The 56,204-nt window shown below is 65.3% G+C and carries 53 protein-coding genes and 3 tRNA genes (1 of these 56 running past the window's edge); 25 read left to right on the top strand and 31 right to left on the bottom strand.

Annotation, left to right across the window (positions count from 1 at the left end; translation table 11 throughout):
• Positions 1-985 carry the 3' portion of a cell division protein ZapE gene (gene zapE, locus AC3A35_RS25130; RefSeq protein ID WP_487439278.1) on the top strand. It extends 128 nt beyond the left edge of the window, so 985 of the gene's 1,113 nt are visible here — the last part of the coding sequence; its start codon lies beyond the left edge, outside the window; its stop codon occupies positions 983-985.
• Positions 986-997: 12 nt separating this feature from the next.
• Here zapE and gspK read toward each other — a convergent pair whose 3' ends face one another.
• From gspK to AC3A35_RS25070, 12 genes are all read right to left on the bottom strand, one after another.
• Entirely contained in the window at positions 998-1,885 is an 888-nt protein-coding gene (gspK, locus tag AC3A35_RS25125) for a type II secretion system minor pseudopilin GspK (protein ID WP_487439277.1), read from the bottom strand.
• Entirely contained in the window at positions 1,885-3,888 is a 2,004-nt protein-coding gene (locus AC3A35_RS25120; protein ID WP_487439276.1) for a PhoX family protein, read from the bottom strand. Before AC3A35_RS25120 ends, gspK begins: the two co-directional genes overlap by 1 nt.
• Positions 3,889-4,040: 152 nt before the next feature.
• The gene (locus AC3A35_RS25115; protein ID WP_487439275.1) at positions 4,041-4,568 is read right to left on the bottom strand and encodes a type II secretion system protein M; all 528 of its coding nucleotides are present in this window, start codon (positions 4,566-4,568) and stop codon (positions 4,041-4,043) included.
• Complete coding sequence (gspL, locus tag AC3A35_RS25110; protein ID WP_487439274.1) at positions 4,565-5,806, bottom strand: type II secretion system protein GspL; 1,242 nt, start codon at positions 5,804-5,806, stop codon at positions 4,565-4,567. Before gspL ends, AC3A35_RS25115 begins: the two co-directional genes overlap by 4 nt.
• A 49-nt stretch (positions 5,807-5,855) precedes the next feature.
• The gene (locus AC3A35_RS25105; protein WP_487439273.1) at positions 5,856-6,440 is read right to left on the bottom strand and encodes a type II secretion system protein GspJ; all 585 of its coding nucleotides are present in this window, start codon (positions 6,438-6,440) and stop codon (positions 5,856-5,858) included.
• Positions 6,437-6,811: a type II secretion system minor pseudopilin GspI gene (gspI, locus tag AC3A35_RS25100; RefSeq protein WP_487439272.1), complete on the bottom strand. Its 375-nt coding sequence runs from the start codon at positions 6,809-6,811 to the stop codon at positions 6,437-6,439. Before gspI ends, AC3A35_RS25105 begins: the two co-directional genes overlap by 4 nt.
• Positions 6,808-7,311, bottom strand: coding sequence for a GspH/FimT family pseudopilin (locus tag AC3A35_RS25095; RefSeq protein ID WP_487439271.1), 504 nt, complete (start codon positions 7,309-7,311; stop codon positions 6,808-6,810). Before AC3A35_RS25095 ends, gspI begins: the two co-directional genes overlap by 4 nt.
• A 38-nt stretch (positions 7,312-7,349) precedes the next feature.
• The gene (gspG, locus tag AC3A35_RS25090; protein WP_487439270.1) at positions 7,350-7,784 is read right to left on the bottom strand and encodes a type II secretion system major pseudopilin GspG; all 435 of its coding nucleotides are present in this window, start codon (positions 7,782-7,784) and stop codon (positions 7,350-7,352) included.
• 9 nt (positions 7,785-7,793) lie between these two features.
• Positions 7,794-8,999: a type II secretion system inner membrane protein GspF gene (gene gspF, locus AC3A35_RS25085; protein WP_487439269.1), complete on the bottom strand. Its 1,206-nt coding sequence runs from the start codon at positions 8,997-8,999 to the stop codon at positions 7,794-7,796.
• 70 nt (positions 9,000-9,069) lie between these two features.
• Positions 9,070-10,536 (bottom strand): type II secretion system ATPase GspE, encoded by a 1,467-nt coding sequence (gspE, locus tag AC3A35_RS25080; protein ID WP_487439268.1) that lies wholly within the window; start codon positions 10,534-10,536, stop codon positions 9,070-9,072.
• Entirely contained in the window at positions 10,533-12,752 is a 2,220-nt protein-coding gene (gene gspD, locus AC3A35_RS25075) for a type II secretion system secretin GspD (RefSeq protein WP_487439267.1), read from the bottom strand. Before gspD ends, gspE begins: the two co-directional genes overlap by 4 nt.
• Before the next feature lie 5 nt (positions 12,753-12,757).
• Positions 12,758-13,312, bottom strand: coding sequence for a type II secretion system protein N (locus AC3A35_RS25070; RefSeq protein ID WP_487439266.1), 555 nt, complete (start codon positions 13,310-13,312; stop codon positions 12,758-12,760).
• Between the two features lie 281 nt (positions 13,313-13,593).
• Here AC3A35_RS25070 and yoaA point away from each other — a divergent pair, with 281 nt between their 5' ends.
• The 5 genes from yoaA to moaE all read left to right on the top strand — a co-directional run bounded on the left by yoaA (position 13,594) and on the right by moaE (position 18,091).
• Positions 13,594-15,552: a DNA repair helicase YoaA gene (yoaA, locus tag AC3A35_RS25065; protein ID WP_487439265.1), complete on the top strand. Its 1,959-nt coding sequence runs from the start codon at positions 13,594-13,596 to the stop codon at positions 15,550-15,552.
• A 99-nt stretch (positions 15,553-15,651) separates the two neighbouring features.
• Positions 15,652-16,146 (top strand): molybdopterin-guanine dinucleotide biosynthesis protein B, encoded by a 495-nt coding sequence (gene mobB / locus AC3A35_RS25060; RefSeq protein ID WP_487439264.1) that lies wholly within the window; start codon positions 15,652-15,654, stop codon positions 16,144-16,146.
• Positions 16,143-17,348 carry a molybdopterin molybdotransferase MoeA gene (locus AC3A35_RS25055; protein ID WP_487439263.1) on the top strand — a complete coding sequence of 402 codons (1,206 nt, stop codon included), beginning with the start codon at positions 16,143-16,145 and terminating at the stop codon, positions 17,346-17,348. Before mobB ends, AC3A35_RS25055 begins: the two co-directional genes overlap by 4 nt.
• Before the next feature lie 5 nt (positions 17,349-17,353).
• The gene (gene moaD / locus AC3A35_RS25050) at positions 17,354-17,608 is read left to right on the top strand and encodes a molybdopterin converting factor subunit 1 (protein ID WP_487439262.1); all 255 of its coding nucleotides are present in this window, start codon (positions 17,354-17,356) and stop codon (positions 17,606-17,608) included.
• Positions 17,609-17,611: 3 nt separating this feature from the next.
• Positions 17,612-18,091, top strand: coding sequence for a molybdopterin synthase catalytic subunit MoaE (gene moaE, locus AC3A35_RS25045; protein WP_487439261.1), 480 nt, complete (start codon positions 17,612-17,614; stop codon positions 18,089-18,091).
• 80 nt (positions 18,092-18,171) lie between these two features.
• Here the strand turns inward: moaE and AC3A35_RS25040 are convergent, their stop codons facing one another.
• The 4 genes from AC3A35_RS25040 to AC3A35_RS25025 all read right to left on the bottom strand — a co-directional run bounded on the left by AC3A35_RS25040 (position 18,172) and on the right by AC3A35_RS25025 (position 23,126).
• Complete coding sequence (locus tag AC3A35_RS25040) at positions 18,172-18,678, bottom strand: phasin family protein (protein ID WP_487439260.1); 507 nt, start codon at positions 18,676-18,678, stop codon at positions 18,172-18,174.
• Between the two features lie 199 nt (positions 18,679-18,877).
• Positions 18,878-20,923 carry an acyl CoA:acetate/3-ketoacid CoA transferase gene (locus AC3A35_RS25035; RefSeq protein WP_487439259.1) on the bottom strand — a complete coding sequence of 682 codons (2,046 nt, stop codon included), beginning with the start codon at positions 20,921-20,923 and terminating at the stop codon, positions 18,878-18,880.
• A 31-nt stretch (positions 20,924-20,954) separates the two neighbouring features.
• Positions 20,955-21,449, bottom strand: coding sequence for a hypothetical protein (locus AC3A35_RS25030; RefSeq protein WP_487439258.1), 495 nt, complete (start codon positions 21,447-21,449; stop codon positions 20,955-20,957).
• 264 nt (positions 21,450-21,713) lie between these two features.
• On the bottom strand, positions 21,714-23,126 hold the full coding sequence (locus tag AC3A35_RS25025; RefSeq protein ID WP_487439257.1) for a sigma-54 interaction domain-containing protein: 1,413 nt from the start codon (positions 23,124-23,126) through the stop codon (positions 21,714-21,716).
• Positions 23,127-23,290: 164 nt separating this feature from the next.
• Between AC3A35_RS25025 and clpB the strand changes: the two genes are divergently transcribed.
• Positions 23,291-25,873: an ATP-dependent chaperone ClpB gene (clpB, locus tag AC3A35_RS25020; protein WP_487439256.1), complete on the top strand. Its 2,583-nt coding sequence runs from the start codon at positions 23,291-23,293 to the stop codon at positions 25,871-25,873.
• Positions 25,874-25,916: 43 nt separating this feature from the next.
• On the opposite strand, the gene AC3A35_RS25015 is transcribed toward clpB, so the two are convergent.
• A complete protein-coding gene (locus AC3A35_RS25015; protein ID WP_487439255.1) occupies positions 25,917-29,204 on the bottom strand; it encodes an EAL domain-containing protein in 3,288 nt (1,095 codons plus the stop codon).
• A 73-nt stretch (positions 29,205-29,277) separates the two neighbouring features.
• On the opposite strand from AC3A35_RS25015, the gene AC3A35_RS25010 reads away from it, so the two are divergent.
• From AC3A35_RS25010 to pnp, 15 genes are all read left to right on the top strand, one after another.
• On the top strand, positions 29,278-30,153 hold the full coding sequence (locus AC3A35_RS25010) for an alpha/beta fold hydrolase (RefSeq protein ID WP_487439254.1): 876 nt from the start codon (positions 29,278-29,280) through the stop codon (positions 30,151-30,153).
• 13 nt (positions 30,154-30,166) lie between these two features.
• Complete coding sequence (locus AC3A35_RS25005; RefSeq protein WP_487439253.1) at positions 30,167-30,997, top strand: 3',5'-nucleoside bisphosphate phosphatase; 831 nt, start codon at positions 30,167-30,169, stop codon at positions 30,995-30,997.
• Positions 30,998-31,022: 25 nt separating this feature from the next.
• Positions 31,023-31,655 carry an L-threonylcarbamoyladenylate synthase gene (locus AC3A35_RS25000; RefSeq protein WP_487439252.1) on the top strand — a complete coding sequence of 211 codons (633 nt, stop codon included), beginning with the start codon at positions 31,023-31,025 and terminating at the stop codon, positions 31,653-31,655.
• A 45-nt stretch (positions 31,656-31,700) separates the two neighbouring features.
• Positions 31,701-32,360 (top strand): site-2 protease family protein, encoded by a 660-nt coding sequence (locus AC3A35_RS24995; RefSeq protein ID WP_487439251.1) that lies wholly within the window; start codon positions 31,701-31,703, stop codon positions 32,358-32,360.
• 9 nt (positions 32,361-32,369) lie between these two features.
• Positions 32,370-33,572, top strand: coding sequence for a tryptophan--tRNA ligase (locus AC3A35_RS24990; protein ID WP_487439250.1), 1,203 nt, complete (start codon positions 32,370-32,372; stop codon positions 33,570-33,572).
• Between the two features lie 53 nt (positions 33,573-33,625).
• Positions 33,626-34,456 carry a segregation and condensation protein A gene (locus AC3A35_RS24985; RefSeq protein WP_487439249.1) on the top strand — a complete coding sequence of 277 codons (831 nt, stop codon included), beginning with the start codon at positions 33,626-33,628 and terminating at the stop codon, positions 34,454-34,456.
• Positions 34,434-35,036, top strand: a complete 603-nt coding sequence (gene scpB / locus AC3A35_RS24980; RefSeq protein WP_487439248.1) for an SMC-Scp complex subunit ScpB — start codon at positions 34,434-34,436, stop codon at positions 35,034-35,036. Before AC3A35_RS24985 ends, scpB begins: the two co-directional genes overlap by 23 nt.
• The gene (gene rluB, locus AC3A35_RS24975) at positions 34,978-36,024 is read left to right on the top strand and encodes a 23S rRNA pseudouridine(2605) synthase RluB (RefSeq protein ID WP_487439247.1); all 1,047 of its coding nucleotides are present in this window, start codon (positions 34,978-34,980) and stop codon (positions 36,022-36,024) included. Before scpB ends, rluB begins: the two co-directional genes overlap by 59 nt.
• Before the next feature lie 234 nt (positions 36,025-36,258).
• A complete protein-coding gene (gene rimP, locus AC3A35_RS24970) occupies positions 36,259-36,693 on the top strand; it encodes a ribosome maturation factor RimP (protein WP_487439246.1) in 435 nt (144 codons plus the stop codon).
• Between the two features lie 27 nt (positions 36,694-36,720).
• Positions 36,721-38,196, top strand: coding sequence for a transcription termination factor NusA (gene nusA, locus AC3A35_RS24965; RefSeq protein ID WP_487439245.1), 1,476 nt, complete (start codon positions 36,721-36,723; stop codon positions 38,194-38,196).
• A 13-nt stretch (positions 38,197-38,209) separates the two neighbouring features.
• On the top strand, positions 38,210-41,089 hold the full coding sequence (gene infB / locus AC3A35_RS24960; protein WP_487439244.1) for a translation initiation factor IF-2: 2,880 nt from the start codon (positions 38,210-38,212) through the stop codon (positions 41,087-41,089).
• A 3-nt stretch (positions 41,090-41,092) separates the two neighbouring features.
• Positions 41,093-41,476 (top strand): 30S ribosome-binding factor RbfA, encoded by a 384-nt coding sequence (gene rbfA, locus AC3A35_RS24955; RefSeq protein WP_487439243.1) that lies wholly within the window; start codon positions 41,093-41,095, stop codon positions 41,474-41,476.
• 21 nt (positions 41,477-41,497) lie between these two features.
• Entirely contained in the window at positions 41,498-42,412 is a 915-nt protein-coding gene (truB, locus tag AC3A35_RS24950) for a tRNA pseudouridine(55) synthase TruB (protein ID WP_487439242.1), read from the top strand.
• 68 nt (positions 42,413-42,480) lie between these two features.
• Entirely contained in the window at positions 42,481-42,750 is a 270-nt protein-coding gene (rpsO, locus tag AC3A35_RS24945) for a 30S ribosomal protein S15 (protein ID WP_487439241.1), read from the top strand.
• A gap of 160 nt (positions 42,751-42,910) precedes the next feature.
• A complete protein-coding gene (pnp, locus tag AC3A35_RS24940; RefSeq protein ID WP_487439240.1) occupies positions 42,911-45,013 on the top strand; it encodes a polyribonucleotide nucleotidyltransferase in 2,103 nt (700 codons plus the stop codon).
• Positions 45,014-45,111: 98 nt separating this feature from the next.
• Here pnp and dksA read toward each other — a convergent pair whose 3' ends face one another.
• Positions 45,112-45,537 carry an RNA polymerase-binding protein DksA gene (gene dksA / locus AC3A35_RS24935; RefSeq protein WP_487439239.1) on the bottom strand — a complete coding sequence of 142 codons (426 nt, stop codon included), beginning with the start codon at positions 45,535-45,537 and terminating at the stop codon, positions 45,112-45,114.
• A gap of 174 nt (positions 45,538-45,711) precedes the next feature.
• Between dksA and AC3A35_RS24930 the strand changes: the two genes are divergently transcribed.
• From AC3A35_RS24930 to AC3A35_RS24920, 3 genes are all read left to right on the top strand, one after another.
• A tRNA-Pro gene (locus AC3A35_RS24930) sits at positions 45,712-45,788 on the top strand.
• Positions 45,789-45,814: 26 nt separating this feature from the next.
• Positions 45,815-45,891: transfer RNA gene (locus AC3A35_RS24925), tRNA-Arg, on the top strand.
• Between the two features lie 44 nt (positions 45,892-45,935).
• Positions 45,936-46,011 (top strand) — tRNA-His (locus tag AC3A35_RS24920).
• A gap of 1,086 nt (positions 46,012-47,097) precedes the next feature.
• Here AC3A35_RS24920 and AC3A35_RS24915 read toward each other — a convergent pair.
• From AC3A35_RS24915 to AC3A35_RS24855, 13 genes are all read right to left on the bottom strand, one after another.
• The gene (locus AC3A35_RS24915) at positions 47,098-47,310 is read right to left on the bottom strand and encodes a hypothetical protein (protein WP_487439238.1); all 213 of its coding nucleotides are present in this window, start codon (positions 47,308-47,310) and stop codon (positions 47,098-47,100) included.
• Between the two features lie 483 nt (positions 47,311-47,793).
• On the bottom strand, positions 47,794-48,108 hold the full coding sequence (locus tag AC3A35_RS24910; protein WP_487439237.1) for a P27 family phage terminase small subunit: 315 nt from the start codon (positions 48,106-48,108) through the stop codon (positions 47,794-47,796).
• Between the two features lie 89 nt (positions 48,109-48,197).
• Positions 48,198-48,428, bottom strand: a complete 231-nt coding sequence (locus AC3A35_RS24905; RefSeq protein ID WP_487439236.1) for a hypothetical protein — start codon at positions 48,426-48,428, stop codon at positions 48,198-48,200.
• Entirely contained in the window at positions 48,412-48,849 is a 438-nt protein-coding gene (locus tag AC3A35_RS24900; RefSeq protein ID WP_487439235.1) for a hypothetical protein, read from the bottom strand. Before AC3A35_RS24900 ends, AC3A35_RS24905 begins: the two co-directional genes overlap by 17 nt.
• Before the next feature lie 4 nt (positions 48,850-48,853).
• Entirely contained in the window at positions 48,854-49,909 is a 1,056-nt protein-coding gene (locus AC3A35_RS24895) for a phage major capsid protein (RefSeq protein ID WP_487439234.1), read from the bottom strand.
• Positions 49,910-50,027: 118 nt separating this feature from the next.
• Complete coding sequence (locus AC3A35_RS24890) at positions 50,028-50,285, bottom strand: helix-turn-helix domain-containing protein (RefSeq protein WP_487439233.1); 258 nt, start codon at positions 50,283-50,285, stop codon at positions 50,028-50,030.
• The gene (locus tag AC3A35_RS24885; protein WP_487439232.1) at positions 50,282-50,434 is read right to left on the bottom strand and encodes a hypothetical protein; all 153 of its coding nucleotides are present in this window, start codon (positions 50,432-50,434) and stop codon (positions 50,282-50,284) included. The genes AC3A35_RS24890 and AC3A35_RS24885 overlap by 4 nt, the downstream gene beginning before the upstream one ends.
• A 199-nt stretch (positions 50,435-50,633) precedes the next feature.
• Entirely contained in the window at positions 50,634-52,880 is a 2,247-nt protein-coding gene (locus tag AC3A35_RS24880; RefSeq protein ID WP_487439231.1) for a phage/plasmid primase, P4 family, read from the bottom strand.
• A complete protein-coding gene (locus AC3A35_RS24875) occupies positions 52,871-53,086 on the bottom strand; it encodes a hypothetical protein (RefSeq protein WP_487439230.1) in 216 nt (71 codons plus the stop codon). Before AC3A35_RS24875 ends, AC3A35_RS24880 begins: the two co-directional genes overlap by 10 nt.
• Positions 53,083-53,256, bottom strand: coding sequence for a hypothetical protein (locus AC3A35_RS24870; RefSeq protein ID WP_487439229.1), 174 nt, complete (start codon positions 53,254-53,256; stop codon positions 53,083-53,085). The genes AC3A35_RS24875 and AC3A35_RS24870 overlap by 4 nt, the downstream gene beginning before the upstream one ends.
• The gene (locus AC3A35_RS24865) at positions 53,253-53,468 is read right to left on the bottom strand and encodes a helix-turn-helix transcriptional regulator (protein ID WP_487439228.1); all 216 of its coding nucleotides are present in this window, start codon (positions 53,466-53,468) and stop codon (positions 53,253-53,255) included. The genes AC3A35_RS24870 and AC3A35_RS24865 overlap by 4 nt, the downstream gene beginning before the upstream one ends.
• A gap of 78 nt (positions 53,469-53,546) precedes the next feature.
• Entirely contained in the window at positions 53,547-54,146 is a 600-nt protein-coding gene (locus AC3A35_RS24860; protein ID WP_487439227.1) for a hypothetical protein, read from the bottom strand.
• Positions 54,143-55,435, bottom strand: coding sequence for a site-specific integrase (locus tag AC3A35_RS24855; protein WP_487439226.1), 1,293 nt, complete (start codon positions 55,433-55,435; stop codon positions 54,143-54,145). The genes AC3A35_RS24860 and AC3A35_RS24855 overlap by 4 nt, the downstream gene beginning before the upstream one ends.
• Between the last annotated feature and the right edge of the window lie 769 nt (positions 55,436-56,204).

The raw sequence follows: 56,204 nt of genomic DNA, 5'->3' as shown, positions 1-56,204 counted from the left end.
CACCGAACTCGTCACCTTCAAGGCTGCACGCCGTACCGCGCTGCGCAAGGTGTTTGCCCGTCCGAACCTGCCACGAAGCGTTTATTTCTGGGGCGGGGTGGGGCGCGGGAAGAGCTTCCTGATGGATTGCTTCTACGATTCGGTGCCGTACCAGCGCAAGCGCCGGGTGCATTTCCATGCCTTCATGCAGGAAGTGCAGAACGATCTCCGAAACTTCAATCACGAACCCGATCCGCTGCAGAAGGTGGCCGACCGGATCGCGCGCCAGACCCGGCTTCTCTGTTTCGACGAATTTCACGTGTCGGACATCGCCGATGCGATGATTCTCGGTCGTCTGCTCGATGCCCTGATCGCACGCGGCGTCATTTTCGTGATGACCTCGAACTATCCCCCCGACGGCCTGTATCCCAACGGGCTGATGCGGGTGAATTTCCTGCCGACGATCGACATGATGAAGCGCCGCTTCGATGTGTTCGAGGTCGATCATGGCACCGACTATCGTCTGCGCACGCTGGAGAGGATCGAGATCTATCTGGTTCCGGCCAACGAGGCGGCCACGCTCAAGATGCGGGAGGATTTCCGCAGGCTCGCAGCAGCGGATCCCGAGCCGGGTCAGATCGAAATCATCGGGCGCCAGCTGCCGGTGCTCGGCTGTGGTGGTGGCGTGATCTGGTTCGATTTCGAAACGCTGTGCCGCGGCGCGCGGTCGCAGAACGACTATCTGGAGATCGCGCGCGAGCATCACACGGTCCTGCTGTCGGCGGTGCCACGGATGCGGGCGGGCGAAGCCTCCGAGGCGCGGCGTCTGACCTGGCTGATCGATGTGCTCTACGACCATCGGGTCAAACTGATCATGAGTGCCGAAACCGAAGCGCACGACCTCTATACCGAGGGGCACAACGCGCACGAGTTCGTGCGTACCGTGAGTCGGCTGATGGAGATGCGCACGCGTGACTATCTGGCGGAGGCGCACCGGGTGGATTGAGCCCGGCGACGCTCAGGGCAGGCGCAACCAGACCACGTCCACACGGTCATCGTTCCGTGCCAGCAGCGCCTGCAGCCGCACGGTGGCGACGCCGTGGTTGGCGCTGATGTCGGCCAGAAAATAGTCGCTGCGCACGTCGAAGCGCCTGGGGTCCGGCATCAGGACGCCGTCAGGCAGCAACAGGGCGAGTTCCGCCACCGTGTCGGCCGCATCGGCGCGCAAGGCGTTCGCCAGTTTCGCAGCGCCCTCGCGGCCGAGACCCGGAAGGGTCGCCGCGAGTACCGCGGGCGGTGCGGTATTGATGTTGATGCGGGCGGCGGCCGGCAAGGCCGCGGCGACCCGGGTCAGGTGTGCGACCGTGGTCGCATCCAGTCCGCCGATCGTTCGCACGGCATCGACATGGGCCAGCGGGCCGTATTGCCGCAGATGCGCCTGCACGCTGGCGGCGGCCCGCGCAGCGCTTGCCGCATCGGCGCCGAGGAGCTGCAGCAGTGCGCTGAACTGAGCACTGGCGTCGGCATCGGGCTGACTGCCGCCGACGAGCGCATTGACATCGAAACGCCCCGCCATGTCCTCGATCTGCAGGCTCACGCGCGCGTCCCGGTGCAACTCAGGGTGGAGCAGCTGAGCCCAGGCCTCGCCGCGGCCGTCGATCCGCGTGTTGCGGACGTCATCGGCAAGCATCAGACGTGCGAGTTCGACCGCGCTGCGGGCCAGTTGTCCGGCCTGCTGGTGCTGCTGCCGCCCTTGGGCCATGTCGAGCGCGGCGCCGACCCGGGTGATCGCGATGCTGGCCATGCCCGCAACGAGCGCGACCGCAAGTAGCGCGACGATGATCGCCGAGCCCTGCGGTCGCTCGAGACGCCACCCCGTACGGGGTGGCCGGGGAAGGTGATGCATCAGGTCCCGATCACGCCGCCGTCCTGCTTGGTGATGATCACGGTTGCCGAGCGCGGCCGGCCGCCCGCGGCTTCCGGCCACTGGCTGAAGGCCAGCGGATTGGCGGCGATGAACTCGTCCATCGACAGGCCGGCGGTCGGAGTCGGCGCGTTCGGATGGCTGCCGACTTCGCCCGGGTGCTGGACGTTGATGAACATCGACTTGCCGTCGGGGGTGAAGGTGAGGCCGGTGATCTCGCAGCCTGCCGGGCCGACGAGGAAGCGCTTGATCTCGCCCGACACCGGATCGGCACAGAGCATCTGGTTGTTGCCCTGGCCGGCGTAGTGGCTGGCGTTGCTGAAGTTGCCGTCGGTCTGGATCCACAGCCGGCCGTCGGCGTCGAAACCGATGCCGTCCGGGCTGTTGAAGGTGTTGTCGGCGGTCACGTTGGCCGAGCCCGAGCGCAGATCGCTGCGGTCCGGGTAGGCGATCGGGTTGCCGGCGACAACGAACAGATCCCATTCGAAGGTGGCGGCCGAGGCGTCATTGCCCGCTTCGCGCCAGCGCACGATCTGGCCGTAGCGATTGGCGGTGCGCGGGTTCGCGTCGTCGGTGACGCTGCGGCCGCTGTTGTTGGTCAGCGCGCAATACACCTCGTTGGTCTCCGGATGCACCGTGATCCACTCCGGGCGGTCCATCTTGGTGGCACCGACCGCGTCGGCGGCGATCCGGGTCTTGATCAGCACCTCGCCCTGGTCGGCGAAGCGCGCATCGGCAGCCAGCACCGGGTTCGCGCTCTTGTCGAGCAGGATCCACTCGCCGTTGCCCATGAAGTCGCCACTGGCGGCGCCGTCGGCGAAGCGGGCGACGTAGAGCTTGCCATGGTCGAGCAGGCGACGGTTGGCGGCATCCTTGCCGGGAATGAAGCGGCCCTCGGAAACGAACTTGTAGATGTAGTCGTTGGCCTGGTCATCGCCCATGTAGACCACCACCCGGCGATCGGGGGTGAAGGCATAGGCCGCGTTCTCGTGCTTGATCCGGCCCAGGGCGGTGCGCTTGACCGGGGTCGAGTCGGGATCGTAGGGGTCGATTTCCACCATCCAGCCGAAGCGGTTGCTCTCGTTCGGCTCCTTGACGTAGTCGAAGCGGTCGTCGAACTCTTCCCAGCGATAGCCGGTGCCGCGGGCGTTGATGCCATAGCGGCGCATCGCATCGTTACGGCTGTCGGCGCCGCTGGTGGTGCCGAAGTAACCGTTGAAGTTTTCCTCACAGGTCAGGTAGGTGCCCCACGGGGTGAAACCGTTGGCGCAGTTGTTCAGGGTGCCGAGCACACGGGTGCCGCTCGGGTCGGCGTGGGTGCGCATCAGCGGATGGCCGGCGGCCGGGCCGCTGATCGTCATCGGCGTGTTGCCGGTGATGCGGCGGTTGTACTTCGAACTGAGCACGATGTCCCACTTGCCCTTGTGCTGGCGGATGTGCAGCACCGAGGCGCCATGCGCGTTCTGCGCCTTGAGCGCCTTTTCGGCAGTCCACGGCGTCATGAATTCGGCACCGAACAGGTACTCGTAGTTGGTGTATTCGTGGTTCATCACCAGCAGGCCTTCCTTGCCCGACTTGCCGTGCAGCGGGAAGAAGTGCATGCCGTCGTGGTTGTCGCCGATCTGGCGGCCCTGCTCTTCGCCGGTGTTGCTGCCGTCCGGCTGCCACGCGGGGGAGTTCGCGAACAGGGCATCACCCCAGCGGGCGAAGATCTGTGCGTTGTAGCCTTCGGGCACGACCACGGCGTCGCCCGAGGATGCGGCGACCGGCTTGAAGCCGATACGCGGCGCCTTGCGGGGGCCGTCGTGGCGGTGCTGACCACCGACCGCCTGGGCGACGAGCGGCGACCCGAGAAAGGCCGCGGCGCCCAGGCCCAGCCCGCTCTTCAGAAACCCGCGGCGCGATACCGCGCGGCCGACGATCTCCTGGAAGTGCTCGTTGTCGGACAGATTGCTGGGCAGATCGTCGTGGTCGAAATCACTCATCTGGTTGCTCCGTTATCGTTGGGTTGCAGGGGAGACAGCATTCTCGACAGCGAAGGTTGCAGCGTGGTGACCGGCATATGTCAGCGAGTTGGGGTGATGTCCCCAGGGCTGATGACAGGAGCGTCAAATTGATCCGGATCGGAGCGCGGTCGTCAGGGCTCCGCGCGCGGGATCAGCGTGCCGCTGACTTCGTCCCGGTCCGCTCGGGTCGTGATCGACAGGGTGTGAACCGCCAGCCCGCGTTCGCCATGCAGCGCCGCCAGCCAGTCGAGGACGACGCCTGCTTCGGCCCGGCCGCTGAACGCGATGCGGTCGTCGCGTCCCGGATTCACTGCCAGCGTCAGGCCGAGCTGTTGTGCGCCGAGTCCGTCGATGCCGAGAGCATCCGCGGGCGGGGTGCCGGCTGAGGCGTCGGCCGCGATCGGTGGGCGCTGGCGCAGTTCGGCAATCTCGTTGGCAGCGGCGTGCAGCCGGGCGAGTTCGGCCTGTTTGGCCGGCAGGCGGACGGCCAGCCGTTGGCGCTCGGCAAGCAGACTTTCGAGGAACCCGCCCGCCAGTCCGATAGTGGCGACGGCGAGGGCCAGCTGCACGGATCGGCGCTCGCGCCGGCCGAGCGCATGCCAGCGCTGGGCGAGGGTGTCGCGCAGCGCGCCCGGACGAAGGTTTGGGAGGAGACTCATCGGTCCGCTCCGGCCACGATCTCGATGCCGGGACTGGTGCCGTGCATGCCCTGAGTCGCCGTCTGCCGCTGCCGTGCGAACATGCCGTTCAGCGCAAGCCGCTCCGTGTTGGTGACTCCATCCAGGTCCAGCATCAGCCGTCCACGGTCATAGTCCAGCGTGGTAATCGACGCCGCGGGAAAGCGGCTGCGGGCCTGACTGAAGATCGCCAGCTGCGCGAACAGGTCGTCCTCCCGCAGCCGCCCGTGGCGTGCACGCAGGGTGTCGCGGTGACGCTCGAGCTGGGCCAGCGGCATCACCGCGGGGACGCCGGGCAGGGCAGCGGCGAAGATCCGGTCGATCTCGGCTTCGGTCCGGGCCAGCAGGTGGCGTTGCCACAGCAGGTCACCGACTTCGATCCCCCCGACCACGGCGAGGCCGATCGCGGCGAGGGTCAGGGGCAGTCGCAGCCGCCGGCCGAAGGCGCTCGCGACCGCGGGCGGCGTGAACATGCCGTGCAGCAGGGAGCCTGCGGCGGTCCCGGTCCACCACGCCCGCGTGTCGGCGTGCTCGACATGCAGCGCGGGCAGCGCGTGGCGGAGGGTGCGGGTCGCATCGTCGCTGTCGGAATGCACGATCAGTTCGCGGGCGGACGCGTCCTCGGCGGCAAGGGCCGCGAGCAGGGGGCCGTCGAGTGGTAGGGGGCCGGCTGCCGTCGGCGCGTCGAGTGCGACCGCCGAAAACACGCCCCGGCGCAGGACCATGGTGCCGGGGCGCAGGCTCAGGGACCAGGCGCCGTCCTGGTGCGGGGCGAGCTCGAGTTCGCTGAACAGCGTGCGCGGCATCCGCCCGTACCCCTTGAGCGCATCGAGGACCGCCTGCAGGCGGGCACGGTCGACCGCCACCACGGCGGCGCGCACCGCATCGCCATCGGGCTGGCGATGGAGCACGGTGAGATGCTGGGTGTCGGGGGGCTGGAGGAGGGCATCCTCCATCGCGTAGGCCAGCACCCGGGGCTCGCTTCCGCGCCGGCCCCGTGGCAGGCGCACGTCGTGCAGGCTGGTCTGCCAGCCGCCGAGCACGATCTGGAGCGTGTCCGCCTGCGGCCAGTCGCCGGGTGCGCCGCAACCGTCGGCGATGGAGCGGCCGTCGCCGTCGAGCAGGGCCCAGCGCGCCGCGGGCAGCTCCGGCCAGGCTTCGTCGATCAGCACGACGAGGCGGCTGTCACCGGGCGACGGAGGCGTGCTGTGCAGGGTCATGTCGGGTATTCAACGAGGGCAGGCGGGAGCGTCATCGTGGCTTGTACTGTCAGTGCAGCGCCACGATGCGGGTAAGGGTGCCGAGGTCCGGCAGTTCGAGCTGGAGCTCGACGCCTGCCGGCAGTACGGCCGGATCGACCCCGGGCGGCGGCCAGCTGTCGATCCGCCTGCCGCCATGAATGAAGCGCCAGCGCAACTGGCCGATGCGATCGAGCAGCAGATCCTGCGCAGCCGTCGGCGCGTCGCCCGTGGGCGCCCGGCGCGCGCGATACAGCTGCTGCTGCGAGAAGCGCAGACTGACCTGCGCGATGCGCCCGCCGTCGAGGACGTGCAGTTGCAGTTCGCTGCCGCCGCGGGCCAGCGGCAGCAAGCGGATCGCAGGCTGGCCGGCGGAAACAATGGCGAGTTGCAGCAGATCGGTCTCGATCCGGTGCGCACTGCGCTCCAGATCCCGCCAGCGCTGCTGACGTTCGCCGACGTGGGTGTCGAGCAAGCTCATCTGGCTGACCGCGCGATAGCTCAGTACGCCGAGCACCGCGAACACCGTCAGCGCGACCAGCAATTCGACCAGCGTCAGCCCCTGGGCATGCGGCGGAACGGGGCTGCGCCGTCCGGGTGATCGATGCTGCGTCATCGGGGGCTCCCGCGCAGGGTGGCGACATGACCGGTCAGATGGGCACGCGGCTGATCGTCCTCGGCGAACACGGTGACCTCGATGGCCCGCAGGCCGGGCATCGAGGTGTCGGTGACCTGTTGTACCCAGCGGAAGCGATGATGGCCCTGGATCGCCTCGCCCTGCTGGCGTCCCGGCGGCGGTGCGCCGATAGCGTGCACCTCGGCGAGCCGGTTGTGTGCGACCCAGGCAGCGAGGGTGCGCTCGCCCAGCGCCTCGACCGTCTCCGCCGCGCTGCCGCCGGCACGCAGCGCAGCGCCGATGGCGACCGCCAGGATGGTCAATGCGATCAGGTTCTCCAGCAGGGTGAAGCCGCCGTTGGCGGGTCTCATCGCGCGACCTCGGCTTCGACCAGCGTGACCTTTCCGGCCGTGCTTCCCAGCAGATGGCGGTCGCCCTGCGGGGCGGACAGGGTCAGGCGGAAGCTCGGCGCGGCGGCTCCGAAAACCAGGGGCTGGGCTGCCGCAAGCTGGCGGCCCTCGACTTCCAGCGCCTGCCACTGCAGGTCCGCCGGCAGGCGATGCGCGCCGAGCACGCGGGAGTCGCGAACCGGTGCCCATTGCCCGCCGGCGTCCAGGGCGAGAAAGCGATAGCCGCCGTCGAGCCGCTCAAGTGCCACCGGCTGGCCGCGGATCCAGGCCCGCTCGGCCGCGACCTCCAGTCCGAGGCGCAGGGTTTCGAGCGCGCGCCGGCTGTCGCGCTCATGCACCCGGTCGAGGCTGAGCGTGATGCCGGTCGCGAGTGCGGCGAGGATGCTCAGCACCACCATGACCTCGATCAGGGTGAAGCCGGCAGCGGAGGCCGTGGTGGAGCGCGGGTAGCGGTCAGACATCGGCGGCGGCGAAGGAACGCGAGTGGCGGGTAAGGCGATCACAGCATCCACGAGCCGATGTCGGCATCCACGCCTTCGCCGCCGGCCTTGCCGTCGGCACCCAGGCTCAGAATGTCGATGTCGCCGTGGACGCCCGGGTTCAGGTACTGGTAGGGCGTGCCCCAGGGATCATCGGGCAGGCGTTCGAGATAGGGTTTCCAGTTGTCGGCGGCGGGACCATTGCCCGGGCGCTGGACCAGCGCCTGCAGGCCCTGCTCGGCGGTCGGGTAGCGGCGATTGTCGAGGCGGTAGAGCTTGAGCGCCTGCATCAGGGTGCCGATGTCCTGGCGCGCGGCCACCGCGCGGGCTTCGTCCGGGCGGCTGAGTACGCGCGGCACGACCAGCGCGGCGAGCACACCGAGGATGACGATGACCACCATCAGTTCGATCAGGGTGAAGCCGCGGGCCGGGCGAATGTGGGGGCGGATTTGCATGGTCGGTTCTCAGTTCATCATGGTGTTGATCTCGATGATCGGCTGCATCACCGCAAGCACGATCAGCAGCACGAGGCCGCCCATCACCAGCAGCAGTGCGGGTTCGAGCAGGCTGGTCAGGGCGGCGCTGCGGTTCTCCACGTCCTGCTGCTGCAGGCGGGCGGCGCGGTCGAGCATCTCGCCCAGGCGCCCGGTGGCTTCGCCGTTGGCGATCAGGTGCAGCAGCAGGGCGGGATACTGGCGGCTGGTGCCGAGCGCGCGTGCCAGCGACTGGCCTTCGCGCACCTGCTCGGCGGCGCGTGCGAGCGCATCGCGCAGCGGCAGCAGCACCAGCACTTGACGGCCGGCCTCGAGCGCCGCGAGCAGGGCGACGCCGCTGCCGCACAGGATGGCGAGCGTGCTCGCCAGCCGCGCCGACTCCAGGCTGCGCAGGTGGCGACCGAGCAGCGGCAGTGCGAGCAGGCGCGCATGCCAGCGTCGGCGCACCGCCTCCTGCTTCAGTGCGAGGCGGGCGGCGAGGATGGCGCCGAGCAGCGCCGGCGGTAGCAGCCAGCCCCAGTTGCGCAGCAGCTCGCTGAGCACGATGAGGCCGCGGGTCAGTGGCGGCAGGGTCTGGCTGCCCTGCTGGAACACGGTCACCACCTGGGGCACGACATAGGTCATCAACGCGACCACCACCAGCAGCGCGACGGTGGCGACGATCGCCGGGTAGAGCAGGGCCTGCATCGTCTTCTGGCGCAGGCTGCCGCGGCGCTCCAGGTAGCCGGCGAGCTGTTCGAGCACGTCGGCCAGGCGACCGGACTCGTCGCCGGCGGCGACCGAGGCGCGGTAGATCGGCGGAAAGGTGTGCGCCCAGGACTCGAGTGCCGCGCTCAGACTGTGACCGGAGAGCACCTCGGCGCGCACGCCGGCCAGCAGTTGGCGGGCCGGTTCCGTTTCCGCCTGATCGATCAGCGCGGTCAGCGACTGCTCGACGGTGAGGCCGGACGCGAGCAGGGTCGCCCACTGGCGGGTGAGCAGGGCGAGGTCGGCTTCGCGGATGCGCGGCCGGCGCGCGGGTCGCCGACCGGAGTGCGCGTTCACGCTGTCGAGCTCGAGTACGAACAGGCCGCGCTCGCGCAGCACGGCGCGCGCCGCCCGTGCGCTGTCCGCTTCGAGCACGCCCCGGCGGTCACGCCCGCCGGCATCGGTGGCCTGGTAGTGGAAGGCGCTCACGGTTGCGCGCTTCCTGCAGGCACAACCGCCGCGTGCGGCAAGGTGCGCATCGCGGTACGGGGGGTCGCATTCATTCGCGGGTCACCCGCAGCAATTCCTCGGGCGAGGTGATGCCGTCGGCCAGCAGGCGCAGGCCGTCGTCGCGCAGGCCGCGGTTGCCGTTCGCGCGCGCGGCGGCGCGCAGCACGGCCTCGTCGGCGCGGTCGTGGATCAGCGCGGCGAGCGCGGCATCGAAGCCGATCAGCTCGTGGATGCCGGTACGCCCGCTGTAGCCGGTGTGGGCGCAGGCCGGACATTCGTCTGCCGCCCACGCCTGGGGCGCGATCTGCGGGCCGAACAGGGCGCGCTCGGCCTCGCCCACCGCATGCGGCCGGCGGCAGTCCGGACACAGCCGGCGCAGCAGGCGCTGGGCCAGCACCCCGCGCAACGTGGAGGCGAGCAGGAAGGGCTCGACCCCCATGTCCACCAAGCGGGTGACCGCGGAGGCGGCGTCGTTGGTGTGCAGCGTCGCCAGCACCAGGTGGCCGGTCAGGCTCGCCTGCACCGCGATCTGCGCAGTCTCGAGGTCGCGGATCTCGCCGATCATGATCACGTCCGGGTCCTGGCGCAGGATGGCGCGCAGCGCGCGGGCGAAGTCGAGCTCGATCCGCGGGTTGACCTGGGTCTGGCCGATGCCGGGCAGGTCGAACTCGACCGGGTCCTCGACGGTGACGATGTTCAGCCGGCTCGCGTCCATGCCCTGTAGCGCTGCGTACAGCGTGGTGCTCTTGCCCGAACCGGTGGGGCCGGTGACCAGCACGATGCCGTGGGGCTGGCCGAGCAGGGCGGAAAAGCGTGTCCGGGTGTCGTCGGCCATGCCGATCGATTCGAGGCCGAGGCGCGCCGCGCCCTTGTCGAGCAGGCGCAGCACCAGGCGTTCGCCGTGGGCGGTGGGCAGGCTCGACACCCGTACGTCGACCTGGCGCCCGGCCAGGCGCAGGCTGATGCGGCCGTCCTGGGGCAGGCGCTTTTCCGAGATGTCCAGGCTGGCCATGATCTTGATCCGCGAGGCCATCGCCGCATGCAGCCCGCGGTGCGGCCGGGCGGCGTCGTGGAGCACGCCGTCGCGGCGAAACCGCACCACCGAATGGCGCTCATAGGGCTCGATGTGGACGTCCGAGGCGCCATCGCGCACCGCCTGGGTCAGCAGCGCGTTGATCATGCGGATGATCGGCGCCTCGTCCTGCGATTCGAGCAGGTCCTCCACCGCCGGCAGTTCGCTCATCAGCTGGCCGAGATCCATCTCCTGGCCGATGTCGGCGACCAGCTCGGCGGTACTGCCGTCGTGCTGTCCGTAAGCTTCCGCCAGGCGGGTATCGAAGTGCTCGCTATCCACGGCCTCGATGCGCAGCGCCCGGCCGATGCCGCGCCTCACCTCGGCCAGCGCGGCGAGGCTGGCGCCGGCACGCAGGACCACGTCGGCCGAGTCGGCGCCGACGGCAGCGACGATCACCCCGTGCTTGCGGGCGAAGCTGTAGGGGAGGGACGGTTGATTCATCGCCAATGCCGTTCTTCGGTCGGAGCCGGAGGCTGATCGTGCTCCGGCGAGTACGCCGGTGGTCCGGTTTCGGGGGCGCGGGCGGCCGGCAATGCCGGCGGCGGGCTGTCCAGCGGCGGCAATTGCGGCGGGTGGGCTTCGCCGCGCAGCAGAGTGCCGGCGACGCGCTGCTGCTCACCAATCACGTAGTCGTAACGCGACGCGGTGAGCCCGGCATAGCTGTCGGCTCCGCGCAATACCACCGGGCGCAGGAAGATCACCAGGTTGGTCTTGCTGCGCTTGCGGCTGTCGTAGCGGAACAGGGCGCCGGCCAGCGGGAGGTCGCCGAGCAGCGGCACCTTCTCCTCGCCCGCGCTGTAGCTATCCTCGATCAGGCCGCCGAGGGCGATGATGGCGCCGTCATCGACCAGCACGGTGGATTCGATCGAACGCTTGTTGGTGATCGGGCCGTTCACGCTGTCCACGCCGCTGACCACACTGGAGGCCTCGTGGTAGATCACCAGCTTCACCACCCCGCCTTCGGAGACCTGGGGGCGCACGCGCAGGGTGAGGCCGACGTCGCGCCGTTCGATGGTCTGGAACGGATTGACCGCGCCGCTGCTGCCGCCCGTGTTGGTGTACTGGCCGGTGACGAAGGGCAGATTGCGGCCGATGACGATCTTTGCCTCCTCGTTGTCCAGGGTCACCAGGTTGGGCGTGGACAGGATATTGGTCTTGCTGTCGTTCTCGAGAAAGCGCGCCAGCACCGCGAGACTGGGGATGGTGCCGATGCCGGGCAGGGTGACCGTGCCGCCGCCGATGGCGACGTTGATGCCGTTTCCGGGCAGCGTCGGCGTGCCCGCGGCGGCGTTGCCGATCAGGGTCTGTAGATTGTTGCTGCCCGAGCCGAAGCCGCTGATCCCGATCATCGAGGTCGACCCGCTGCTGCCCGCCGCCGCCCACTGCACGCCCCACTCGGCCGCCCGTTCGGCGGTGATCTCGGCCACCAGCGCCTCCACATAGACCTGGACGCGGCGGCGATCGAGCTGGTCGATCACATTGCGCAGGTTGTTGTAGATCGCATCCGGGGCGGTGATGATCAGCGCATTGCTGGCGGCGTCGGCCTGGACCATGCTGCCGGCGGCAAGACCGTTGCCCTGGGGGGCGCCCCCATAGCTCGCCTTCGTCGGCGCCGCGACGGCCATGGCGCCGGCGTCGCCGCCGCCGCTCGATGCCGCAGTGGCCACCGCCTGGCTGGGGACGGCCGCGGACAGGCTGCCCACTGCCGTGGCGGCCAGGCTCTCGCCCGACAGGATCGCGCGCAAGGTCTCCGCCACCCGGGTGGCTTCGGCATTGCGCAGGTACACCACGCGGATGTTGCCGCCGGCGCCGGGCTTGTCGATCGCGGCCACCACCTGACGGACCGCCGCCAGGCGCGACGGGCTGCCGGCGCGGACCAGCAGGCTGTTGCTCTGCAGGTCGGGGACCAGGGTCACCTCCTGGGTCGGGTCGGCGTTGGCGCCGCGCGTGGCGCCGCCGAGCAGCCGCATCACGGTGTCTGCAAGGTCGCGGGCGGCGGCGTGCTGCAGCGGTATCACCAGCAGGTCGGCTTGCGCCGTGTCGATCGATTCGATGATGCGGGCGATGCGCTTGATGTTGTCGGCGTAGTCGGTGACCACCAGCGCATTGCTCGCGGGGAGGGCCGACACGGTGTTGCTGGGCGTGACCAGCGGCCGGATCGCGGCCACCAGGCCAGCGGCCGATTCGTGCTGCAGCGCGAACACCTGGGTGACGAGGCCGGTGCCGGCTGGCGTCTTGCCGCCGCTGGTGACCGGTACGCCGTGCAGCTTGGCGTCCGCCTCGGGCACGACGCGGGTGATGCCGCCGGACTCCACCACCGCAAAGCCCTGCAGGCGCAGGGCGGCGAGCAGGATGTCGTAGGTCAGCGCACGCGGCACCGCGGTGTTGGTGACGATGTTCAAGTTGCCGGTCACCCGCGGGTCGACGAGGAAGTTGCGGCCGGTGATGCGACCGACCGCATCGATGACCGACCGGATCTCGGCATGGGCGAAGTTCAGTTCGACGTTCTCCGGCTCGGCTGCGGCCAGCGCCGGACGCGGCAGCACCAGTGCGGTGACCAGGGTCAGTGTCCACAGTGCCCGGCACAATTTGCTGGCGATGGGAAGCTTGACGACGGCGAGCTGCTGTTGCGGGGAAACGTGATTCAGGATGGGCATTGGGCTCAATCGTCGTTGGACTGCGGTTCCGGCGCCTCGCTGCGGGCCGCCGTGCCGCTCGGGCCAGGGGCCGGCGTCGAGGTCGGGTCGGAAAGGCGAAGGATGGCGCGGCGGCCATCGGCCTCGAGTTCGACGTGGTCGGCCAGAATGCGACGCAGACGCCAGCCTTCGCCGATCTGTTCACCCTCGCGATACGCGGTCGTGCTGCTCCCGGCACTCAGCAGCGCGAAGGCGCTGCCGCCGTGAAACCCGGTGGCGACGCCATGGAGCTGCGCCGATGGCAGGTCCGGCACTAGTGCCACCGCCAGCGCGGGCGTCGCGGACCGGGCGGACTGGTTGGCGAACAGTGCGGGCGACGCGAGGCGGGCCGCAACGGCGAGCGGATCGCGGTCATGGATCGCCGCCACCGGGAGCTCCGGCGTGCGGGCGGTGAGGCTGCTCCAGGCGGTGAGGCCGGCCCATAGCGCACAGCCGATTGCGAGCAGCCATGCCGGAATGACCAACATCATCTGGCGAATCGCGGCGCCGGTCAGTGTTCGGCGAAGGTGGAGCTGGAGCATGCGTTGTGCGGGGTGGCAGGTGGATGCGGAGTCCGAGTTTTACGACATGAATGTGACGGCTATTCGAGACTGTCATGTTTTGCTGCGCTCGCCGTCGATCGCGATTGCCGCGACGGCAATTGGAGGATCGGTCGGAAGTCGTGCCTGCCGATCGTCGACCTGCAGCCGTGCAGCTACCCCCATCGGGCACCCGAAGCTCAGCGCGTAGGTGCGGGGAGGCGTCCGACCACGTAGAATCGCCCACCACCGCTCACGCCAAACCACCCCTCAGCTGCCATCGCATGTCCGACCCCAGCTCGATATTCGCCCCCGACGGCCCGCTCGCTGCCGCGATTCCCGGCTTCTGTGCCCGTCCGCAGCAGATCGAGATGGCGCAGAAGATCGCGGAGGCGATCCGCGGCAACCGGGTGCTGGTTGCGGAGGCCGGTACCGGGACCGGCAAGACCTTCGCCTATCTGGTGCCGGCACTGATGTCCGGGGGCAAGGTGATCGTGTCCACGGGCACCAAGACCTTGCAGGATCAGCTGTTCAATCGCGACCTGCCCACGGTGCGCGCCGCGCTCAAGGTGCCGGTGTCGATCGCGCTGCTCAAGGGGCGGGCGAACTACGTCTGTCCCTACCACCTCGAGCGCAACGAACGCGAGGGCCGCTTCCTGACCCCCCAGGACGCGGCCGACCTGCGTGCCATTGCGCGCTTTGCCAAACTGACCCGGACCGGTGACAAGGCCGAATGCACCGACGTGCGCGAGGACTCGATGGCGTGGATCGCGGCGACCTCGACCCGCGACAACTGTCTCGGCCAGGACTGTCCGCACGTCAAGGAATGCTTCGTCATGCAGGCGCGGCGCACGGCGATGGAAGCCGACGTGGTGGTGGTCAACCACCATCTGTTCTTTGCCGACGTGATGTTGCGCGACGAGGGCATGGGCGAACTGCTGCCCGCGTGCAACGCCGTGATCTTCGATGAAGCGCATCAGCTGCCGGAAACCGCCAGCCTGTTCTTTGGCGAGAGCGTGTCGACGGCCCAGGTGCTGGAGCTGGCGCGCGACACCCGCTCGGAGGCGGTGTCCGCGGCGCGTGACTGTGTGGCGCTGATCGACGAGACTCGTGCGCTGGAGAAGGCGGCCCGTGATCTGCGCCTGGTTTTCGGCACCGAGAGCGCACGCCTTGCGGCGACGCAGGCGGCGGAAAAACAGGATTTCACCGACCGGGTTGGCGGCCTCGCTGCCGCGCTCGACAGCCTGCATGCGGTGCTCGACACCCAGGCGGAGCGCTCGGAGGGACTCGCCAACTGCCTGCGGCGCACCGAGGAGATGGTCGAACGCCTGACGCGATGGAGCAATCCCGACGAGAAGGATCTGATCCGCTGGGTCGAGGTCTTTGCCCAGTCGCTGGCGCTCAACGCCACGCCGCTACATGTGTCGGAGGTGTTCCGCCGGCAACTCGAAGGACATCCGCGGGCGTGGATCTTCACCTCCGCCACGCTGGCGGTGGGGAACGATTTCGGCCACTACTGCCGCGAACTCGGGCTTGCCTGGATGGACCCGCCGCCGATGACTTCGGTCTGGGGCAGCCCTTTCGACTATGCCACCCAGGCGCTGCTCTATGCGCCCCAGGGCATGCCGGAACCGAATTCGCCGGACTATATCGAGACCGTGGCGCGCACCGCCTTGCCCCTGATCCGGGCCGCACGCGGACGCGCCTTCGTGCTGTGTACCTCGCTGCGCGCGATGCGGCGGATCCACGAATTGATCTCGGACGGCCTGCAACAGGCCGGGGATCCGCTGCCGATGCTGTTGCAGGGCGAGGGATCGCGTACCGAACTGCTGGAGCGGTTTCGCAAGCTGGGCAACGCGGTGCTGGTCGCCAGCCAGAGTTTCTGGGAGGGCGTGGACGTGCCGGGGGATGCGCTGTCACTGGTGGTCATCGACAAGCTGCCCTTTGCCCCGCCGGATGACCCGGTGCTGGCGGCGCGCGTCGAGCACATGCAGCGGCAGGGCCTGAACCCCTTCATCCACCACCAGCTGCCCCGCGCGGTGATCAACATGAAGCAGGGCGCCGGTCGCCTGATCCGCACCGAGCGCGACCGTGGCGTGTTGTGCATCTGCGATCCGCGAATGATCGCCAAGTCCTATGGCAAGGTGGTGTGGCGCAGCCTGCCGCCGATGCGTCGCACCCGGGCCGAGGCCGACGCCGTCTCCTTTCTGGAGAGCCTGCCGGCGCCGCGCGCGGACGCCTGAGCGCGACGATCGGGCTGTCCGCAATCAAGTCGGTGCACTGCTCCTTGTTGTATCCTCTCCCTCCCGAACACGCTGGCGTCGGTACGGCGGCGCATCACGATGAAAGTCTTCGGTATCGCCGGCTGGTCCGGCTCCGGTAAAACGACACTGGTCGAAAAACTGATTCCGGCGGTGACCGCGCGCGGCCTGAGGGTCTCGGTGATCAAGCACGCGCACCATGGTTTCGATCTCGATCGTCCCGGCAAGGATTCCTACCGCCATCGCGAGGCGGGAGCGACCCAGGTGCTGATGCTGTCCAACGATCGGTGGGTGTTGATGCACGAATTGCGCGGCCGGGCCGAGCCGACGCTCGACGAGCAGCTGCGCCTGCTGGCCCCCTGCGATCTGGTGCTGATCGAGGGCTACAAGGCGGCCGCGGTGCCCAAGATCGAAGTCCACCGACCGTCCCATGGCAAACCACCGCTGTGGCCGGAGGATGAGCATGTGGTCGCGGTCGCGACCGACGCCGACATCGTGTGCCCGTTGCCGCGGCTGCCGCTCAACGACCCCGCGGCCGTCGCCACTTTCATCCTCGACTATCCGGAAGCTTCATGAACGCCAACATGCTTACCTTCGACGAGGCCTTTGCAAGCCTACTCGGCTATGCCCGACCAGTGCGCGAGATCGACGAGATCGACACCATGATGGCCGCCGGCCGGGTGCTGGCGGTGGCGCAGCACTCCCCGATCTGTCAGCCGCCGATGGACAACTCGGCCATGGACGGTTACGCGCTCAGAGCGGCCGACGTCCCCGTAGCCGGTACCCGGCTGCCGGTGAGTCAGCGGATTCCGGCCGGCACCGTGGGTCACGCGCTTGCCGCAGGTACCGCGGCGCGCATCTTCACCGGTGCGCCTTTGCCCGACGGCGCCGATGCCGTGGTGATGCAGGAACTGTGCGAGCACGACGGCGACACCGTCGTCGTCAACCATCTGCCGCGTGCGGGTGAGGCGGTGCGGCGCGCGGGGGAGGATGTGGCGCTGGGCGCCGAGATCCTGCCCGAGGGCATCCGCTTGCGCCCGCAGGAGCTGGCGCTGGCTGCATCGGTGGGGCTGGCGCGACTGCCGGTGTTGCGGCGGATGAAGGTCGCGGTGTTCTCGACCGGCAGCGAGCTGGTAATGCCGGGCGAAGCGCTTCCCCCGGGCGGTATCTACAATTCGAACCGGTTCATGTTGCGCGCTCTGCTTGCCCAGCTCGGTTGCGAGGTCACCGATTTCGGCATCGTCCCCGACAATCTCGAGGCGACCCGCAGGGTGTTGCGGGATGCGGCGCAGGGCAACGATCTGATCGTGACCAGCGGTGGCGTGTCGGTGGGCGAAGAGGATCATGTCAAGCCGGCGGTCGAGGCCGAAGGCAGTCTCGATCTGTGGAAGATCGCGATGAAGCCGGGCAAGCCGCTGGCCTACGGGCGGGTGCACGGAGCGGCCTTCATCGGGCTGCCGGGCAACCCGGTGTCGAGCTTCGTCACCTTTCTGCTGATGGTTCGTCCCTTCATTCTCGCCACCCAGGGGGTCGGCGAAGTGAGGCCACAGGCGGTGACGCTGCGCGCGGATTTCGACTGGCCGCGGCCTGATCGCCGGCGCGAGTTCCTGCGTGCGCGGATGACGATCGGCGGGACCGTGGAGCTGTTTCCCAACCAGGGTGCGGCCGCCCTGAATTCGACCACCTGGGCCAATGGGCTGGTTGATATACCGGCAAGTACCGCGATTTCGAGCGGCGATCCGGTGCGTTTTCTGCCCTATGGTGATCTGTTATGGTGAGTCCGATGAAGGTGAAAATTCTCTATTTCGCCAGCCTCCGGGAAGCGGTGGGCTGTGGCAACGAAACCCTTGAACTGCCGGCGGAGATCGCCACCCTGGGCGCGCTGCGCGCTCACCTCGCGGCCCGTGGCGAAGGCTGGCAGGCGCTGGGGGTCGGGCGCAATGTCCGTGCCGCGCTCAATCAGCGTATGGTTGGGGCCGAGGCCGCTCTCGCGGGCGGCGACGAAGTTGCGTTTTTTCCGCCGGTGACCGGAGGCTGAGACATGAGCGTCAGTGTTCAGGAAGCGGATTTCGACGTGGGTGCCGAGATTGCGGCACTCTCCGCGGGGCGGCCGGAGGTCGGCGCGGTGGCGAGCTTCGTCGGGCTGGTGCGCGACGTCAGCGACGATAGCAATGTGGCGGCGATGACGCTGGAGCACTATCCCGGCATGACCGAGCAGGCCCTGGAGGACATCGTTGCCGAAGCCGGCCGCAGGTGGGCGCTGCTGGCAGTACGGGTCATCCATCGTTACGGTCGGCTGATGCCGGGTGACCGCATCGTGTTTGTCGCGGTTGCCGGGGCTCATCGCGGCGAATCGTTCGCTGCCTGCGAGTTCATCATGGATTACCTGAAGACCCGGGCCCCGTTCTGGAAGCGCGAGGAAACGCCGGAAGGTGCGCGCTGGGTGGATGCGCGCGACAGTGACGATACCGCCGCCGCGCGGTGGACCGAGGATTGGGACGACATCGAACAGCGGCGCTGATCGCCGCCCGGCCGTTGCCGGGCCCTGGTACACGTAAAACGGCGCCCGCGGGCGCCGTTGTCACGACGGAGGCGGCTGGCTTACTTGCGCCCTTTGCCGCCACCCTGGGTGAATGCCTGGAAGGCGTCGGCCGATGCGCGGGTCATCTGCTCGAACGCGGCGCGGGTCGTGTCCATCGCGGTCTGCATCGCACCCATGGCGTTCTGGTCGGTGATCGGCATGCCCTTGAACATCTTCTCCATGGCGTCGAATACGTCATGACTGCCGGTGCTCAGTTGCTCGCCGACCAGCTTGCCGACTTCGGCCTGGGTACGGGTGGTGATCTCGGCGATCTCGCGCGCGCACGACAGCATCTTCTCGGTGGTGGCCTGGGCGTACTGGGTGCGTAACTCCACCACCTGCTTCGGGTCTTTCACCGCGGAGAGCGCCTTTGCATTCTGCACGCCCTCTTCGAACAGGGACTTGGCAGTGGCAACCTGAAGCTCCATCACCCGCTGGGAGTTCTCGATCGAGAGCTGTGCCAGGCGCATTGCGGCCTCGAGGTTCTTCTTCTGGAGTTCGTTGAAATCCTGTTTGCTTGCGGCCATGTGTTGCCTCCTCATTTGTGGATGGATTATTCAGAGGCGCATTTCACCGCCCGACAGCGCGATGATGCCACTCGGCTAGATTTCGCCGCTCCCTCGCCTCACTGATAACCATAGCACAGCAAATTTCCGCGCTGGTACCGGCGTCGGCAAGATCGATGCATTTGTCGGTGCATTGCAACATTCCGAGGAATTTCGTCGGCTATTGCCCTTCGTTCGCGTTCAACGCCTCGAGCTTCGCCCGGGCGGACGCGGAGTCGGCAAACAGGTGCGGAACGAGCTCGCGGTTGGCGAAGGCATCGCCGAGGCGGGCGCGCAGGAAGGCGCTGGTGGTGTAGCGGGTCACCGCCGAGTAGTGGCGGCTGACCAGGCCGCGAACCATGTCGGCATAGGGTTCCAGCAGCTCAGGAGTGATCGAGAAATTGTCGTAATTGACGATGGCCGCAACCCGGTGGCCCACCGGCACGAGGCAGGCCTCCACCTGTTCGCGGATGCGATCGATGTCGTCGACGGTGCGGATCGACATGCCTTCGAAATTGACGAAGAAGAGGTCCTGCTGCGGGTCGTAGCTCAGCCTGCGTTCGAGCGGGATCGACAGCAAAGCCTCACGCAGCCCCATCGGTTCGTTGCGGAATATCCGCTCGTCCATGGTGCGTAAGGTGGCACCGATGAGCGGCCGGAAACCCATGTGCGCCAGGATGTCACGCTCGATGTCGATGCCGGGAGCGACTTCGATGAGTTCCAGCCCATGCTCGCCGAGTTCGAACACGCAGCGTTCGGTGATGTAAAGCGCAGGCTGTCCGCGCTTGCGGGCGTATTCGCCGCTGAAGGTGCGTTGCTCGACCTCGTCGACGAACTTGTGGGCGCTGCCCTCCCGCGTGATCGACAACTGGCCCTGTCTGAGTGCGACCTGCAGATCGCCGGTGGTGAAGGTGCCGACGAAGACCACCTTGCGCGCATTCTGGCTGATGTTGATGAAGCCGCCGGCACCGGCGAGGCGGGTGCCGAAACGGCTGACGTTGAGATTGCCGGCACGGTCTGCCTGGGCGAGACCGAGGAAGGCGATGTCGAGCCCGCCGCCGTCGTAGAAATCGAACTGATAGGGTTGATCGATGATCGCGTCGGTGTTGACGGCCGCCCCGAAGTTCAGGCCCGAGGCCGGAATGCCGCCGATCACGCCCGGTTCGGTGGTCAGGGTGAGGAGGTCGATGATCTTCTCTTCGGCCGCCACCGAGCCGACCCCCTCGGGCATGCCGATCCCCAGGTTCACCACGCTGTTGGGTACCAGTTCGAGGGCGGCCCGGCGGGCAATGATCTTGCGCTCGCTCATTGCCATTGCCGGCAGCGCGGACGCGGGGACGCGCAGTTCGCCGGAGAACGCCGGATTGTAGGCGTCGGCGAAGGTCTGCATGTGATGTTCGGGCTTCTCGGCGACCACCACGCAGTCCACCAGCACGCCGGGAATCTTGACCATGCGCGGACTCAGACTGCCGCGTTCGGCAATCCGCTCGACCTGCACGATCACGATCCCGCCCGAGTTGTGCGCCGCCATCGCAATCGCCAGCGCCTCTAGGGTGAGGGCTTCCTTCTCCATCGTGATGTTGCCGTCGGCATCGGCGGTGGTGCCGCGGATGATGCCGACATGGATCGGGAAGGCCTTGTATAACAGATAGTCTTCGCCGTCGATCGGCATCAGGCGGACAAGTTCTTCGGTGGTGCGTTCGTTGATTCGGCCGCCGCCATGGCGCGGGTCGACGAAAGTTCCGAGCCCGACCCGGGTCAGGGTGCCCGGCTTGCCCGCGGCGATGTCGCGAAACAGATGGGTGATCACGCCCTGGGGCAGGTTGTAGGCCTCGATGCGGTTCTCCACTGCGAGTCGCTGCAGGGCGGGCACGAGGCCCCAGTGGCCGCCGATCACGCGCCGGATCAGGCCGCTGTGGCCAAAGTGATTGAGCCCGCGGTGCTTGCCGTCGCCCTGACCTGCGGCATAGACGAGGGTCAGGTCGCGCGGCCGTTCGAAGGGGCCGGGGTCGTCGGCGAGATACAGGGCTTCGAGGGCGCACGCCACGCCTTCGGCAAATCCGATGCCGACGAAGCCGCCGGTCGCAACGGTATCACCGGGACGGATCAAGCGCACCGCGTCGGCCGCGCTGACAATTTTTCCGCGCCGGGGGAGGGTGTCCGTACTCAGGATGGGGTGGGTCGCGGGGCGGGGCCTGGGGCCGTTTTCCGGCAGGTGTCGGGTCATGTTTGTCTCGCTGGTTTGCCTGTGTGCAGGCTCAATCCCATTCCGGCTCGTCGTCCACCATGATGACATGACATCCGAGCAAGGGACTCAGTTCGGCGATCCTGCGGCAGTGGTGCAGTCGTGGCCTGGATGCGGGGGCTCCGGTGATGATCAGGTCGACGCCATGGCGGATGATTGCGCCGCTCAGGGTCGGATCGATGAGGGCATACTCGGTGATCCACGACCTCTGTGGCTGCAGTTCCAGTCGAATCGCCAGGCCATCGAGCAGGATCGCAGCCGACGAGCGGTCGCAGCCGGCCGCATCATGCTGGCGCTGCGCGTCCGCCTGCAGGTGCATCAGACTCATGGTGTCGCCCAGCATATGCGCCATATGGACCAACCTGCGGTGATAGCTGTCGGTGGTTGCCGAGAAATCGGTCGCCAGCAGCACGTGGCGGTAACGACGCCCCCACCGGGGCTTGTGGAACGGCAGCATGGCGCAGGGATGCGGCGCTGCGTGCCCGAGCGGGATCGGCTGATCGGTCAAGAGTCTCCTCCTCGAAGGTATGGCGGCATTTATGGGGGCCGCTCGCATATCGCTTAGCAGACACTGTGCCAGATCTATAGGCTATTGATATGAATGAATAAAAGCGGTCTATGTCGGACTGCCTGTGGATCGCTGTCTCGTTTGTGGGATATTTGCCAGCCGATTCGGCCGGGCGAGAGGGGCGTTCAACCCCGCATGAAAGGTGTTGACCGACGGAAAATGACGGTTTGGATGAATGTCTCTTAATCGGGACGGAGTCTCTATTCAGAGATTGATGCCCAGATTGGCGATCTTGCGATACAGCGTCGCCCGACCGACTCCCAACTGGCGGGCGGTGTCGATGACCCTGCCCTGATTGGCGTCGAGGGCTTGCCGGATCAGCCGGGCCTCGTGATCGGCGAGTGCAGCGTCGAGCCTGCCGATGGAGCGGGGTGTTGGCGCCGCGCCGTCGGCAGTGCGCTGCAGGCCGGGAAAGTCCGCAATGCCGAGGCGCAGGCGATCGCTGCGCATCACCGCCTGTTCGAGCACGTTGCTCAACTCGCGGATGTTTCCCCGCCAGGGCTGGTGCTGGAGCAAGGGGATGAGATCGGGGTCGAGTTCGCGCTGGGGCGCCTGGGTCCGTCGGGCGATGTCTTCGAGGATGTGCTCGCACAGCCCCTCGATATCCTGCGGTCGCTCGTGCAGGGGCGGCAACGCCAGTGGAATGACGCTCAGGCGGTAATAGAGATCGGCGCGAAAGCGTCCCTCGTCGACCGCGCGCACGAGATCGGTACTGGTGGCGGCGATGATGCGGACGTCGACCTGCACGATCCGGTCCGAGCCGACCGGTTCGACCTCGTGCTCCTGCAGCACGCGGAGCAGTTTTGCCTGCAGTGGCAGGGGCATGTCGCCGACTTCGTCGAGAAACAGGGTGCCGCCGTGTGCGGCCTGGAACTTGCCCAGGCGCCCCTTGCGGTCCGCGCCGGTATAGGCGCCGGGGGTCGCGCCGAAGAACTCGGTCTCGAGCAGCGTATCCGGAATGGCGGCCACGTTGACGCCGATGAAGGCCTTGTCGGCACGCCGCGAGCTGGCATGGATCGCGTGGGCGAGCAGCTCCTTGCCGGTGCCGGTCTCGCCCAGTAGCAGGACCGGCGAATCGACCGCCGCGGCACGCCGGGCCTGGCGCTTGATCTCCATCGCCGCAGGGCTGGTGCCGACAAAGTTGGAGAAGGTGTATTTGCTCTGGCGGACTTCGGCGAGGCGCTTGCGGGTCTGCACCAGTTCCTGCTGCAGGGTGCCGAGCCGGGCATAGAACGGTTGCAGTGGCTGGGACTGGTCATAGAGGGCAAAGCCCACCGCGCCGATCACCTGCCCCTGGTCGTCCTTCAACGGAATGCGGGTGACGATGAAGGTTTCGTTGCCGGCGTCGAGGATGTCGAGCAGGATGGGCTCGCCGCTGTCGACCACCGAGCGCATCTGCGAGTTGGGGATGATCTCTTCCACCATCCGACCGATCGCGGCGGCGGCCGACGGCAGTCCGAAACGACGGGCGTAGCGCTCGTTGATCCATACCACCCGGGCTTCGCGATCGACCACGAGGGTGCCTTCGCACAGGCTGTCGAGGCTGTCGAACAGGGATTGCATTGCACGGCGACGAATATCGGCGTAGTCGAAACCGGGACGGACGGAAACGGGCATGGCAGGGAACCGTGTACGGGCTGGCCGTCATCTTACCCCGCTGCGCGCTGCTGCTTCCCGGACGCATGAGGGGCGTGGCGATTGCCGATGTTTTCTGTCGTGGGGCTTGAAGCGTCGGCGATGTCCCCCACATTGAAACCAACCCGTTCACAAGGATGCCCGTCATGCGCTTCGACAAACTCACCACCAAGTTCCAGCAAGCCATTGCCGATGCGCAGAGCATCGCCCTGGGTAACGACCAGCAGTTCATCGAGCCGCAGCATCTGCTGGCGGCCATGCTCAACCAGGACGATGGCGGTACCGCATCGTTGTTGCAGCGCGCCGGCGTCAACGTGCCGCCCTTGAAGGTGGCGGTGAACAAGGCGCTCGAACGGCTGCCCAAGGTCGAGGGCCATGGCGGTGAGGTGCAGGTCGGTCGCGACCTGAACAACCTGCTGAACATCACCGATCGCGAAGCGCAGAAACGCGGCGACCAGTTCATCGCCAGCGAGATGTTCCTGCTCGCGCTCGCCGATGACAAGGGCGAGGCCGGCAGGCTGATGAAGGAGCATGGTCTGAACCGCAAGGCGCTCGAAGCGGCGATCGAGGCCGTGCGTGGCGGCGCGAGTGTGGGCAGCCAGGACGCCGAGGCGCAGCGCGAATCGCTGGCCAAATATTGCATGGATCTCACCGATCGCGCGCGTGCCGGCAAGCTCGATCCGGTGATCGGCCGCGACGACGAGATCCGGCGCGCGATCCAGATCCTGCAGCGCCGGACCAAGAACAATCCGGTACTGATCGGCGAGCCGGGCGTGGGCAAGACCGCCATCGTCGAAGGCCTGGCGCAGCGCATCGTCAATGGCGAGGTGCCGGAAACGCTGAAGGGAAAGAAAGTGCTGTCGCTCGACATGGCCGCGCTGCTGGCCGGTGCCAAGTACCGCGGCGAGTTCGAGGAGCGGCTCAAGGCGGTGCTCAAGGAGATAGCGCAGGAAGAGGGGCAGGTGATCCTGTTCATCGACGAGATCCACACCATGGTCGGCGCGGGCAAGGCCGAGGGGGCGATGGACGCGGGCAACATGCTCAAGCCGGCGCTCGCGCGCGGCGAACTGCACTGCATCGGCGCCACCACGCTCGACGAATACCGCAAGTACATCGAGAAGGACGCCGCGCTCGAGCGTCGTTTCCAGAAGGTTCAGGTCGAAGAGCCGACGGTCGAGGCCACGATCGCGATCCTGCGCGGGCTGCAGGAAAAGTACGAGATCCACCACGGCGTGGACATCACCGATCCTGCGATCGTCGCTGCCGCGGAGCTGTCGCATCGCTACATCACCGACCGCTTCCTGCCCGACAAGGCGATCGACCTGATCGACGAGGCCGCGGCGCGGATCAAGATGGAGCTCGACTCCAAGCCCGAGGTGATGGACAAGCTCGACCGGCGCATGATCCAGCTCAAGATCGAACGTGAGGCGATCAAGAAGGAAAAGGACGAAGCCTCGCAGAAGCGTCTGCAGTTGATCGAAGATGAGCTGACCAAGCTGCAGCGCGAGTACAACGACCTCGAAGAGGTGTGGAAAGCCGAGAAGTCGCGCGCAGCGGGCTCGGCGCACATCAAGGAAGAGATCGATCAGCTGCGGGCGCAGATGGCCGACTTCCAGCGCAAGGGCCAGCTCGACAAGGTCGCCGAGCTGCAGTACGGCAAGCTACCGCAGCTCGAAGGCCAGCTGAAGATGGCCGAACAGGCCGGCGAGGATGCCACCCCGAACAAGTTGTGGCGCACCCAGGTTGGCGCCGAGGAAATCGCCGAAGTCGTGTCGCGTGCCACCGGCATTCCGGTCAGCAAGATGATGCAGGGCGAGCGCGACAAGCTGCTGAAGATGGAAGAGAGCCTCCATGGACGGGTGGTGGGGCAGGATGAGGCGGTGCGCCTGGTGTCCGATGCCATCCGGCGGTCGCGTGCCGGCCTGTCGGAAGAAAGCCGGCCGTATGGTTCCTTCCTGTTTCTCGGCCCCACCGGCGTGGGCAAGACCGAACTGTGCAAGACCCTGGCGAGTTTCCTGTTCGATTCCGAGGATCACCTGATTCGCATCGACATGAGCGAGTTCATGGAGAAGCACTCGGTGGCACGCTTGATCGGTGCGCCGCCGGGCTATGTCGGGTACGAAGAAGGCGGTTACCTGACCGAGCAGGTGCGGCGCAAGCCCTATAGCGTGATCCTGTTCGACGAGGTCGAGAAGGCGCATCCGGACGTGTTCAACGTGCTGCTGCAGGTCCTCGACGACGGGCGCATGACCGACGGCCAGGGGCGTACGGTCGATTTCAAGAACACCGTGATCGTGATGACGTCCAACCTCGGCAGCCAGATGATCCAGCAGATGGCCGGCGACGATTACCAGGTGATCAAGCTCGCGGTGATGGCCGAGGTGAAGACCTATTTCCGTCCCGAGTTCATCAACCGGATCGACGAACTGGTGGTGTTCCATGCGCTCGACGAGAAGCACATCGCCGGGATTGCGAAGATTCAGTTGCAATACCTCGAGAAGCGGCTGGCACGGCTGGAGATGAGCCTTGAGGTCAGCGATGCGGCGCTCGCCGAGTTGGCGTCGGCCGGCTTCGATCCGGTGTTCGGCGCTCGCCCACTCAAGCGTGCGATTCAGGAGCAGATCGAGAATCCGCTGGCCAAGGCGATTCTGGAAGGGCGCTTTGCCGCGAAGGATCGTATCCGTGCCGATGTGGAGCACGGGCGCCTGGTGTTCTCGCGAATTGCCTGAGGGGTGGCCGGCGACGGAGCGGGCTTGATGGCTTGCCCGTCGCCTAGGCACCCGCCCGGGCGCGATCGTGCTCGCCGGCCCAGACTTCAAATGCGTCTGCATCGAGCGGCCTGGCAAACAGGAAACCTTGCAGCACATGGCAGCCGCGGGCAACCAGATAGTCGCGCTGGGCAAGGGTTTCGACGCCTTCGGCGACCACCTCCAGACCGAGATCGCGGGCCAACGACAGGGTGGCGGAAGCCACTGCGGCATCCTCCGGATCGCCGGGAAGGTCCTTGACGAAGGATCGATCGATCTTCAGGCGGCCGATCGGTAGCCGCTTCAGGTAGGCGAGGCTCGAATAGCCGGTGCCGAAATCGTCGAGTGCGAGGGTCAGGCCCAGGTCGCGCAGGCGGGCGAGGCGCCCGGTGAGTTCATCGGTCGGCTGCATCAGCGCACTTTCGGTGATCTCGAGTTCGATGCAGCGAGGGTCCACGCCGGTTTCGGCCAGCACCCGCGATACCGCGTCGACGAAGTCGGCCTTGCGGAACTGCAGTGCGGAGATGTTGACCGCGACCTGCACGTTGCCCAGCGCCCCGTCCCGCCAGCGAACCTGCTGCCTGCAGGCTTCGCGCAACACCCACTCGCCCAGCGGCACGATCAGGCCCGAATCTTCGGCCACTGCGATGAACTGGTTCGGCGATACCAGTCCGAGCTCGGGGTGCTGCCACCGAACCAGCGCTTCGCATCCCGCCAGGCGGCCGGTGCCCGCGTCGATCTGGGGCTGATAGTGAAGGATCAATTCGTTGCGTTCGATCCCGCGGCGCAATGCGTTCTCGAGCATCAGGCGCTCGAACGCGCGCACATTCATCTCGGGAATGAAGAACTGGAAATTGTTGCGTCCGGCGGCCTTGGCGCCATACATCGCGGTGTCCGCATGTTTGAGCAAGGTGTCGACGTCCTGACCGTCGGCCGGATGGAGCGCAATACCGATACTGACCGATGGCGACAGGTCGTGGCCTGCGATATGCACCGGTTCGTCCAGTACCGCGAGCAGCTTGCGCGCCACCAGCGCGGCATCGTCCGGGCGCGCCAGGCGCGGCAGCAGCGCGACGAATTCGTCGCCGCCGAGACGGGCGAGCACGTCCTCCTCGCGCAGACAACTGCTCAGGCGTTGTGCAACGGCGGCAAGCAGGCGGTCGCCGACCGGATGGCCGAGCGAATCATTGACGGTCTTGAAGTTATCGAGATCGAGAAAAAGTACGCCGAGCACGTCGTTGTGACGGTGGGCCGAGGTCAGTGCGCTCTGCGCCTGGGTCATCCAGGCATTGCGATTGGGCAGGCCGGTGAGCGCGTCGAAATGGGCGAGGTACTGAATATGTGCTTCCGCTTCGCGCTCGGCGGTGACGTCCTGGACCGTACCGCGCAGACGGTGGAGTTTTCCTTCCTGCCATTCGCTCTCGATCTGGAACCGGACGATGCGAGGGGGACCCTTGTCCAGGGCGCAGTCGAAGGCAGTGCGTCCCGGCATCACCGAGATCTCGGCGATCGCCTGGATGAACCGGCCGCGATCGACCTTGTTGACGCTCGCGATCAGGTCGTCGAGCGTGGCAAGCGCTTCCGGTGCGCAATGCACCACACGATGCAGTTCTTCGGATCGGTTCAGGCCCGACTTGTCGGCGCCCGTTTCCCAACTCCCCATCCGCGCAATGCGCTGGGCCTCGATCAGCGCATCCTGCTGTTCGCGCATGCGACCCGTGGCCGCCGCCAGTTCGGTGGTTCGACGATCGACCAGCGCCGCGATCCGTCGGGTGTTGCCGGTGGTGATCAGCAGGAAGGCGCCCAGCATGCCGACCGCCAGCAGGCCGACGGCGACCGTGCTCCACGCCGCCCAACTGCGCATCGCATCGATATAGGCGCGACCTGGACGCAGCCGCAGCTCCCATTGGCGGCCGGCATAGACGATCGGGAGCGCACGGCGGAGGCTGGTCGCGAGCCAGGTATCGTCTGCGCAATCGGCGGGCCCCGACAGCCGGCGATTGTCGATGGCACCGTCGAGATCCACCAAGCATAGATCGATTCCGATCTGCTCGGCAAGTTCGCGGCCGCTCGCGGTTGAATCGTCCATGCGGAAGACCCCGGATATCACGCCTTTGAGTGATCGGGGATGGTTGCTGTCTGCCGCATGGTCCAAGGCCGCCAGATAGACCACCACGCCACGCTGCGTACCCTGCTCCTGCACCAGACGGATACCGGCAGTGGCAACCGGGAGCCCGCTGCGCCGTGACGTGTCGATGGCGAGCGCGGACGCCGCCAGCGTGAGCGGGTCCAGACCGAGCACGCTCAGATTGCCGGCGAGCGGCTCCACGTAGGTGATCGGCAGATACTCTGCCGCGGTCACGGCAGGAAAGGTGCGGCCATCCGGATCGCGGCCGAGTACGCGGAAATCGCTGCGCCCGGTATCCCGGATCGATTGTTCGAAGCGCTCGCGCTCGGCGTGCAGCACCAGCGGGCTCCAGGCGAAGTTCTGGGTTCCCGGATAGCGCTGCAGCCAGGGCGCGAGGAAGTCGCGAAATTCGGACCGGGTGACGTGGTCGCTCACCATCAGCAGGCGTTCGAGTGACAAGATCATGTCGATCTGCACCTCCAGTCGCTTGCGCACCACGCTGCCGATGTGCTCGGCGTCGCGGTTGAACTGGGTCTGCATGCGCAGCGCCTCCCAGTTGCGGACCTGATGGAAGGCGAAGGCGAGGAGCACGATGGCCAGCGCCAGCGGCACGATGACGCCAAGGCGGCGCGGCCGCCAGTCCTCGACGGGTTGACCGAACAGCACGAACATCAGCGGTGCGGCGATGATGATCCCGAGGGTGTCGCCGATCCACCAGTTCCACCAACTGAAAGCCAGCTCCGCGGCTGGAATCGTGCCCGCCGCATACAGAATCGGAATGGCGATGCTGGGGCTGATCAGGCTGCTCAGGGGGGCGACGACCGCGAGGAAGCGCAGGATGGCCCGCGGCGAGTCCAGCGAGTTGGGAAAGCCGATGAGCCACCTTGCCATCGCTGCGCCGATGACGGCCTGGAGGGTCGCGCCGCCCGCGGCGAGGAAGGAACCCCACCAGTTGGCAGCACTGCCGCCGGTCTGCTGTACGGCCAGGAACTGGACGATCAGCGAGCCGACGAATATCGCCGGCCACAGCCGGGTGCCGAAAATGAGCAGGGCGGACAGCGCGATTCCGGCCGATGGAAAAATCGGTGCGGCATAGCCGGGAGGGACGGCAAGCTGGAGTGCAATCCAACCGGTCACGGCATAGGCCAGGGTGAGGGTAGCGTGCCGGGCGAGGAGTGCAAACATGGTGCGCAGTATATCGAACTCGAAAAGCACCGGTTTGCGAGGATGAATCGAACTCGTTTGCTATCATCCCCGGATGAAACCAAGCCGAAGCCGATTCATCGACATCCGGGGCCTGCGCTACCACCTCAGGGAATGGGGGCATGAAGGTGCGCCGCGGGTGTTCATGCTGCATGGCTGGATGGACGTCTCGGCTTCGTTTCAGTTCGTGGTCGATGCGTTGGCTGCCGACTGGCATGTGATCGCGCCTGACTGGCGCGGGTTCGGGCACAGCGAGTGGCGTGGCGATGCCTACTGGTTTCCCGATTACCTCGCCGACCTGGATGCGATCCTGGACCGCTGCTCCGGCGCTGAACCTGCGCAGCTTGTCGGCCACAGCATGGGGGGGAATGTTGCGCTGATGTATGCCGGCGTACGGCCGGGCCGGGTGCGCAGGGTGGTGGCGCTCGACGCGTTCGGGCTGGTCGACCGCAAGCCCGACGAAGCCCCGGGACGCTACGAAAAATGGCTGCAGGAAATGCGCGCGCCGACCTTCTTCCGTCCTTACGCCGGGTTCGACGCCCTTGCCGCCCGCCTGCAGCGTGACAATCCCCGCCTGACAGCCGAGCGTGCGCAATGGCTCGCGCGCCATCTGGGCGAGGATGACGACAAGGGTGGCGTCCGGCTGGCCGGCGACCCGGCACATCGGCGTGTGAATCCGGTGCTGTACCGGCGGGCCGAGGCCGAGGCGTGCTGGCGCAGGGTGGCGGCACCGGTGCTGTGGGTCGAGCCGGACGACCAGGCGCTGCGCCACCGGAGCGGGGTCAATGACGACTACTATCTGTCCGCAATATCCAGTTTCAGGGCGCTGCGACGGGCGGTCGTTGCCGATGCCGGTCACAATCTGCATCACGACCAACCCGAAGCCCTGGCCGGAATCATAGAACCCTTCCTGATGTCCGAGCATGCATGAAAGGAGCGTCGCGATGAATGCGGATCTGCATTGTCACTCGACCGTCTCGGACGGCTGGCTCGATCCCGAGGCCCTCGTACGCCGCGCCGCGGCCAATGGGGTCGAGATGCTCGCGCTGACCGATCACGATGAACTCGGCGGACTCGATGCCGCGGCAGCGGTCGCAGCCGAACTCGGGCTGCGTTTCGTGAATGGAGTCGAGATATCGGTTTCGTTCGCTGGGGAAACGATCCACATCGTCGGTCTTGGCGTCGATCATCGCCACCCGGCGCTGATCGAGGGCTTGCGTCAGGTGCGCAGCGGCCGCGACGAGCGCGCGCAGCGCATTTCCGCCGCACTGGAGAAGGTCGGAATCCGCGATGCGCTCGCGGGTGCGCGCCGCTTTGCGCGCAATCCAGATCTCGTCAGCCGGGCTCATTTTGCGCGCCATATGGTGGCAAGCGGCCTGATGCCCGATGTCAGAACCGTATTCGACCATTACCTGGTGCGGGGCAAGCCGGGCTTCGTTGAGCACGAATGGGCCAGTCTCGAGGAGGCGGTCGGCTGGATCCGCGCCGCGCGTGGCATTGCGGTCGTTGCGCACCCGGCGCGCTACCGCTTGTCGGCCGCCGATCTCGAAACCCTGTTCGATCGCTTCGTTGCCGCCGGCGGCGAGGCGGTGGAGGTTGTTTCGGGTGCCCACTCCGAGGACGAAATGCGCCGCTTTGCCACGGTCGCGCGTCGCCGCGGCCTGCTCGCGTCGCGCGCTTCCGATTTTCATGGTGAGAATGAAAGCCCGGTCGATCTCGGGCGCTGCAATCCGCTGCCTGCTGACCTGATCCCAGTCTGGTCGAGGCTGCTGTGAACACTCTTGATAACAACAAAGACTTATGGCCCAGTTCTTTTCGCTTCACCCGGAACAACCCCAGCCGCGGCTGATCCGCCAGGCCGCCGAGATCATACGGGGCGGCGGGCTGGTGGTGTTTCCCACCGACTCTGCTTACGCGCTCGCTGGTCACACCGGCGATGCGGCCGTGCTCGAGCGCATCCGCCGGATTCGCGCGGTCGACGATCGCCATCACTTCACCTTGCTGTGTCGCGACCTGTCGGAGATCGCGACCTACGCCCGCGTCGACAACAGCCAGTATCGTCTGCTCAAGGCCACCACGCCGGGCCCGTACACCTTCATTCTCGAGGGCACCCGCGAATTGCCGCGGCGCTTGCTGCACCCCAAACGCAAGACCATCGGCCTGCGGGTGCCGGAGCATGCGGTGGTTTCCGCACTGTTGGCCGAACTGGACGAGCCGCTGCTGTCATCCACGCTGCTGCTGCCGGGCGAGGATCTGCCGCTGACGGATGCCGACGAAATTCGTGAACGCATGGAGAAGCAGGTCGATCTGGTGATCGAGGCCGGGTTTTGCGGACCGGAGGCGACCTCGGTGATCGACCTTACCGGTGGGGCGCCGATCCTGGTGCGCGCCGGACGGGGAGATCTGGCACCGTTCGGACTCGGGGCGGGGTAGGGTGGCCCGCTCTGTTAGAATGCGCTGCTTTATGCTGCCCACCCCATGGAATCGCTGATTTCAAACTTGGCCATCTGGGCCATTCCGGTACTGCTGGCCATCACGCTGCATGAGGCGGCGCACGGCTATGTCGCCCGCCACTTCGGTGATCCGACTGCGCATCTGGCCGGGCGAATCACGCTCAATCCGCTCAAACATATCGATCCCGTGGGAACGGTGCTGGTGCCGGTGAGCATCCTCGCGCTCAGCACGCTGTTTGGGGGCGGTGGCATCCTGTTCGGCTGGGCCAAGCCGGTGCCGGTCGATTTCGGGCGCTTGCGCAAGCCCAAGGCGGACATGTTGTGGGTCGCGGCAGCCGGACCGTTCATGAATCTGATGATGGCCCTCGGGTGGGCGCTGATCCACTCGCTGGCGTTCGGCAGTGCGCCCGGCAGCTATGGCTACGCGGTCACCTTGATGGCCGATGCCGGGATGCAGATCAATGGCGTACTGATGTTGCTCAATCTGCTGCCGATCCCGCCGCTCGACGGTGGTCGCATTGCAGTGAGCCTGTTGCCCGACCGCCTGGCATGGCAATTCGCCCGGCTCGAGCCGTTTGGCTTTCCGATCCTGCTGGTACTGCTGTTTACCGGCGTACTGGCATCGATTCTCGGCCCCTTGCTGGCGTTGTTCCGTTTTTTCCTTGCCCTGCTTTTCGGACACTGAGACACCTTCATGTACGCTGAACGCGTTCTTTCCGGGATGCGCCCGACCGGCCGCCTCCATCTTGGCCACTACCACGGTGTTCTCAGGAACTGGGTCAAGCTGCAGGAAGAGTATCCCTGTCTGTTTTTCGTCGCCGACTGGCATGCCCTGACGACCAGTTACGAGGCGCCCCAGGTCATCGGGGAAAGTGTCTGGGACATGGTGATCGACTGGCTCGCCGCGGGGGTCGACCCGACCCAGGCGACGATCTTCATCCAGTCGCGGGTGCCCGAACATGCCGAACTGCACCTCCTGCTGTCGATGATGTGTCCACTCGGCTGGCTGGAGCGCGTCCCCACCTACAAGGATCAGCAGGAAAAGCTATCCGGAAAGGACCTCGCGACGTATGGCTTTCTCGGCTATCCGCTGCTGCAGTCTGCCGATATCCTGATCTATCGCGCCGACAAGGTTCCGGTCGGCGAGGATCAGGTGCCGCATGTCGAAATGACCCGCGAGATCGCCCGGCGCTTCAACCATCTTTACGGACGGGAGCCCGGGTTCGAGGACAAGGCAAGGGAGGCGGTGCGGAAGCTGGGCTCCAAGCGTGCGCGGCTCTATGCGGAGTTGCGTACCCGCTTCCAGCAGGAGGGCGACGAGGATGCGCTCGAGCAGGCCAAGGCCCTGCTCGAGGAGACCCAGAACCTGAGCCTCGGCGATCGCGAACGCCTGTATGGCTACCTCGAGGGGGGCGGCAAGATGATTCTGGTCGAGCCCGATGCGCTGTTGACCGAAGCCGCACGCATGCCCGGGCTCGATGGTCAGAAGATGTCAAAGTCATACGCCAATACGATTTATCTGCGCGAACCCGACGACAGTGTCGAGCGCAAGATTCGCACCATGCAGACCGATCCGGCGCGGGCGCGCCGTACCGATCCGGGCGACCCGGAAAAATGCCCGGTGTGGCAGTTCCATCAGATCTACTCGGATGATTCGGTGCGGGGATGGGTGCAGGAGGGCTGCCGCAGCGCCGGGATCGGCTGCATCGAGTGCAAGCAGCCGGTGATCGATGCGGTGCTCCGCGAGCAGGCGGCCTTGCGCGAGCGTGCGCAACCCTACGTGGAGGATCCTTCGCTGGTACGCAATATTCTGGCCGACGGTTGCGAGCGCGCCCGCAAGCTGGCCCAGGAAACCATGCGCGACGTCCGCGAGGCCATGGGCCTGGATTACAGCTGAGCCGATGGGGTGATTTTCGTGCGCACTAAACCTGATCCGGTGTCGGGGGCGAGATGAATCTACCGCTGGCGCTGGCCCCGACCGCGACGGTGGATGACCGGGTGGCGCTGGCACGTCTTTACGGCGAACCCATGCTCGAACTGCCGAAAGACCTGTATATTCCGCCCGACGCACTGCAGATTTTTCTCGACGCCTTCGAGGGGCCGCTCGATCTGCTGTTGTACCTGATCCGCAGGGCGAACCTCAATGTGCTCGACATCCCGATGGCGCCATTGACGGTTCAGTACCTGAAATATGTCGAGGCCATGCGCGCCAGCAATCTCGAACTTGCAGCCGATTATCTGCTGATGGCAGCGGTTCTGCTCGAGATCAAGTCGCGGATGCTGTTGCCACGCCCGCCTCGGGAAGACGCTGGCGAGGAGGATCCGCGGGCCGAGCTGGTGCGTCGTCTGCTCGAATACGAGCAGACCAAGCTGGCTGCGGCACGGCTCGATGCCCTGCCGCGGGTGGAACGCGATTTCGAGTGGGTCAGCGTCTTTGTCGCTGAAAAAGTGGTTGAATGCCTGCCGGACGTCAATCTGCACGACCTGCAACTGGCATGGTTGCGGATCATGAAGAAGGCGCGCCTGACGCAGCACCACCGGGTGGGCAAGGAGCAGCTGTCGGTGCGTGAGCATATGACCGCCATCCTGCGCAAGCTTCGCGACGGTGGGTTCGTGGTGTTCGATACCCTGTTCGACCCGGTGCTGGGGCCGGCCGGGCTGGTGGTGAGCTTTCTTGCGGTACTCGAACTGGTCAAGGAACGGCTGGTCGAGGTCACGCAAAACGAGGCGTTTGCGCCGCTCTACGTGAGACTGGCTGATGGATCGCGCGACAACGCCTGATTTTTACAAACGGATCATCGAGACCGCGCTGCTGGCAAGCCCGGCGCCACTGTCGGTGGCGGTCTTGCGTGGACTGTTCGATGCCGATCCCGGTGCCGACTTGGTGCGCCGTCTGCTCGACGAGTTGCGCGCCGAATGGGATGCCGCCGAGCGGGGGGTCGAGCTGGTGCAGCTGGCCACTGGCTGGCGCTTCCAGACGCGTGCGGCGTTCCAGATGTACCTGGATCGTCTCAAGGAGGAAAAGCCGCCGCGCTACTCGCGGGCGGTGATGGAAACCCTGGCGATCATCGCCTATCGTCAGCCGGTTACGCGCGGCGACATCGAGGATATTCGCGGTGTTGCCGTATCGCCCGGCGTATTGAAGACCCTGGAGTCGCGGGGCTGGATCGACATCGTCGGTCATCGTGACACGCCGGGCCGCCCGGCGCTGTTTGCGACCACGCGACGCTTCCTGGATGACATGGGCCTGCGCAGTCTCACCGAGCTGCCGGCTCTCACCGAAATCGAAAGGATCATGGATCTTGTCGACACCACACAGATCGAAGCGGCCGCTGCGGCCGCCCACCAAGAAAGCGACTGAGCCTGCGGCTCGCGACACCCGGCGCGACAGCCGCAATCCTCGCCGCGACGAGGGGGCCGATGACCGTGCGCCGGCGCTGCGCCCCGATGCGCACAAATCGGCGCTCGGCACCCCGGCAGCGATGAAGCCCGAAGGGCCGGGGCCTGCGCGCCGGCAGGGGTCGGCGCGTGGCGCGCCAGCGACCTTTACCGAGCCCGAGCGCCTGCAGAAGGTGCTCGCCCAGGCCGGGGTCGCGTCGCGTCGGGAGATCGAGGAGCTCGTGGTGGCGGGGCGTATCTCGGTCAATGGTCTGCCGGCATCGCTCGGCCAGAAGATCGGACCGGGGGATCGGGTCAAGCTCAACGGCAAGCTGATTCCATTGCGCTTCGTGCAGCGCACTCCGCGCGTGCTGATCTATCACAAGCCCGAGGGAGAGATCGTGTCCCGGGACGATCCCGAGGGCAGGCCAACCGTGTTCGAGCGCCTGCCGGTGCTGCGCAAGGGGCGGTGGCTCGCGGTCGGGCGTCTGGACTTCAATACCTCCGGTCTGCTGCTGTTTACCAGTGATGGCGAGCTCGCCAACAAGCTGATGCATCCGCGCTACGAAATCGATCGGCAGTATGCGGTCAGACTGCTGGGCGAGCTGACCCAGGAGCAGGCGCGGGCGCTGACCGAAGGGATCGTGCTCGAGGACGGCCCCGCGCGTTTCAATACCTTGGTGGCCGCCGGCGGCGAGGGTGTCAACCACTGGTATCACGTGACGCTGTCCGAGGGGCGGAATCGCGAGGTTCGGCGCATGTTCGAAGCCATCGGGCTTACCGTGAGCCGCCTGATGCGAGTGCGTTACGGCCCGGTCGAACTGCCTTCGCGTCTCAAGCGGGGCATGTGGATGGAGATGCCGGAGGCCGAGGTGTGCAAGCTCGCCGGTCTGCCGCCACCGGTGCCGCAGCAGGGCGCGCCGGGTAAGGCCCAGGCGCCGAAACTCCGGCGTACCTTGCCGCGTGCCTGAGTGATGGCGACGAGGCCTCTGCGTCGGGGTGTCCGGGTGCGGATTCGCCCGCTTCCGAGGGTGTCGGGTATGCGCTGTGCGAGCGATGCCTGTTTGCCTGCCACGGGGTTTTCGCGCTATACTCGACTGGCTTTAACAGGTGCCCTGAAAATTGGGTAGGCTGTTTCTCTGGTTGTGGTCAAGTGGGATGGGCGTTTCGCCCATTTTTTATTTGTGGTCGCGGATGGCAAGGGTATGCGGGTGGATCTAGGAAGTCTGATCGAGCAGGTCGTCAGTGGCCTCGGGTTCGAGCTGGTGGATGTCGAGTTGTCGCCGAAGGGGCGATTGCTGCGCGTTTTCATCGATATCGAACGGGGCATCACCGTTGACGATTGTGCGACCGTCAGTAACCAGCTGACCCGCGTTTTCGAGGTCGAGAACGTCGATTACGACCGCCTCGAGGTGTCCTCGCCCGGGCTCGATCGGCCGCTCAAGAAGCTGGCCGACTTCGATCGTTTTGCCGGGCAGGAAATCCAGTTGCGGCTGTCCGCGCCGGTGGGTAACCAGCGAAATTTTGTGGGCGTCCTTCAGGGGGTGCGTGATGGCGCAATTGCGCTCACCACCGACAAGGGCGAAATGCTCCTTCCTTTCGACGATGTCGAGAAGGCACGCCTTGTTCCGAAATTCTAAGATTCTGGATGTGGAGGTTTTCCTGAAATGAGCCGCGAAATTCTGCTGCTTGTGGATGCGCTGGCGCGTGAGAAGAACGTCGCCAAGGACATCGTGTTCGCCGCACTCGAGTCGGCGCTTGCCTCCGCGACCAAGAAGCGCGTTCACGACGATGCCGATGTGCGCGTCACCATCGATCGTGAAACGGGTGACTATGAGTCGTTCCGCCGCTGGCTGGTCATGCCCGACGAGGAAGTGACCAACGATGAGGCCGAGATGGGCATCATCGATGCTCGTGAGGTCCGCGCGGACATCCAGTTGGGTGACTATGTCGAGGAGCCGCTCGAGCCGATCGATTTCGGTCGCATCGGTGCTCAGGCGGCGAAGCAGGTCATTCTGCAGAAGATCCGCGATGCCGAGCGCGAGCAGGTTCTCAACGACTTCCTCGAGCGCAAGGAATTCCTGGTATCGGGGTCGATCAAGCGTATGGAGCGTGGCAACGCGATCATCGAGGTCGGTCGGATGGAAGCCGTGCTGCCGCGTGACCAGCAGATTCCGCGCGAGAATCTTCGTGTGGGCGATCGGGTCAGGGCGTATCTGCTGAAGATCGATCGTGGTGCCCGCGGCCCGCAGTTGATCCTGTCGCGTACCGCACCCGAGTTCCTGATGAAGCTGTTCGAGCTCGAAGTGCCCGAGATCGAAGACGGTCTGCTCGAAATGAAGGCGTGTGCCCGGGATCCCGGCCTGCGCGCCAAGGTCGCGGTGAAGTCCAACGATCCGCGCATCGATCCGATCGGAACCTGCGTCGGTTTGCGGGGCTCGCGGGTAACCGCGGTCCGGAACGAGATCGGTGGCGAACAGGTCGACATCATCGTGTGGGCGGCGGATCCGGCCCAGTTCGTGATCGCTGCGTTGCAGCCGGCCGAGGTCGTTTCCATCGTGGTCGACGAGGAAGCACACGCGATGGATGTGGTGGTGGACGAGAACAATCTTGCCATCTCCATTGGCCGGAACGGCCAGAACGTCAAGCTGGCGTCGGAACTGACCGGTTGGACCATCAATCTGATGAGCGAGCAGGAATCCGCAGCCCGCTCCGAACAGGAGCGCAGTGCCTTGCGTGCCCTGTTCATCGCGAAGCTGGATGTGGACGAGGAAGTGGCCGACATCATCATCGACGAGGGCTTCTCTTCGCTCGAGGAGATCGCTTACGTACCCCTTGCCGAGATGCTCGAGATCGAGGCGTTCGACGAGGATACGGTCAATGAATTGCGCAACCGTGCGCGCAATGTGTTGTTGACCGAGGCAATTGTGACCGAGGAACAGCTGGAGAACGTCGCTGACGACCTGCTGAACCTCGACGGAATGGACAAGGCGCTCGCCGCGATGCTGGCGAGCCACGAGATTCGCACCCGGGACGATCTGGCTGACCTTGCGGTCGACGAGCTGGTCGAAATGGCCGGGATCGACGAAGAGAGAGCCAAGGCGCTGATTTCTGTTGCTCGCGCCCACTGGTTCGAAGAATGACGGGAGGGCAGTAATGGAACAGATGAGCGTGACCCAGTTTGCCGGCGAACTGAAAATGCCGGCGGTGGCGCTGCTCGAGCAGTTGAAGCGTGCCGGTGTGGACAAGACCGGCGCCAACGACATGCTGACCGAGCACGACAAGGCACGTCTGCTGGACTACCTTCGTCGTGCGCATGGCGACATCGAGCCGAAGGGCAAGATCACCCTGACCCGCAAGCAGACCTCGGAAATCCGCGCAACGGATTCGACGGGCCGTGCCCGTACGGTTCAGGTCGAGGTTCGCAAGAAGCGCACTTTCGTCAAGCGTGACGAGCCGGTTGCCGCGGAGTCCGCGACAGAGGTTCTGGAGGCGTCGCAAGAGAACCAGGACGTCGAGCCGGCAGTAGATGTGATCGAGGCCATCGTCGAGGTGGTTGAGGCGCAGCGTGCCGCGGAAGAAATGCCGGCAGCGCCGGAAGGTCCGGTGATCGAGCCGGACGTGGCGGAGACGGCGGTTGCCGAGCCCGAGTCCGCACCGGTGGTCGAAGCTGCACCAGTGGTTGAATCCGCAGCGGCGGCCGACGCCGCTCCGGCAGAGGAGGCTTCCGCCGCGCCGGAATCGGCCGAGGCAAGGCCTGCAACCACGATCAGACGTGTTCGTCCGGTACCGATCAGCCAGATCCTCAGCGAGGAGGAGGTCGCAGCGCGCGAGCGGGAATCGCGTCGGCATCGTGAGCTGGTCGAGCGCCAGCAGGCCGATCTCCGTGCCCGCCAGGAGCGCGAATTGGCAACCAAGGCTGCTTCGGAGGCCCGCAAGACCGAGGAAGAAGCACGGTTGCGCGCCGAACAGCTGCAAAAGGAAGAAGCCGCTCGTCCGGTGGAGGCGGCCAAGCCGACGGCAAAGCCCGCGGCAAAGGCCACCACCGGTACGCTGCATCGTCCGGCAAAAACCGACGACAAGCCGGCCAAGGACGCCGCCGCCAAGCGAGGCGGCGTACGCGAGAACGAGAGCGCCAAGCGGCGTGGTCTGAAGACCCGCGGCGAAGTCGGTGCGACCACGACCGGCAATGCCTGGCGCGGCGCAAAGGGCGGCGGTCGTCACGGCGGTCGTCATCAGCAGGATGACCGGCAGAACTTCCAGGCGCCGAGCGAGCCGATCGTGCGCGAGGTTCATGTGCCCGAGACGATCACGGTAGCCGATCTCGCACACAAGATGTCGGTCAAGGCGACCGAAGTGATCAAGGCGCTCATGAAGATGGGCATGATGGTCACGATCAACCAGGTGCTCGACCAGGAAACCGCGATGATCATCGTGGAAGAACTCGGTCATCAGGCCTTCGCGGCCAAGCTGGACGATCCGGACGCCTTCCTCGAGGAGAGCGACGAGCACAAGGATTTCGAGATCCTGCCGCGCGCGCCGGTGGTGACCGTGATGGGTCACGTCGACCACGGCAAGACCTCGCTGCTCGACTACATCCGGCGCGCCAAGGTTGCCGCCGGCGAGTTCGGGGGCATTACCCAGCACATCGGTGCCTACCACGTGGAAACGCCGCGCGGCATGATCACCTTCCTCGATACCCCGGGTCACGAGGCATTTACCGCCATGCGTGCCCGCGGTGCGAAAGCAACCGACATCGTCATCCTGGTGGTGGCGGCCGACGACGGGGTGATGCCGCAGACGCGCGAAGCGATTCACCATGCAAAGGCGGCCAACGTGCCGCTGGTGGTGGCCATCACCAAGATCGACAAGCCCGATGCCAATCTCGAGCGGGTCAAGCAGGAACTGGTCGCCGAGAGTGTGATTCCGGAAGAGTACGGTGGCGAAGTCATGTTCGTGCCCGTGTCTGCCAAGACCGGGGTCGGGGTCGAGGAACTGCTCGAGGCGCTGCTGTTGCAGGCCGAGGTGCTCGAACTGACCGCTGCGGTGGATTCGCCGGCCAAGGGCCTGATCGTGGAAGCGCGTCTCGACAAGGGGCGTGGTCCGGTGGCGTCGCTGCTGGTGCAGTCCGGTACCCTGCGCAAGGGTGACGTTCTGCTGGTGGGGGCGACGTTTGGTCGCATTCGCGCCATGCTCGATGAGAATGGCAAGTCCATCGACGCGGCCGGGCCGTCGATCCCGGTCGAAATCCTCGGTTTGTCCGACGTCCCCGCTGCGGGTGACGAGGCGATTGCACTTGCCGACGAGAAGAAGGCACGTGAAATCGCACTGTTCCGCCAGGGCAAGTACCGCGACGTGAAGCTGGCCAAGCAGCAGGCCGCCAAGCTCGAGAGCATGTTCGAGCAGATGTCCGAAGGCGAGGTCAAGAGCCTGCCGCTGATCATCAAGGCCGACGTTCAGGGTTCTCAGGAAGCGCTGGTGCAGTCGCTGGTCAAGCTCTCCAACGACGAAGTCCGGGTCAACGTCATCCACGGCGCCGTGGGTGCCATCTCCGAGTCGGACGTGAACCTGGCGCAAGCGTCGGGGGCCGTCATCATCGGCTTCAATACCCGAGCCGACGCCGGTGCACGCAAGCTGGCCGAAACCTTCGGGGTCGATATCCGCTACTACAACATCATCTACGATGCGGTGGATGAGGTCAGGGCTGCGCTGTCGGGCATGCTGGCGCCCGAGAAGCGCGAGGAAATCACCGGGATGGTCGAGATCCGCCAGGTGTTCACGATCTCCAGGGTGGGCTCGGTGGCAGGTTGCTACGTGCTCGAAGGTTTGATCAAACGCGGTTCCTCGGTCCGTCTGCTGCGCAACCATACCGTGGTGTGGACCGGCGAGCTGGAGTCGCTCAAGCGCTTCAAGGATGACGTCAAGGAGGTCAAATTCGGATACGAATGCGGTCTCCAGCTCAGGAACTACAACGACATCCAGGTTGGCGATCAGCTCGAGGCCTTCGAGATCAAGGAAGTTGCGCGGACGCTCTGATCGATGCCAAAGGAATATTCCCGCAGCCAGCGCGTGGTGGAGCAGATCCGCCGCGAGCTGGCAGAGTTGATCAGGATGGAGGTGAAGGATCCGCGCGTCGGATTCATCACCCTGACCGATGTCGAGATCACCCCCGACTATGCGCACGCCAAGGTCTTTTTCACGTCGATGACGGGACAGGACAGTGTCCCGGAGATTCTCAAGGGACTGAATCGTGCGAGTGGATTCCTGCGCCGTGAGCTCGGGCGTCGGATTCGCATTCACACCATTCCCGAACTGCATTTTCACTACGACAAGTCGGTGGAAGAGGGCAGTCGCCTTTCCCAGCTCATCGACCGCACCGTGCGCGAGGACGAAGAGCGCACGCGTGATGAGAATGAAGACTGACGGTATGCAGGCTTGAAGCGCATGCAGCGCAAGATTGTTCGTCGCCGGGTCGACGGCGTGCTGCTGTTGGACAAGCCCGTCGGGATAAGCTCGAATGGCGCCTTGCAGACCGCACGCCGGTTGCTGAACGCGGCAAAGGCGGGACATACCGGCACGCTGGACCCGATGGCGAGCGGGCTGCTGCCGCTCACCTTTGGCGAGGCCACCAAGTTTTCGCAGATGCTGCTCGATGCCGACAAGAGCTACGAGGCGGGGGTGCAGCTTGGGGTCGAGACCGATACCGGTGACGCCGAGGGCCAAGTGCTCGCGACGCACCCGGTCGCGGTCGACGAGGCAGGGCTCAGGGCGGTCCTTGCGCGCTTTGTCGGCGATATCGATCAGGTGCCGCCGATGTACTCGGCGCTCAAGCGCGACGGAAAGCCGCTGTACGAATATGCGCGTGCAGGCATCGAGATCGAACGCAATGCGCGCAGGGTCCGGATTGGCGCAATCGAACTGGTTTCGTTCGACGCTCACCGTTTCGTCATTCGCGTCGATTGCAGCAAAGGGACTTACATCCGCTCGCTGGCAATGGACATCGGTGCGGCGCTGGGTTGCGGGGCGCATCTGTGCTCCTTGCGGCGGACGCGGATAGGTGACTTCGTCATCGCCGACGCGATCCCGCTTGCCCGACTCGAGGGCGCTGAAGGCGATGCGCGTGATGCGCTTCTGGCACCCGCCGACGCCCTCGTCAGCGTGTTCTCGCGGGTCGATCTGGATGCCGCTCAGGCGGCGCTGATGCTGCATGGTCAGCCGCTGAGCATTCAGGAACAGGGGCAGGGTTTTGCCCGCATTTACGGTCCGGATGCCTTTCTCGGTCTTGCCGAATGGAAGGCGGACGGTAAATTGTGGGCGAAGCGTCTCATCGCAACCGGTGAGGCGAATCAAAGTAATTGAATTCTTGGCGCGGTCCTGGGTATAATCCACCGCTTCTGATTGGTCGAACGAAAAGAGTAAACACGCACATGTCTCTCGATATTGCAACCAAAGCGCAAGTTGTCTCCGATTACCAGCGCGCACCGGGTGATACCGGTTCGCCGGAAGTTCAGGTCGCTCTGCTGACCGCCCGCATCAACGGCCTGACCGGCCACTTCAAGGAGCACGGCAAGGATCATCACTCCCGTCGCGGTCTTCTGAAGATGGTCAGCCAGCGTCGCAAGCTGCTCGACTATCTGAAGGGTCGGAATGCCGATGGCTACCGCAGCCTCATCGAACGTCTGGGTCTGCGCAAGTAAGTCGCTGTTCGTGATCAGCCCGACAGCGCCCGAAACGGCGGCCTGAGCAAGCAAAGCCGGGGCGACCTCCTGAGGTCGCGCCGGCTTTGTCGTTTTCCGGTCCCGTTTTCGGCCTGTTCCTGCAGTTGTTGGTCGCTGCATTCATTTAAAGGAAATTCTCTTGCCTACCTCCATTAAAAAAACCTTCGCCTACGGCGCCCACACCGTTACCCTTGAAACCGGCGAGATCGCGCGTCAGGCGGGCGGTGCAGTGATCGTCAATATGGACGATACCGTGGTTCTCGCGACCGTCGTCGCCGCCAAGGATGCCAAGCCCGGTCAGGACTTCTTCCCGCTAACCGTCGACTACGTCGAGAAGTTCTATGCCGCCGGGCGCATTCCCGGTGGTTTCTTCAAGCGCGAAGGCCGCCCGACCGAGAAAGAGATCCTGACGTGCCGTCTGATCGATCGTCCGATCCGGCCGCTGTTTCCGGAAGGCTTCTACAACGAAGTCCAGGTCATCGTCACGGTGCTGTCGCTGAATCCGGAAATCGACTCCGACATTCCGGCAATGATCGGCGCTTCCGCTGCGCTGGCAATCTCCGGCATTCCGTTCGACGGCCCGATCGGTGCCGCCCGCGTGGGTTACCTCGATGGCCAGTACCTGCTGAATCCGACCGCCGAAGAGCTCAAGACCAGCGAACTCAATCTCGTCGTCGCCGGTACCGAAGCCGCCGTGCTGATGGTCGAGTCCGAAGCCCGCGAGCTGTCCGAAGAGGTCATGCTCGGTGCCGTGGTGTTCGGCCATGATCAGCTCCAGCACGCCATTCGCGCGATCAACGAACTGGTCGAAGTCGCCGGCAAGCCCGAATGGACCTGGCAACCACCGGCGCGCAATGAAGCGCTGATCGCGCGTATTGCCGAACTGGCCAAGGACGAACTCGAGCAGGCCTTCAACATCACCAGCAAGCAGGCGCGTAGCGAGCGTGTCAACGAGATCCGCAAGCGGACTGTCGCTGCGGTGACCGAAGGGCTGGACAGCCCACCGTCGTTGAACGAAGTGAAGGATATCTTCTTCAACCTCGAGTCCGGTATCGTCCGCAGCCGCATCCTGAACGGCGAACCCCGCATCGACGGTCGTGATACCCGCACCGTGCGTCCGATCGAGATCCGCACCGGCGTGTTGCCGCGTACCCATGGCTCGGCGCTGTTCACCCGCGGCGAAACCCAGGCGCTCGTGGTGGCAACGCTGGGGACCGGTCGCGACGAGCAGATCATCGATGCGATCGCCGGCGAGTATCGCGAGAACTTCATGCTGCACTACAACTTCCCGCCGTTCTGCACCGGCGAGACCGGCCGTTTCGGCGCGACCAAGCGCCGCGAAGTCGGTCACGGTCGTCTGGCAAAGCGCGCCCTGATTGCCGCGCTGCCCAACCCGGAAGACTTCAGCTACACCGTGCGTCTGGTCTCGGAGATCACCGAGTCGAACGGTTCGAGTTCGATGGCCTCGGTGTGCGGCGGTTCGCTTGCACTGATGGACGCCGGCGTGCCGATGAAGGCGCACGTGGCGGGCATCGCCATGGGCCTGATCAAGGAAGGCAACCGCTTCGCGGTGCTGACCGACATCCTCGGTGACGAAGATCACCTCGGCGACATGGACTTCAAGGTTGCGGGTACCGAGAACGGTGTCACCGCGCTGCAGATGGACATCAAGATCCAGGGCATCACCAAGGAAATCATGAAGGTGGCGCTGTCGCAGGCGGGTGTGGGCCGGATGCATATCCTCGGCCTGATGAAGCAGTCGCTCGATACCGCCCGGGGCGAAGTGTCGGAGTTCGCGCCGCGCATGATCACGATCAAGATCAATCCGGAAAAGATCCGCGACGTGATCGGCAAGGGTGGAGCGGTCATTCGCGGTCTGCAGGAAGAAACCGGCGCCGTGATCGAGATTCAGGACGACGGCAATGTCACCATTTCCTGCGTCAGCGCCGAAGGCGCCCAGGCCGCCAAGGCAAAGATCGAGGCCATTACCGCCGAGGTCGAAGTGGGCAAGGTCTATGAGGGCACGGTGATCCGTCTGCTCGACTTCGGCGCGATCGTGAATATCATGCCGGGCCGCGACGGCCTGCTGCATGTATCGCAGATCGCCAACGAGCGCGTGAATAACGTCGCCGACTACGTCAAGGAAGGCCAGGCGGTGCGCGTGAAGGTGCTGGAGACCGACGAGCGTGGCAAGATCCGTCTCAGCATGAAGGCCTTGCTCGAGCCGCAGTCGGCAAGCTGATCATCTGATCGTGCGACAATCAGAAAAGGACGCTACGGCGTCCTTTTTTTCCATCGCCAGGGTTCGCTTTCGGGTCGGCGCCCGTCGGCAGCGGGCGCTCAACGAGCGATCTGGCGCTCCCGGATCTCCTCCAGCGTCTTGCAGTCGATGCACAACGTGGCCGTCGGGCGGGCTTCCAGCCTCTTCAGACCGATTTCGACCCCGCAGCTGTCACAGTAGCCGTACTCGCCTTCTGCGATCCGGCTGAGAGCCTCGTCGATCTTCTTGATCAGCTTGCGTTCGCGATCCCGATTGCGCAGTTCCAGGGCCATGTCGGTCTCCTGGCTGGCGCGGTCGTTGGGGTCGGCAAAGACCGTCGGTTCATCCTGCATTGCATGCACGGTGCGCTCGATGTCCTCCATCAGTTCCTGTTTGAGTGAGGTGAGCATCTTGCTGAAGTGTGCAGTCTGCTTCTTGCTCATGTACTCCTCTTCGGGAGCGGGGCTATAGGACGGGAACGGTTGATGCAAGAGGTCTTCAGGCATGACTGCAGTCCATTTATAGTCGGAGAAGTTTGGGGATGAATCTAAATAGCAGAAAAGAAACGCGTCAGCAAGGCGGCGGACATCATGCCCGGATTTGCCGGACGGCGGCCCCCGGTGGTGATTTGAACGAAAAGTTTGACGTCCGGAAAAAGAGTCGGTAAAGTGCGCGTCTCTCGGGGTGTAGCGCAGCCTGGTAGCGCATCTGCTTTGGGAGCAGAGGGTCGTGAGTTCGAATCCCACCACCCCGACCAGCTTCACCCCGAAATGCCCGCGGGATCTGCCCGTAGCTCAATTGGATAGAGCACCGGCCTTCTAAGCCGGGGGTTGCAGGTTCGATCCCTGCCGGGCAGGCCAGAGACAGTTATCCGGATCTTGTCTTTGACAGGATCCAGACGGTGGCGGCATTAGCTCAGTTGGTAGAGCGTTGGATTGTGGCTCCAAAGGTCACCGGTTCAAAACCGGTATGTCGCCCCAAATAAACAAGCACTTAGCGGGATCTTCCCGCAGGTGCAAAAGCCACAGTAAGCAGGTAGTAAGCACGAAGGCCCGGCGAAAACCGGGCCTTTTTTTTCACGCTGGGTGCTGTGGTCACCAGCACACCCCCGCGCTCCTCTCGACGGCATGGCGTAACCTTGATCCAGTTCATGCGACAGGCGCATAGGGAATCTCACCGCACCACCTCAAATAGGACAATGCGCAAGGCTGCGCGGATAGATGCCATAGGGGAAAGTCATGATGATGCGTTCGACGTTGGCCGTATTGGCTGCAGCCATCCTATCGGGCGGGTGTGCTGCTCACTTAGAGAAACGGAAGGCTCTACAGGAGGAGGTTAGGCGAACGGCCCCCACTTGCAGTACCGATCAAGATTGTTCAGTAATGTGGTCTTCAGCACGGAGATGGGTGCTGGATAACTCGTCGCGAAAAATTCAGCACATCACCGACGATTTTATCGAGACGTACAACCCTGAGCCATACTCAGTGAATATTGCCGTTCGCGTGACGATGGATCCAATGCCAGACGGACGCAAGCGCTTGGATGTTTCTGTTTGGTGCAATAACCTTTTCGGCTGTCGGCCCGATTCCCTTGAAGCATCCCTTTCGTTCAATCGTGCCGTTTCAGGGTCTGTGCCGGGAAGGCGGACAGCGGCAATGCGCAGCAAGTCGGAAGGCGAGAGAGGGGAGGCTGCACCACCCGCCGCTACTGATGACTCATCATCCAAAGACGCTGTGACTGCGAGCGCTACGCTCGCTGCGAACGGATGCCAAACAACAGGCCTACCGCTTAAGTTCAAGGAGAACGGCGGAGTGAGCTTTTACGAGGCTAGATGCTCTGACGGTCGCCTTGTTCATTCGGTTTGCGAATCCGGCTCCTGCCGGCTCCGCACGTCGAAGGACTAGACGCCCGCGGTTGATTACACAGCATGATCGGGCCCGGGTGTCCCGTCATCCGGGTCCGGTCGGGGGCAAAGTTCATGATTCGCGGGCACCCGCGTCCGCCTGAGTGGCCGGTGCCGCTCGCCGCCGAGGGGCAAAGTGCACCCACGCCCCCGGACGGGTAGGTCAGTCGCGGCCGGCAGGCTTCAGACAATCAACGCTCACGCTTGCCAGGTCGCTCACATGCAAGTGGATACCGGGCGCCCGCAGGAGCCACGCCTTGCCGACACGGGTGACTTGGATAGCCCGCCGTTCACATTCAGCCAGGATGGCGGCGCGTCGGCGTTCAAGTTGGCGTGGTCCCGGCTTCCACGCGGGCTCCCAGTCATTTTCGCTCATGCCTTGCTCCTATCGGCCGGCCCCGATCCGCGGCTTCCAGATCGAGGCACTGCTCCACGGCCTCCAGTAGCGACGGGCGACGAAGCGCCCGCCACGGCTCCAGCCTGCACACGTGCTCGGCCAGCCGGCGGCGGGTCGGCTCATTGTCGAACCGTCCGGCCGCCAGCGCCTCGCGGGCACGCTCAATGATGGCTTGCCGTCGGTCCAGTTCGCGCAGGCGGCGGGCGCTTCGACGGGTTGCGCGGGCCACGTTCATCCCCAGGGCGTGCCTACCGGCTCGGGCGGCGCGCCAAACTCAAGCCAGCCCCAGGACGTTCCCGGGTTCGACTGAGTGCGGCAGAACGTCCACCCGTGCACCCGCCACAGACGCGCAAATTCGGCCCGCTCGATGTGATTGGATCCACACCCGACGAGAAATAGCGCAGTCACATCGGGCGGCAGTGACGTGGCGCGCCCGCGCCGGGTTCGCTTGCTCGGCATGGCTCAGCTCCCGGGCGGGCGGCCCGGCCCGTCGCGCAAAGGTTCAAGGTCGAGATTCAGCGCCTTGAGCCCGGCCATCAGGGCGGCTCGAGAATCACGTTCGACCGACAGCAACGGGTGCGCCTTTCGCTGGCCGAAGCGGTCGGACACACAGGCGCCATCTCGTGCGATGGCCTCCTGACATTCGCGCAGCCGGTCAAAGGCTTCCAGCGCCGATTGCAGCATCAGCAGCCCGGCCTCGTCGCCGATGCCGTATTCGTCGACGATCCGTTGCCACAATTCGGCGGACTCGGGGCGGAGGTGCGGTGGAGTTTTCAAAAGGAGATCCTCAAATTCGTTAACGCGATTGGGGGCGGCCGGTGTACTGTGTCTTTGGGGTCGAACCTCAGATAGCCCCCCGTCATATTTCAGTCGGCCCGGCACAGCACTGGCGGCGATCCGTCTGCCGGCATCGTGCAAACGTAGGTCCGACCGTCGCTCGCCTCGAACATCATCTGCAGCGTCCCGTCCTCGGCGTGCTCCTGGCTATGGAAGTCGAAGCGCGGGGCGTCGAGCGCATCGGCCAGGGGCCGCAAGGCTTCGCGCAGCACAGGCCGTAAGCCTTCCAGGTGGTCCAAGCCATCAGTTGTCATCTTCATTGCGTACCCCTCTTGCATTGTGGCCATCGCGGCCCTTTTTACAGGCCAGGCTCCACCCGGAACCCGGTCCGTCGCCCGGCGCTTCGCTCGTTGGCGCGGAGCACGCATAGATTGATCCGCGATGAGTTACAAAGTCGCCGGGCGTGTAGTGCTCCGATGATCGGAACACCCCGCGATATGCCAGGGACTTGCGGCCTTCCACCTCTGCCAGACGTTGCTCCGCCTCGGCGACGCGCTTCTCCAAGGCCGCGATGTGGGCCGCCGCATCGGCGGTAGCCAGTCCGAGCATCCGCATCACACCGGCGAGCAAGCCCGAGGTGAAGGTCATCGGTTTGCGATCTGCCCGCATCTCCTCGATAAAGGCCCCTTTCATGCGGTCGCAGGTCGCGGCGTTTGCCGCATTCGGGTCAAAGGTCGCCATGACATCAGCCTCCCGACGATCCGGCAAAGCCGGTGATGCGCACCACAGCGCCCTCGCGGGTGACCTTCCAGTTGATTGCGCGGGTTTGAATCACGCCCACGCTTTCGGTGGTGAAGAGATTGACATATGTCTTTGTCGCGGCGGTCGGCGCAAGGGCGTCGGCGGTCGGCTCTGCGTCAAGCTCGACGGTCGCGCTATCGCTCTGATGCAGGCTGATGCCCAGGTCAACGAGTGCGACCGCCGACCCGTCGATGATGGTGATCTCGTCCGCGTCGGCCGCCTCGGAAGTGATCGCGGGCAGGCCTCCCAGGGTGCCGCCCTTTGCGCCAATGTCTGCCGCGACGCCTCGGCCGCCGGCCTTCAGTCCGATCAGCGCGGCGGTGCGGGGATGAAGGACCACGCTTGTGCTGTCGTAGTGACCAGCGAACAGGTCGAGCGCCGCAGCCACATCCTCGGCCAGATCGCCCGTCGACGCGACGGTCGGCTGGTCATAGGTCACGCTGGCGGGCCGCTTCCGCGCGATACCCTCGCCAGCCGGGTCGATGAAGGCCAGGTCCACCGCGTGCTGGATGGCGCGCCTCAATCCACGGAGCACCAGCGCCTCGGCCTCGGCCGAAGCATTCTTCAACAGCTCATTCGGGAACGCGGAAAACGAGCTGACCCGGAGCGGCCGCATGGCGTCATGCGCCAATGTGCCGCCGGAAATTTGGACGGCCCGCCCTTCCTCGACCCAATGTGCCACTGCATCGTCAAGGGTGACGAACGGGGTTTGACTCGGAACGCGCGCAAGGCCCTGCAGGCGCCCCAGAATGGACTGCTGCGCGACGCCGTCAAGATATTCAGCGCTGGCCCCATCCGCAAGCTCGCCCCATTGCTCGATGGCGAGCGCGCCGTACTGCTTGACGAAAACCGAGCACTTGCGCATGAAGCCGTGGACTGCCTGGTTGCCGCCCCAGCGTGCTTCGGCAAGCTCGAGCGCGCCGGGCCAGCTCTTTTGCAACATCAACGCAATGGCTGCTCGCGCATATGAGGTTCCGCGTGGTTGAATTGAAACGGCCATTTTCAGTACTCCAAGTGGGTGTGTTCAGTGCATGTATCTTCGCCCACCCGCCCAGCGCGCGCAGCCGGGCAGGGGGGCGGTTGCGTGACGGCGCGTGATGCCGCGTGATGCCGCGTGATCATTCGTTCACCAATCGTTGCCGCTCGATGAATTCCGCCAGGTCGGCAATCCGATATGTCGGGCGCGAGGTCACTTTGTAGGAGGTGGGACCGGCACCAGCGCTGCGCCAGTTGGTGAGCGTCCCGACCGCTATGCCGAGCAGTTGCGCGGCCGTCTCATCGTTCACGCGCTGATCGCCACTCATCCAGACGCCGGACTCGCGCACGGCGGCCAGCAACATCGCGGCGCAGGCTTCGATGCGCTCGTCATCGGTCATTTCGCGTTGTCCTCCAGCGGCGCCGGCTCGGCGTCGAGCTCGAGCACGGGCACAGCAGCGACCGCAGCGATATGCTCATTGAGTACGCGCTCCAGGCCGACCGGCTCTTGATACTTGCGGACGGTCGGCGAGATCCCCAGCCAGTGCACCAGCCAGACGCGGCAAGTAGGTCTGATCCGTCCACAAATAGCGGCGGGCCACCGGGGGCGCGAGGGGCGTGAGTGGCGCGAGGTTCTACATTACCTTGTATTAATCCCCCTACTTTGCGATCTATAAAGTCTTCGATCTCACATGGGGTAATCTCGAAGCTCGCGCCACTCACGCCCCTCGCGCCTCTTTTTGCGGATCTCATGTGTATGTCTCCACCGGTCGGGGGGTTAGCCCGTGGATCATCCGGACGCCCTGCGCGCCTTTGGCGGCCTGCATCCCCAGGCGCTCTAGCCGTGCGGTGAAATTCTTCCGGTTGAGCGTGCGGCGGATGCCGCTTGACGTCGCCCACGACTGATAGGCGCGGTACAGATCGCCCGAGGTGCATTTCGCAGCCGGCTCGACCGTGCAGGCATCCTCGACGAACTGCGCCACCTGGTCGGCCTCCATCCGCCACGCGCGCCCCGCGCTGACACTGGATGTCGGAAGCGTGAATTCGCCTCGGGCGATTACCCCGGCGACGGCCTTCAGACTTGCCGCCAGGATGCCGGGCAGCTCCTGAATCAGTTTGTCCTTCAGGTGCGGGTCGCGCTGCTCGCCGTAGAACTTGCGATTGAAGGTGAGCACGACGGCCCGGCGAAACAGCGCATCGCTGAAGTCCCGCGTGTGTGGCATGTGGTTCGTGCCAAGCCAGATCGTCGCGAAGGGCGTGAATTCGAAAGGCGGGCGCAGTTTGTGTTCGGCCGTTGTGAGCTCACCCGACACGATGGCCTTCAGTTGAGCGTCGGCGATCTCCGAGCCCTCGGCGATCTCGGTCACGATGTTCGCGAGGCGGCCGTGCAGGTGGGCCCGCTGGAAGCGGTTTTCGAACTGTGATGGTTGAACAGCGGCGACGTACTGCGGGCCTACCAGTGCTTCGACCACGCCCAGCAGCACGCTTTTTCCATTCGCCCCGCTGCCGATCAGCAGGAAGAACTTTTCGAATCGGCACGTCGTCAGCAGGGTGTAGCCGATGGCCTCCAGCACGCACCGCGTTTTATCGCTGGCGTCCGGGTCACCGTCGAAAACCTCCTGCGCGAACTGATCGAAGCGGGGGCACGGCGCCTGCGGGTCATAGGCGACGGGTAGCTGTGTGGTCAGGTGGTCGTCTCGGCTGTGCGGGTCGAGTCGCCAAACCCCGCCGTCGAGCCGCAAGGTGCCATTCCGGACGTTCACCCGCGTCCAGTCCGTCTGCCGGTCGAAGGGTGATTCCGGCGCGAAGAGTTCCGTTTTCAGCAGGTCGGCCGCGCCGTCGACAAGCGTCCGGGTCACCTTGCCGCCATCGGCCAGGGCGGCGTGTACCGTCTGCTTAATCTCTCGGTCGTCGGTCTTCCGCCATACACCCGACGTGCTCCAGCGCCAGAAGGTCACCTGCGCGTAAATCACGTTTCCCTCGCCCAGCCGGTTGACGACTTCGCGGGCGAGCTGCAGGTGGTCGCCGGGGGCGTTCTGCGCGCCGCCACCGCTCGGAGTCCGCAGGTTCGCCCAACGCTCAAGGCTCCGGCCCGTGATACCGCCGGGCGTCCGCGACAGAGAGACCCACTTGCGCCGGTCCTCGGTCTCGACATGCTTGCTGCTACCCGCGCTCCACAGGTGGAACAGGTCGTAGCCCTGCCCGCCGGTTTCGTGGTGCACGGCCATCATGACGCCCAGGTATGAAGGCTGCCCGCCGTCATCCTCATATGGCAAATCGTCGTTCGGGATTCGTTGCAGGCATTCCGCGATGCGCTCGCGGCTCAGGCGTCCCGCTTGGTTCGTCTGCGGTGTTTGCGGGCCAGCCTTGACCAGAGGCGCACACGCCCGTTCTACTGCAGCTTGTCTCTCGTGGATCGCTTGGGGCGCGTCGGCGGCGCGCCAGCCCGTGACCGTGAAGTATCGCCCACGGTCGTAGACCTCCACACGGCCACCCTGAAACGCCTGGCTCTTGGATCGCAGCTCCGACGCGTCCGCCTTGATTAGAACGTGGTAGCCGGTGCCGCTCGGGGTCGTCTCGGTGTAGCTGTCCAACGCCTCGATGATGCCTTGCGCCCAGGGTTCGCCTTTGCACTTGTCCAGATCGACGCCGCAGAACGGATCCTCTGCGGTGAACACAAACCCGATGCCGTCGAAGCGTTCGGCGTGATGTTCGGCAAGAGCGCGGTCAAACGTCGCCCAGGTGCTCCGGTCGGTCGTCTTCGCCAGGCCGCCCCCATCTGCGCGATATGGCACCTTGTCCCACTTTTTGCCGTTCCACTGCCACCGCCAGCAGACCCATTGCCGCAGTTCCTTCAACTCGCTGGGGACGTTCTCGCCGTTTACCGGGGTCGGCGCAGGCTTCGGCGGGGGTTGCGCGGGAACGTTGCTTTCAGGTATCGGAGTGGGAAGGCAGAAGGCACGCCGCAGTTCGTCGGGGGAATGTCTTATTTGCACGATGGTAGGCCCTCCAGCGTGCGGGCGATCAGCCCCAGCAGCAGCTCCCCGGCGGCGAGGATCGCGGCAGCCGCATCCGGGGCACCCCGCGTCCACCGCCAATAGGCGAATCGGTTGACGAGTTCGCTTTCCGTCGCGGTATGATTGCTGTGTGTGATTTGGACGGCGCCATCCTGCCCAGGGGCGCCGTTTTTGTTGTCTGTCATCTGGCTGCCTCCCTGCGGGCGGCGCGCTCGGCCTTCAGCTTGGCGCGCTCCAGCTCACGGCGGCCTTCACGGCTGCAGGCGAGCATCTCCAGGCGGAGAGTCGGGCAGGTGGCCTGCTGTCGGCGGGCACGGACCAGATCAACGGTCCGGCGGGTAAGTGCGCCGCTCATGATGCGTTGCTGCTCGAGCAACGGGGAGCGGACAGCTTCGACTCGATCCATGTATCGAGGTCTGCCGGGTCGTACACGGCGCGATTGCCGAAAAGCCGATACCGGGGGCCTCCCCCAGTCGTTACGACTTTCTGCAGTGTCGTGTGGGAGAAGCGCAAGCCGCGCTCAGTCAGATATTGGGCGGCCTCGCGGCGGTCAAGAAAGCGGGTCATTTGCTGGTCCTCACTAGTTGTTACGGTGAGGACCAGCGTACGGACTATCTATGCCTTAAGCATTCTCGCGGAGTTCGGTTAAGTTTTTCGGTTGATCTGATTCGCAAGCAGATCGTCAAGCGGGTTCGCCGCGGGTGTCGAGCGGGCGGCCGACACCTTCTTCCAGTCCGAATATCGCTTCTGCACCTCGTTAACGGAAATGCCGACCGGCTTGGCGGACGGGTCGCCGGACTGGTCGGCGCCGGACTGGTCGAGCTTGGCAAACTGATCGCCGACCCGCTCGGCGAGTTCTTTCTTCTTGAGCTTCTTCGCGGGGTCACGCTTCCTGTTCATAAGCCGTGCGATGTGGTACGCCTCCACAATGTCGCGGCTGCGTTCCTGCCCCGCCAGCAGGGTGCCACGCTGAGCCCCGCCGCCTGCGCTCTTGAGTTCCAATGCCTCGGCGACATCGTCGGAACTGCCCGCCTTCATGAGGTTGGCGCCGTACTGGTCGAGTTTGGCAAGGATGGTTTCGGGAACCGGCATGCCGGCTTGCCGATACTCGGCGTAGGCCTTCCAGATCAGCAGGCCATTCCCCGTAACGTCGTACAGGGCCATGTGGCGCGATGCATTCTCCGATACCGCCCACGCAATGATGCTTTGGTCGACGGCGTTGAAGTCTTGAAAGCGCCCCGTCACGCTCGTGTCCCCCGATTCAGGGGCACAACCTCTGCGCGATCGTCGTCCGACTTGCCGGCCATCCCCGCCAGCGCGACCGACGCGGCCCGTTCGGCAATGGTCTTGCGGGCGTTCTCGGCAATGTGGATGTAGCGCATGGTCGTCTCCACCTGCTTGTGCCCGAGCAGCTCCATCAGTTCGACAGCGGAAGCGCCTTGCATCGCAAAGCTGGTGCCGATGGAGTGCCGCAGGCCGTGCAAGCCCAGGCCAGCGGGGAGGGCGGCACGGGCGCGCACCTTCGGCCACTCGCGACCCAGCTCGATCGGACCGTTACCGCGCCAGGCCCGGAACACATAACCGTCGGGGTCGCCGGCCGGTTGTCGCGCGATGAGAACCTGCGCCTCGGCGGGCAGCGTAATGACGCGCGGTTTGCCGCTGCGGTGGCCGGTCTTGTGCGCGTGTGGCGGCAACACGAGGCGACCGGCCTTCAGGTCAACGTAACTCCAGCGCAGCCCCGAGACTTCCCCGCGTCTGGCGCCGGTCAGCGCAATCAGGCGGATCGCATCGGCAGCGGCGGGGCGCATGCGCTTTTCGTCCTCCAGCGCCTGGATAGCCTCGAACATCCGCCGATACTCGTCGGCGCCGTCCAGGATCGTGTCGCGTGTGCCGGTCTGCCAGCACTTCATCGTGTTGGCCGGGTTGTCCTTCACGAAACCTTGCTCGATCGCCCATTTGTAAATTGCGGAGATCATCAGCACGGACTTATCGGCGGTGCCTTTGCCCCCTCGCACGCGCGCTAGGCCACGGTGGCCGGTCTTGATGTCGGCGGCGGTCTTGCCCTCGGTCACTTCGCGGTGCATGCGCTTGATCATCTCGGGCGTCACGCGATCCGCAAAATGCTTGCCAAGCAGGGGGCGCAAGTGCCGTTCAATGCGGCCTCGGTCAACGGTGCGTGTGGTCGCGGCCTTCGCCTGGAATGCCTCGCTCTCGAGGTAGGCGTCAAGCAAGTCGGCCACAGTTTCGGCCTTCCGGCGTTCCTGCTTTTCGCCTTGAGGGTCACCACCTGCATGCACCTGGAACGACAAGTCTTTCGCCTTGCGCCGGGCCTGGTCGGTCGTCAGCGTGTCCGACAGTTTGCCGATGGTCACGCGGCGGGTGCGGCCTTCGGGCGTCCGGTATTGGTAGACGAACGACTTCACTCCGGACGGGAACAGCTTGACGCCGAAGCCCTTTATCTCGTCATCCCATACGAATAGTTCACGGTCGGGTGTCTGCAGTTTTTCAATAGATGCTTTTGTCAGTTTTGGCATGGTCCACACCTCATCCAGTGGTCGCACAGTAAGCAGATAGTAAGCACGACAGGGTAAAAACGGGGTCGAGTTCTGGAATGAAGAGTAAGGCTTTTAGCCAATAAATACAACGGTTAAGTAGTGTTCAGTATTGGTGTAGTAAGCACCGGAAATGCTGCAAAACTTGGATTGTGGCTCCAAAGGTCACCGGTTCAAAACCGGTATGTCGCCCCAAGCTACACAAGCGGTTCTGGCAGTTATCCACAGCAGTGGATAATCTACAAAAGCCGAACTGTTCTACAAAACGGCCAGCCGATGCGCTGGCCGTTTTCATTTCACAGGTCGAACTTTGTCGCCGCGCCTCTTTCTGATGTAGTGCTCGGTCATGTCACGCTTCGTATGCCCGAGCAGCTTTTGAGCGTGCTCCAACCCCGCTGAGTCGCTGCCTGCCTTTGCTCTCAAGTCGCGGAACTGGATCGGCGAACTCGCGTGCCCGCTCGATCTTACGGCGTCCATAATCGAGGTATCAACATAATCGGCCTGACCTGCCGTTGGTCGGGCGCGCACAATCAGACGGCAATGCGCCGGTTACCTGTCGTTCACCTGCTTGTGGCAGTCAATGACCGCTTCCCTGTCCGATGAACTACAAGTTCGACCCACAGGTGACGGTCGTCCGCGCGCCCTCTCTCGGTCCGCTCGCGGGGCGGAGCCGCCACTCGACGCGGTCATCCGGCAGAAGTCCGGCCATCTTGGCGTCAAGTCCAGGGGCGCAGGATACCGATAGAGCTTC

This window comes from Azoarcus sp. Soil_N_20 (assembly GCF_057656155.1).
This window is presented reverse-complemented; position numbering and strand designations above follow the sequence as displayed.

Coding starts and splice junctions, on each gene's coding strand:
- gspK (WP_487439277.1), bottom strand. CDS start 1,885: ATGCATCACCTTCCCCGGCCACCCCGTACGGGGTGGCGTCTCGAGCGA.
- AC3A35_RS25120 (WP_487439276.1), bottom strand. CDS start 3,888: ATGAGTGATTTCGACCACGACGATCTGCCCAGCAATCTGTCCGACAAC.
- AC3A35_RS25115 (WP_487439275.1), bottom strand. CDS start 4,568: ATGAGTCTCCTCCCAAACCTTCGTCCGGGCGCGCTGCGCGACACCCTC.
- gspL (WP_487439274.1), bottom strand. CDS start 5,806: ATGACCCTGCACAGCACGCCTCCGTCGCCCGGTGACAGCCGCCTCGTC.
- AC3A35_RS25105 (WP_487439273.1), bottom strand. CDS start 6,440: ATGACGCAGCATCGATCACCCGGACGGCGCAGCCCCGTTCCGCCGCAT.
- gspI (WP_487439272.1), bottom strand. CDS start 6,811: ATGAGACCCGCCAACGGCGGCTTCACCCTGCTGGAGAACCTGATCGCA.
- AC3A35_RS25095 (WP_487439271.1), bottom strand. CDS start 7,311: ATGTCTGACCGCTACCCGCGCTCCACCACGGCCTCCGCTGCCGGCTTC.
- gspG (WP_487439270.1), bottom strand. CDS start 7,784: ATGCAAATCCGCCCCCACATTCGCCCGGCCCGCGGCTTCACCCTGATC.
- gspE (WP_487439268.1), bottom strand. CDS start 10,536: ATGAATCAACCGTCCCTCCCCTACAGCTTCGCCCGCAAGCACGGGGTG.
- gspD (WP_487439267.1), bottom strand. CDS start 12,752: ATGCCCATCCTGAATCACGTTTCCCCGCAACAGCAGCTCGCCGTCGTC.
- AC3A35_RS25070 (WP_487439266.1), bottom strand. CDS start 13,312: ATGCTCCAGCTCCACCTTCGCCGAACACTGACCGGCGCCGCGATTCGC.
- yoaA (WP_487439265.1), top strand. CDS start 13,594: ATGTCCGACCCCAGCTCGATATTCGCCCCCGACGGCCCGCTCGCTGCC.
- mobB (WP_487439264.1), top strand. CDS start 15,652: ATGAAAGTCTTCGGTATCGCCGGCTGGTCCGGCTCCGGTAAAACGACA.
- AC3A35_RS25055 (WP_487439263.1), top strand. CDS start 16,143: ATGAACGCCAACATGCTTACCTTCGACGAGGCCTTTGCAAGCCTACTC.
- moaD (WP_487439262.1), top strand. CDS start 17,354: ATGAAGGTGAAAATTCTCTATTTCGCCAGCCTCCGGGAAGCGGTGGGC.
- moaE (WP_487439261.1), top strand. CDS start 17,612: ATGAGCGTCAGTGTTCAGGAAGCGGATTTCGACGTGGGTGCCGAGATT.
- AC3A35_RS25040 (WP_487439260.1), bottom strand. CDS start 18,678: ATGGCCGCAAGCAAACAGGATTTCAACGAACTCCAGAAGAAGAACCTC.
- AC3A35_RS25035 (WP_487439259.1), bottom strand. CDS start 20,923: ATGACCCGACACCTGCCGGAAAACGGCCCCAGGCCCCGCCCCGCGACC.
- AC3A35_RS25025 (WP_487439257.1), bottom strand. CDS start 23,126: ATGCCCGTTTCCGTCCGTCCCGGTTTCGACTACGCCGATATTCGTCGC.
- clpB (WP_487439256.1), top strand. CDS start 23,291: ATGCGCTTCGACAAACTCACCACCAAGTTCCAGCAAGCCATTGCCGAT.
- AC3A35_RS25015 (WP_487439255.1), bottom strand. CDS start 29,204: ATGTTTGCACTCCTCGCCCGGCACGCTACCCTCACCCTGGCCTATGCC.
- AC3A35_RS25010 (WP_487439254.1), top strand. CDS start 29,278: ATGAAACCAAGCCGAAGCCGATTCATCGACATCCGGGGCCTGCGCTAC.
- AC3A35_RS25005 (WP_487439253.1), top strand. CDS start 30,167: ATGAATGCGGATCTGCATTGTCACTCGACCGTCTCGGACGGCTGGCTC.
- AC3A35_RS25000 (WP_487439252.1), top strand. CDS start 31,023: ATGGCCCAGTTCTTTTCGCTTCACCCGGAACAACCCCAGCCGCGGCTG.
- AC3A35_RS24995 (WP_487439251.1), top strand. CDS start 31,701: ATGGAATCGCTGATTTCAAACTTGGCCATCTGGGCCATTCCGGTACTG.
- AC3A35_RS24990 (WP_487439250.1), top strand. CDS start 32,370: ATGTACGCTGAACGCGTTCTTTCCGGGATGCGCCCGACCGGCCGCCTC.
- AC3A35_RS24985 (WP_487439249.1), top strand. CDS start 33,626: ATGAATCTACCGCTGGCGCTGGCCCCGACCGCGACGGTGGATGACCGG.
- scpB (WP_487439248.1), top strand. CDS start 34,434: ATGGATCGCGCGACAACGCCTGATTTTTACAAACGGATCATCGAGACC.
- rimP (WP_487439246.1), top strand. CDS start 36,259: ATGCGGGTGGATCTAGGAAGTCTGATCGAGCAGGTCGTCAGTGGCCTC.
- nusA (WP_487439245.1), top strand. CDS start 36,721: ATGAGCCGCGAAATTCTGCTGCTTGTGGATGCGCTGGCGCGTGAGAAG.
- infB (WP_487439244.1), top strand. CDS start 38,210: ATGGAACAGATGAGCGTGACCCAGTTTGCCGGCGAACTGAAAATGCCG.
- rbfA (WP_487439243.1), top strand. CDS start 41,093: ATGCCAAAGGAATATTCCCGCAGCCAGCGCGTGGTGGAGCAGATCCGC.
- truB (WP_487439242.1), top strand. CDS start 41,498: ATGCAGCGCAAGATTGTTCGTCGCCGGGTCGACGGCGTGCTGCTGTTG.
- rpsO (WP_487439241.1), top strand. CDS start 42,481: ATGTCTCTCGATATTGCAACCAAAGCGCAAGTTGTCTCCGATTACCAG.
- dksA (WP_487439239.1), bottom strand. CDS start 45,537: ATGCCTGAAGACCTCTTGCATCAACCGTTCCCGTCCTATAGCCCCGCT.
- AC3A35_RS24915 (WP_487439238.1), bottom strand. CDS start 47,310: ATGAGCGAAAATGACTGGGAGCCCGCGTGGAAGCCGGGACCACGCCAA.
- AC3A35_RS24905 (WP_487439236.1), bottom strand. CDS start 48,428: ATGAAGATGACAACTGATGGCTTGGACCACCTGGAAGGCTTACGGCCT.
- AC3A35_RS24900 (WP_487439235.1), bottom strand. CDS start 48,849: ATGGCGACCTTTGACCCGAATGCGGCAAACGCCGCGACCTGCGACCGC.
- AC3A35_RS24895 (WP_487439234.1), bottom strand. CDS start 49,909: ATGGCCGTTTCAATTCAACCACGCGGAACCTCATATGCGCGAGCAGCC.
- AC3A35_RS24890 (WP_487439233.1), bottom strand. CDS start 50,285: ATGACCGATGACGAGCGCATCGAAGCCTGCGCCGCGATGTTGCTGGCC.
- AC3A35_RS24875 (WP_487439230.1), bottom strand. CDS start 53,086: ATGACAGACAACAAAAACGGCGCCCCTGGGCAGGATGGCGCCGTCCAA.
- AC3A35_RS24870 (WP_487439229.1), bottom strand. CDS start 53,256: ATGAGCGGCGCACTTACCCGCCGGACCGTTGATCTGGTCCGTGCCCGC.
- AC3A35_RS24865 (WP_487439228.1), bottom strand. CDS start 53,468: ATGACCCGCTTTCTTGACCGCCGCGAGGCCGCCCAATATCTGACTGAG.
- AC3A35_RS24855 (WP_487439226.1), bottom strand. CDS start 55,435: ATGCCAAAACTGACAAAAGCATCTATTGAAAAACTGCAGACACCCGAC.